General features: G+C 65.5%; 55 protein-coding genes and 1 riboswitch (1 of these 56 running past the window's edge). Of the genes, 31 read left to right on the top strand and 24 right to left on the bottom strand.

Annotated features, from left to right (window positions below; genetic code table 11):
- Positions 1-274 precede the first annotated feature (274 nt).
- Positions 275-1,288, bottom strand: a complete 1,014-nt coding sequence (gene galE, locus V9L17_RS06970) for a UDP-glucose 4-epimerase GalE (protein ID WP_337350917.1) — start codon at positions 1,286-1,288, stop codon at positions 275-277.
- 123 nt (positions 1,289-1,411) lie between these two features.
- Between galE and V9L17_RS06975 the strand changes: the two genes are divergently transcribed.
- Complete coding sequence (locus V9L17_RS06975) at positions 1,412-2,056, top strand: TetR/AcrR family transcriptional regulator (RefSeq protein WP_337345683.1); 645 nt, start codon at positions 1,412-1,414, stop codon at positions 2,054-2,056.
- 68 nt (positions 2,057-2,124) lie between these two features.
- Entirely contained in the window at positions 2,125-2,736 is a 612-nt protein-coding gene (locus V9L17_RS06980; protein WP_337345684.1) for a hypothetical protein, read from the top strand.
- Positions 2,737-2,771: 35 nt separating this feature from the next.
- On the opposite strand, the gene V9L17_RS06985 is transcribed toward V9L17_RS06980, so the two are convergent.
- Positions 2,772-3,623, bottom strand: a complete 852-nt coding sequence (locus V9L17_RS06985) for a hypothetical protein (protein ID WP_337345685.1) — start codon at positions 3,621-3,623, stop codon at positions 2,772-2,774.
- 20 nt (positions 3,624-3,643) lie between these two features.
- Positions 3,644-4,696, bottom strand: a complete 1,053-nt coding sequence (dapD, locus tag V9L17_RS06990; RefSeq protein WP_337350918.1) for a 2,3,4,5-tetrahydropyridine-2,6-dicarboxylate N-succinyltransferase — start codon at positions 4,694-4,696, stop codon at positions 3,644-3,646.
- Between the two features lie 50 nt (positions 4,697-4,746).
- On the opposite strand from dapD, the gene dapE reads away from it, so the two are divergent.
- Positions 4,747-5,883 carry a succinyl-diaminopimelate desuccinylase gene (dapE, locus tag V9L17_RS06995; RefSeq protein WP_337350919.1) on the top strand — a complete coding sequence of 379 codons (1,137 nt, stop codon included), beginning with the start codon at positions 4,747-4,749 and terminating at the stop codon, positions 5,881-5,883.
- Positions 5,884-5,950: 67 nt separating this feature from the next.
- Here the strand turns inward: dapE and V9L17_RS07000 are convergent, their stop codons facing one another.
- The 4 genes from V9L17_RS07000 to V9L17_RS07015 all read right to left on the bottom strand — a co-directional run bounded on the left by V9L17_RS07000 (position 5,951) and on the right by V9L17_RS07015 (position 9,271).
- Positions 5,951-6,808 carry an amino acid ABC transporter permease gene (locus V9L17_RS07000; RefSeq protein WP_337345688.1) on the bottom strand — a complete coding sequence of 286 codons (858 nt, stop codon included), beginning with the start codon at positions 6,806-6,808 and terminating at the stop codon, positions 5,951-5,953.
- Complete coding sequence (locus tag V9L17_RS07005; RefSeq protein WP_337345689.1) at positions 6,805-7,455, bottom strand: amino acid ABC transporter permease; 651 nt, start codon at positions 7,453-7,455, stop codon at positions 6,805-6,807. Before V9L17_RS07005 ends, V9L17_RS07000 begins: the two co-directional genes overlap by 4 nt.
- A gap of 99 nt (positions 7,456-7,554) precedes the next feature.
- Positions 7,555-8,442: a glutamate ABC transporter substrate-binding protein gene (locus V9L17_RS07010; RefSeq protein WP_337345690.1), complete on the bottom strand. Its 888-nt coding sequence runs from the start codon at positions 8,440-8,442 to the stop codon at positions 7,555-7,557.
- A 73-nt stretch (positions 8,443-8,515) separates the two neighbouring features.
- Positions 8,516-9,271 carry an amino acid ABC transporter ATP-binding protein gene (locus V9L17_RS07015; protein WP_337345691.1) on the bottom strand — a complete coding sequence of 252 codons (756 nt, stop codon included), beginning with the start codon at positions 9,269-9,271 and terminating at the stop codon, positions 8,516-8,518.
- A 116-nt stretch (positions 9,272-9,387) separates the two neighbouring features.
- On the opposite strand from V9L17_RS07015, the gene V9L17_RS07020 reads away from it, so the two are divergent.
- The 4 genes from V9L17_RS07020 (at position 9,388) to V9L17_RS07035 (ending at position 12,316) form a co-directional block, all read left to right on the top strand.
- Complete coding sequence (locus V9L17_RS07020; protein WP_337345692.1) at positions 9,388-10,170, top strand: TIGR00730 family Rossman fold protein; 783 nt, start codon at positions 9,388-9,390, stop codon at positions 10,168-10,170.
- A gap of 32 nt (positions 10,171-10,202) precedes the next feature.
- On the top strand, positions 10,203-10,667 hold the full coding sequence (locus V9L17_RS07025) for a DivIVA domain-containing protein (RefSeq protein WP_337350920.1): 465 nt from the start codon (positions 10,203-10,205) through the stop codon (positions 10,665-10,667).
- Positions 10,664-11,914, top strand: a complete 1,251-nt coding sequence (locus tag V9L17_RS07030; RefSeq protein ID WP_443198014.1) for a hypothetical protein — start codon at positions 10,664-10,666, stop codon at positions 11,912-11,914. Before V9L17_RS07025 ends, V9L17_RS07030 begins: the two co-directional genes overlap by 4 nt.
- 234 nt (positions 11,915-12,148) lie before the next feature.
- Complete coding sequence (locus V9L17_RS07035; RefSeq protein WP_009357720.1) at positions 12,149-12,316, top strand: DUF3117 domain-containing protein; 168 nt, start codon at positions 12,149-12,151, stop codon at positions 12,314-12,316.
- Positions 12,317-12,408: 92 nt separating this feature from the next.
- On the opposite strand, the gene V9L17_RS07040 is transcribed toward V9L17_RS07035, so the two are convergent.
- On the bottom strand, positions 12,409-13,041 hold the full coding sequence (locus tag V9L17_RS07040) for an O-methyltransferase (RefSeq protein WP_337350921.1): 633 nt from the start codon (positions 13,039-13,041) through the stop codon (positions 12,409-12,411).
- Between the two features lie 231 nt (positions 13,042-13,272).
- On the opposite strand from V9L17_RS07040, the gene sigE reads away from it, so the two are divergent.
- The 3 genes from sigE to V9L17_RS07055 all read left to right on the top strand — a co-directional run bounded on the left by sigE (position 13,273) and on the right by V9L17_RS07055 (position 15,227).
- Positions 13,273-13,890: an RNA polymerase sigma factor SigE gene (gene sigE / locus V9L17_RS07045; protein ID WP_337350922.1), complete on the top strand. Its 618-nt coding sequence runs from the start codon at positions 13,273-13,275 to the stop codon at positions 13,888-13,890.
- A gap of 8 nt (positions 13,891-13,898) precedes the next feature.
- A complete protein-coding gene (locus V9L17_RS07050; RefSeq protein WP_337350923.1) occupies positions 13,899-14,747 on the top strand; it encodes an anti-sigma factor in 849 nt (282 codons plus the stop codon).
- Between the two features lie 69 nt (positions 14,748-14,816).
- Positions 14,817-15,227, top strand: a complete 411-nt coding sequence (locus V9L17_RS07055) for a Sec-independent protein translocase TatB (protein ID WP_337345697.1) — start codon at positions 14,817-14,819, stop codon at positions 15,225-15,227.
- A gap of 55 nt (positions 15,228-15,282) precedes the next feature.
- On the opposite strand, the gene V9L17_RS07060 is transcribed toward V9L17_RS07055, so the two are convergent.
- Genes V9L17_RS07060 through V9L17_RS07070 form a run of 3 tightly spaced genes read right to left on the bottom strand, consistent with a single transcriptional unit; the run spans position 15,283 to position 18,438 of the window.
- Positions 15,283-16,410 (bottom strand): Mrp/NBP35 family ATP-binding protein, encoded by a 1,128-nt coding sequence (locus tag V9L17_RS07060; RefSeq protein ID WP_337350924.1) that lies wholly within the window; start codon positions 16,408-16,410, stop codon positions 15,283-15,285.
- 8 nt (positions 16,411-16,418) lie between these two features.
- The gene (locus tag V9L17_RS07065; protein ID WP_337350925.1) at positions 16,419-17,171 is read right to left on the bottom strand and encodes a DUF1003 domain-containing protein; all 753 of its coding nucleotides are present in this window, start codon (positions 17,169-17,171) and stop codon (positions 16,419-16,421) included.
- Positions 17,155-18,438 (bottom strand): magnesium transporter MgtE N-terminal domain-containing protein, encoded by a 1,284-nt coding sequence (locus V9L17_RS07070; RefSeq protein WP_131131437.1) that lies wholly within the window; start codon positions 18,436-18,438, stop codon positions 17,155-17,157. The genes V9L17_RS07065 and V9L17_RS07070 overlap by 17 nt, the downstream gene beginning before the upstream one ends.
- 77 nt (positions 18,439-18,515) lie before the next feature.
- Between V9L17_RS07070 and V9L17_RS07075 the strand changes: the two genes are divergently transcribed.
- On the top strand, positions 18,516-19,451 hold the full coding sequence (locus V9L17_RS07075; RefSeq protein WP_337350926.1) for a general stress protein: 936 nt from the start codon (positions 18,516-18,518) through the stop codon (positions 19,449-19,451).
- An 84-nt stretch (positions 19,452-19,535) separates the two neighbouring features.
- On the opposite strand, the gene V9L17_RS07080 is transcribed toward V9L17_RS07075, so the two are convergent.
- Complete coding sequence (locus V9L17_RS07080; RefSeq protein ID WP_337345701.1) at positions 19,536-21,134, bottom strand: aminopeptidase P family protein; 1,599 nt, start codon at positions 21,132-21,134, stop codon at positions 19,536-19,538.
- Positions 21,135-21,192: 58 nt separating this feature from the next.
- Between V9L17_RS07080 and V9L17_RS07085 the strand changes: the two genes are divergently transcribed.
- A complete protein-coding gene (locus V9L17_RS07085) occupies positions 21,193-22,059 on the top strand; it encodes a PHP domain-containing protein (protein WP_337350927.1) in 867 nt (288 codons plus the stop codon).
- 99 nt (positions 22,060-22,158) lie between these two features.
- Positions 22,159-22,518 (top strand): hypothetical protein, encoded by a 360-nt coding sequence (locus V9L17_RS07090; RefSeq protein WP_337345703.1) that lies wholly within the window; start codon positions 22,159-22,161, stop codon positions 22,516-22,518.
- 69 nt (positions 22,519-22,587) lie between these two features.
- Here the strand turns inward: V9L17_RS07090 and V9L17_RS07095 are convergent, their stop codons facing one another.
- The 4 genes from V9L17_RS07095 to thiE all read right to left on the bottom strand — a co-directional run bounded on the left by V9L17_RS07095 (position 22,588) and on the right by thiE (position 27,771).
- Entirely contained in the window at positions 22,588-23,460 is an 873-nt protein-coding gene (locus tag V9L17_RS07095) for a DNA-methyltransferase (protein ID WP_337350928.1), read from the bottom strand.
- Positions 23,461-23,468: 8 nt separating this feature from the next.
- Positions 23,469-25,169 carry a DEAD/DEAH box helicase gene (locus V9L17_RS07100; RefSeq protein ID WP_337345705.1) on the bottom strand — a complete coding sequence of 567 codons (1,701 nt, stop codon included), beginning with the start codon at positions 25,167-25,169 and terminating at the stop codon, positions 23,469-23,471.
- 289 nt (positions 25,170-25,458) lie between these two features.
- Positions 25,459-26,955 carry an RNB domain-containing ribonuclease gene (locus V9L17_RS07105; protein WP_337345706.1) on the bottom strand — a complete coding sequence of 499 codons (1,497 nt, stop codon included), beginning with the start codon at positions 26,953-26,955 and terminating at the stop codon, positions 25,459-25,461.
- Between the two features lie 63 nt (positions 26,956-27,018).
- The gene (thiE, locus tag V9L17_RS07110; protein WP_337350929.1) at positions 27,019-27,771 is read right to left on the bottom strand and encodes a thiamine phosphate synthase; all 753 of its coding nucleotides are present in this window, start codon (positions 27,769-27,771) and stop codon (positions 27,019-27,021) included.
- Positions 27,772-27,798: 27 nt separating this feature from the next.
- Positions 27,799-27,917, top strand: a riboswitch (TPP riboswitch).
- Between thiE and thiO the strand changes: the two genes are divergently transcribed.
- The 4 genes from thiO (at position 27,910) to V9L17_RS07130 (ending at position 31,008) form a co-directional block, all read left to right on the top strand.
- On the top strand, positions 27,910-29,235 hold the full coding sequence (thiO, locus tag V9L17_RS07115) for a glycine oxidase ThiO (protein ID WP_337350930.1): 1,326 nt from the start codon (positions 27,910-27,912) through the stop codon (positions 29,233-29,235). It overlaps the preceding riboswitch by 8 nt.
- Complete coding sequence (gene thiS, locus V9L17_RS07120; protein ID WP_337350931.1) at positions 29,232-29,468, top strand: sulfur carrier protein ThiS; 237 nt, start codon at positions 29,232-29,234, stop codon at positions 29,466-29,468. The genes thiO and thiS overlap by 4 nt, the downstream gene beginning before the upstream one ends.
- A 3-nt stretch (positions 29,469-29,471) precedes the next feature.
- Positions 29,472-30,281, top strand: coding sequence for a thiazole synthase (locus tag V9L17_RS07125; protein ID WP_337345710.1), 810 nt, complete (start codon positions 29,472-29,474; stop codon positions 30,279-30,281).
- A gap of 61 nt (positions 30,282-30,342) precedes the next feature.
- Positions 30,343-31,008, top strand: a complete 666-nt coding sequence (locus V9L17_RS07130; RefSeq protein ID WP_337350932.1) for a 4a-hydroxytetrahydrobiopterin dehydratase — start codon at positions 30,343-30,345, stop codon at positions 31,006-31,008.
- 6 nt (positions 31,009-31,014) lie between these two features.
- On the opposite strand, the gene V9L17_RS07135 is transcribed toward V9L17_RS07130, so the two are convergent.
- Genes V9L17_RS07135 through V9L17_RS07145 form a run of 3 tightly spaced genes read right to left on the bottom strand, consistent with a single transcriptional unit; the run spans position 31,015 to position 32,311 of the window.
- Entirely contained in the window at positions 31,015-31,317 is a 303-nt protein-coding gene (locus V9L17_RS07135; protein ID WP_337350933.1) for a hypothetical protein, read from the bottom strand.
- 53 nt (positions 31,318-31,370) lie between these two features.
- Entirely contained in the window at positions 31,371-31,595 is a 225-nt protein-coding gene (locus V9L17_RS07140; protein WP_056343932.1) for a DUF3107 domain-containing protein, read from the bottom strand.
- A gap of 50 nt (positions 31,596-31,645) precedes the next feature.
- On the bottom strand, positions 31,646-32,311 hold the full coding sequence (locus tag V9L17_RS07145) for a TetR/AcrR family transcriptional regulator (RefSeq protein WP_337345929.1): 666 nt from the start codon (positions 32,309-32,311) through the stop codon (positions 31,646-31,648).
- 84 nt (positions 32,312-32,395) lie between these two features.
- Here V9L17_RS07145 and moeB point away from each other — a divergent pair, with 84 nt between their 5' ends.
- The gene (moeB, locus tag V9L17_RS07150; RefSeq protein WP_337345713.1) at positions 32,396-33,595 is read left to right on the top strand and encodes a molybdopterin-synthase adenylyltransferase MoeB; all 1,200 of its coding nucleotides are present in this window, start codon (positions 32,396-32,398) and stop codon (positions 33,593-33,595) included.
- Between the two features lie 70 nt (positions 33,596-33,665).
- On the opposite strand, the gene V9L17_RS07155 is transcribed toward moeB, so the two are convergent.
- A complete protein-coding gene (locus V9L17_RS07155; protein ID WP_337350934.1) occupies positions 33,666-34,979 on the bottom strand; it encodes a glutamyl-tRNA reductase in 1,314 nt (437 codons plus the stop codon).
- Between the two features lie 159 nt (positions 34,980-35,138).
- Between V9L17_RS07155 and hemE the strand changes: the two genes are divergently transcribed.
- From hemE to hemL, 10 genes are all read left to right on the top strand, one after another.
- Positions 35,139-36,257 carry a uroporphyrinogen decarboxylase gene (hemE, locus tag V9L17_RS07160; RefSeq protein ID WP_337350935.1) on the top strand — a complete coding sequence of 373 codons (1,119 nt, stop codon included), beginning with the start codon at positions 35,139-35,141 and terminating at the stop codon, positions 36,255-36,257.
- Positions 36,258-36,261: 4 nt separating this feature from the next.
- Positions 36,262-37,776 carry a protoporphyrinogen oxidase gene (gene hemG, locus V9L17_RS07165; protein WP_337350936.1) on the top strand — a complete coding sequence of 505 codons (1,515 nt, stop codon included), beginning with the start codon at positions 36,262-36,264 and terminating at the stop codon, positions 37,774-37,776.
- Positions 37,777-37,877: 101 nt separating this feature from the next.
- Positions 37,878-38,651: a hypothetical protein gene (locus tag V9L17_RS07170; protein ID WP_337350937.1), complete on the top strand. Its 774-nt coding sequence runs from the start codon at positions 37,878-37,880 to the stop codon at positions 38,649-38,651.
- 121 nt (positions 38,652-38,772) lie between these two features.
- The gene (gene hemQ / locus V9L17_RS07175; RefSeq protein ID WP_337345718.1) at positions 38,773-39,474 is read left to right on the top strand and encodes a hydrogen peroxide-dependent heme synthase; all 702 of its coding nucleotides are present in this window, start codon (positions 38,773-38,775) and stop codon (positions 39,472-39,474) included.
- Entirely contained in the window at positions 39,471-40,736 is a 1,266-nt protein-coding gene (locus V9L17_RS07180) for a ferrochelatase (protein WP_337350938.1), read from the top strand. Before hemQ ends, V9L17_RS07180 begins: the two co-directional genes overlap by 4 nt.
- Positions 40,733-41,731, top strand: a complete 999-nt coding sequence (hemC, locus tag V9L17_RS07185; RefSeq protein ID WP_337345720.1) for a hydroxymethylbilane synthase — start codon at positions 40,733-40,735, stop codon at positions 41,729-41,731. The genes V9L17_RS07180 and hemC overlap by 4 nt, the downstream gene beginning before the upstream one ends.
- Positions 41,732-41,766: 35 nt before the next feature.
- The gene (locus V9L17_RS07190; protein ID WP_337350939.1) at positions 41,767-42,699 is read left to right on the top strand and encodes a uroporphyrinogen-III synthase; all 933 of its coding nucleotides are present in this window, start codon (positions 41,767-41,769) and stop codon (positions 42,697-42,699) included.
- Complete coding sequence (hemB, locus tag V9L17_RS07195) at positions 42,696-43,679, top strand: porphobilinogen synthase (RefSeq protein WP_337350940.1); 984 nt, start codon at positions 42,696-42,698, stop codon at positions 43,677-43,679. Before V9L17_RS07190 ends, hemB begins: the two co-directional genes overlap by 4 nt.
- Positions 43,676-44,788 (top strand): LLM class flavin-dependent oxidoreductase, encoded by a 1,113-nt coding sequence (locus V9L17_RS07200; RefSeq protein WP_337350941.1) that lies wholly within the window; start codon positions 43,676-43,678, stop codon positions 44,786-44,788. The genes hemB and V9L17_RS07200 overlap by 4 nt, the downstream gene beginning before the upstream one ends.
- Positions 44,789-44,793: 5 nt before the next feature.
- Complete coding sequence (gene hemL, locus V9L17_RS07205; protein ID WP_337350942.1) at positions 44,794-46,125, top strand: glutamate-1-semialdehyde 2,1-aminomutase; 1,332 nt, start codon at positions 44,794-44,796, stop codon at positions 46,123-46,125.
- Positions 46,126-46,229: 104 nt separating this feature from the next.
- Here hemL and V9L17_RS07210 read toward each other — a convergent pair whose 3' ends face one another.
- The 4 genes from V9L17_RS07210 to V9L17_RS07225 form a co-directional block, all read right to left on the bottom strand.
- Positions 46,230-46,967: an amino acid ABC transporter ATP-binding protein gene (locus V9L17_RS07210; RefSeq protein WP_337350943.1), complete on the bottom strand. Its 738-nt coding sequence runs from the start codon at positions 46,965-46,967 to the stop codon at positions 46,230-46,232.
- A complete protein-coding gene (locus V9L17_RS07215; protein ID WP_337350944.1) occupies positions 46,964-47,728 on the bottom strand; it encodes an amino acid ABC transporter permease in 765 nt (254 codons plus the stop codon). Before V9L17_RS07215 ends, V9L17_RS07210 begins: the two co-directional genes overlap by 4 nt.
- Before the next feature lie 17 nt (positions 47,729-47,745).
- Entirely contained in the window at positions 47,746-48,681 is a 936-nt protein-coding gene (locus V9L17_RS07220; RefSeq protein WP_337350945.1) for an ABC transporter substrate-binding protein, read from the bottom strand.
- A 308-nt stretch (positions 48,682-48,989) separates the two neighbouring features.
- On the bottom strand, positions 48,990-49,700 hold the full coding sequence (locus tag V9L17_RS07225; protein ID WP_337350946.1) for a 3'-5' exonuclease: 711 nt from the start codon (positions 49,698-49,700) through the stop codon (positions 48,990-48,992).
- Positions 49,701-49,831: 131 nt separating this feature from the next.
- Between V9L17_RS07225 and V9L17_RS07230 the strand changes: the two genes are divergently transcribed.
- The 3 genes from V9L17_RS07230 to V9L17_RS07240 form a co-directional block, all read left to right on the top strand.
- The gene (locus tag V9L17_RS07230) at positions 49,832-50,248 is read left to right on the top strand and encodes an MGMT family protein (RefSeq protein WP_337350947.1); all 417 of its coding nucleotides are present in this window, start codon (positions 49,832-49,834) and stop codon (positions 50,246-50,248) included.
- Positions 50,249-50,325: 77 nt separating this feature from the next.
- Positions 50,326-53,649, top strand: coding sequence for an ATP-dependent helicase (locus V9L17_RS07235; protein ID WP_337351033.1), 3,324 nt, complete (start codon positions 50,326-50,328; stop codon positions 53,647-53,649).
- Positions 53,646-56,556: the 5' portion of an ATP-dependent helicase gene (locus V9L17_RS07240; protein WP_337350948.1), read on the top strand. The gene runs 599 nt beyond the window's last position; only the first 2,911 of its 3,510 coding nucleotides appear in the window; the start codon lies at positions 53,646-53,648; the stop codon falls past the right edge of the window. The genes V9L17_RS07235 and V9L17_RS07240 overlap by 4 nt, the downstream gene beginning before the upstream one ends.

Consider the following 56,556-nt stretch of genomic DNA (forward strand, 5'->3'; position numbering starts at 1 on the left):
GGTTTACAGGGGCGCGCCGGCGCGCTTTCACCGGGCCCGCGGCCCCCCCGGCCCCCTACCCACACCCGCCGGCGGCCGCCCCCCTCCCCCCGGGGGGCGGCCGCCGTCGTTCATGACCCAAAGGCTACCCTTCTCAGCCTTTCCCGCAGCCAGATTGCGTGGCTTTTGAGCGGCCGGCGAAACGGAAAGCCCGGAATTCCGCTGAACCGAATTTTCGGGTCAGCTAAGAGTCACGCATTTGCGCTGCCCGTGGCCGCTTTTTGTACCTTAGATGCTAGGAGTTGTAACCCTGGGGGTTGTTTTTCTGCCAGCGCCAGTGGTCCTCGCACATCTGGTCGACAGTTTTGGTGGTGGACCAGCTGAGGTCGGCCAGGGCTGAGTGGGGGTCGGCCCAGAACGCTGGGAGGTCGCCGGCCCGGCGGCCGGTGATCTCGTAGGGGATGGGCTGGCCCACGGCTTTTTCGAAGGAGCGCAGGACTTCCAGGACGGAGGAGCCCTTGCCGGAGCCGAGGTTCCAGCGGAACACTCCGGCGCGGTCCGCGACGTGGTTCAGCGCAGCGACGTGGCCTTCGGCGAGGTCGACGACGTGGATGTAGTCCCGCAGGCAGGTTCCGTCGGGAGTGTCGTAGTCGCCGCCGAAGACCATGAGCTTGTCGCGGCGCCCCACGGCTACCTGGGCGATGAACGGAACCAGGTTGTTGGGGATGCCCTGGGGGTCCTCGCCGATGCGGCCGGAGGGGTGTGCGCCGACGGGGTTGAAGTAGCGAAGCAGGGCGATGTGCCAGCGGGGATCGGCGTCGCCGAGGTCAGAGAGGATGTCCTCGATCTGTTCCTTGGTCCGGCCGTAGGGGTTGTTGGCGCCGATTTCCATTTTCTCGACGTAGGGGATGGGGTTGTGTTCGCCGTACACGGTGGCCGAGGAGCTGAAAACGAGCGAGCGGACGTCGTGGCGGTCCATGACCCGGATGAGGTTCAGGGTGCCCACGAGGTTGTTGTAGTAGTACTTGAGGGGTTCGCGGACTGATTCCCCTACCGCTTTCAGGCCGGCGAAGTGGATGACGGCGTCAATCCCGCCCTTGGCGAACACTCCTTCGACGGCTGCCTCGTCCACCAGATCCACGTTATGGAATTCGGCCGTTTTTCCGCTGAGCTCTGCAACCCTGCGCAGGGACTCCTCGCTGGAGTTAGCCAGGTTGTCGATCACCACTACGTCATGGCCGGCTTCCTGCAGGGATAAAACAGTGTGGGAGCCGATGTACCCGGTGCCACCAGTGACCAGAATTTTCATGCCTCAACGCTATCCCACTTCATGCCCCGTGCGCCCGGTCATTCCGGATGCCGGTCATGGACCGGTCCGGAAGTAGCGCAGCGGGATTACGCCTATAAAGCACAACTGTGTTAAAAAAGAGGAGTGCCTAAAATCGTGGACGCCGAAGCCCGGCGTGGGGAAGTTGTCGACGCCGTTTTCCGGATCATTGCCGTAGATGGCCTGGAGCGCGCGTCGCTCCGCGAGGTCGCCGATGAGGCCGGGCTCGCCGTCGGCTCTGTCCGGCACTATTTTGCGAGCAGCGAGGAACTGCTGGGCTACTCGTTTGCCGCCGTCATTGACCGGATCATCTTCCGTGTCTCCCGTGCGCTGGACACGGTGGAACAACACACAGCTGGCACGGTGGAACACCACGAGGCCGTATTAACACTGCTGTGTGAACTGTTGCCGCTGGACGAAGAGCGTGCCGTGGATGCCTGCGTCTGGATGGCTTTCAAGAACGCAGCCCGCATCCGGCCTTTCCTGGCTGCCGAGGCCGACCGGAGCCACCGCGGGGTGGCTGCCGTGGTGGGCCGGCTGGTCACGGACCTCGTGCCGGATGATGGCAACGGGCAGCAGTCACTGGTCATCGAAGCCGAAAGGCTCCTTGCCACCATTGACGGCCTGTGCATGCACGCGCTGCTGCAGCCCGAGTGGATGACCGCACAGATGTGCCGGGACGTCCTGGAGCGCCATATCGCGGGCATGTCCGCTGGTCAGGCCGTTAACGTCAGGCAGCTTCGGGAATAGACTGGGAGCCGGGGGAAGCAGATCCGGAACACAAAGCCGGTACAGCGCACGCCACGGGAGGAATAGGGATGCATCACACAGGCGGTTCCGGCTGGCAGATAACCATGGATACGTCAGGTCCCATGATGATCGCCCTGTACGTGCGAGATGCCGCCGGACTGGACGGGGCCGGCCGTCCCGCCCTGTCCCATGCCGCCCCGAAGATCCGCCATGCGGACCACTCCCATCTCACTGCCGAAGTGGGTGGGCTTAGTGCACTCAAGACGGAGTGGGAAGCCTGGTGGGACCAGTTGCTCAAGTCCTATCCCCAGATGTCGCCGGAGCTGACGCCGCCCACCTTTGAGGCCTTCGGCAACTCCCCGGCGCTGCAGCGTGTCCTGCAGGCGCACTTCGGGGCCGCCCTGACGTGGGCACGGGAGCGCCGCAGCGAATATGCCGAGTTGGAGGCGGAAAGGGTGGCCAGCGGCTCCGACCAGTTGCTCGATGACATGGTCGATGACCGCCTCATGGAAATTGGCAGGGGTTCCCGGGACTTCAACCTGACCATTATTGAACTGCCCCTGAACGAGCAACGGGCGTGGTACCTGGAACCGGACAAGATCATCATGAGCCACGAGCTGATGTCCCAGCCCGAGCTCTTCCGCAGTTACGTCCAGCCAGTCGTGGAAATGCTCGTCTGAGCACGTCCTGCTAAAACCTCGGCCGCCGGAGGAGCTTAGCTGTCGATGGGAGGCGAGACGGTTATCCGTACCTGGCTGTCGGCGGCATCGGAGACCTGCCATCCGTCGTCTCCGCGGCTCCAGCTTCGCCCGGCAACCTCCACATTGATGACTGCAAGGCCCTTGGCGTTGGCAACAGCCCAATGGGCCACCGACCACGCCCGGGCGCCGCTTGCCTCAATGGTCAGCGTTTGCGCCTCCGCCGTGGTGTCCAGGGCGCCATAAGCCTGGGACAACTCGGCGGCCACTCGGGCGGGGTCGCCCGGAGCGTCAGGGGAGCGCAGCGTGCAGTTCACCGCTTCCGGCGACTGGCCCGTCAGTCCGGAGGCGAAGTACCGGCCCATTTCCTCGTGCTGGGCATATGCGTCGGGGTATGCGGAGCGTTGCACCCGTTGGGCGGCGTCGGTGATTTCCAGGGATTCGTAGCCCGGTACCTTGACCAGTGCGTCGTAGAACGCGTTGGCCGCGTAGTAGGGGTCCATGATCTGTGCCTCCGTCCCCCATCCCTGGGACGGTCTCTGCTGGAACAGCCCCCGCGAATCCGGACCGGCCTGGTCACCGTGGCCGATGTTGCGCAGTTTGGATTCCTGCATGGCAGTGGCCAGGGCGATGCTTGCGGCGCGCGGCGGAAGCCCGCGCTGGACCGCGACGGCGGTGATCAGGGACGCGTTGACCGCCTGGTCAGTAGCCAGTTCCGCCGTCTGGGAGCCAACCACGGCTGTGCAGCGCTCTGAGACCAGGGTCTCGGAGCGCTGCAGAAACGAAACAGCCGTGTAAACCCCGCCTCCTACCAGTGCCAGAGTGAGGAGCAGCACCACAGGTCGCCGGAGGCCACGTTTACGTGCCACTGAAGGATGAGGTGCGGGGCTCAGTTGGCGTGCAGGGCGTTGTTGAGTTCCACGGTCTGGCCCTTGCGGGGGAGGACCTCCACAGCGCCTGTGGTGGAGTTGCGCCGGAACAGGAGGTTGGGAACACCGGACAACTCAACGGCCTTGACCACTTTCGTGGTGTCCTCGCCGTCGGCGTCCTTCGGGCCGATCACGCGAACGCGCGTGCCGGCAGTGACATAGAGGCCGGCTTCCACCACAGAGTCATCACCGATGCTGATTCCGACGCCGGAGTTGGCGCCCAGCAGCACGCGCTCGCCAATGGCGATCTTTTCCTTGCCGCCGCCGGACAGGGTGCCCATGATGGACGCGCCGCCTCCGACGTCGCTGCCGTCACCGGCGACTACACCGGCGGAGATCCGGCCTTCCACCATCGAGGTCCCCAGCGTGCCGGCGTTGAAGTTCACAAAGCCCTCGTGCATCACCGTGGTTCCTTCGGCGAGGTGGGCACCGAGGCGGACGCGGTCGGCGTCGGCGATCCTGACTCCGGTGGGTACCACGTAGTCCACCATGCGCGGGAATTTGTCGACGCCGAAAACGGTGACGGCGCCGCGCTTGCGCAGCTTGGCGCGGGTCAGTTCGAAGCCTTCCACGGCGGCGGGGCCGAAATTGGTCCAGACGACGTTGGGGAGTTTGCCGAACACGCCGTCAAGGTTGATGGTGTTGGGCTTCACCAGGCGGTGCGACAGCAGGTGCAGGCGCAGGTACGCGTCAGCTGTGTCTGCCGGTGCCTCATCCAGGTTTATCTGGACGAAAACCACTTTCTGCTCGGTTCCACGGTCGGCGTCGGCCCCGTTCTTCGCGATTTCAGTCAGGGTGGGGTCAGCGTTTTCGACTGCCCGCAGGCTCTCCGCGGCCACGCCAAGGGCGGGGGCCGGGAACCAGACATCCAGGACGGTGGCGTTGGCATTTTCCACGCCGTTTTCGTCACCAGGGGCGGTGGCGATGGTGGCGACTCCGAAGCCATAGGCGGAGCGGGCATCAACAGTTGCGTTCTGGTTTTCGGGCACGGCAGAAGTAGCGGTCTCAGTCATGGGCCCAGTCTATCGAGAGCCGGACCCCGGGTTCGAACTAGACTGGCTTCGTGACTGCCGAAACTGCTCCTGACGCTTCCATCCTGCCGCTCGACGTCCACCAGGACGTTGCCCTCCTCACCGCCGCCATCATGGACATCAACAGTGTCTCCGGCAACGAGACGGAGTTGGCCGACGCCGTTGAGGCCGCCCTGCGAGCCATCCCGGAACTGCACGTGGTGCGCGACGGCGACTCCTTGATTGCACGCACGGAATTGGGTCGGCCGGAACGGGTCATCCTTGCCGGTCACCTGGACACCGTTCCGCTGCCAACCACCGAGGGCGCGCGTGGCACTGTCCCGTCGAGCTGGGAGTCCGGTATTCCGGGCGAAGGGGTCCTCTATGGACGCGGAGCCACGGACATGAAGGGCGGCGTTGCGGTCCAGCTGGCCCTGGCAGCCACCATGTTCGACGGCGGCGCGGTACCCAGTCGCGATGTCACCTTTGTCTTCTACGACCACGAGGAAGTGGAAGCGGTCAAGAGCGGGCTGGGCCGCTTGGTCCGCAATTACGGCGGGCTCCTGGGTGGCGATTTTGCCATCCTCCTGGAGCCAACCCACGGAACGGTGGAGGGCGGGTGCAACGGGACCAGCCGTTTTGAGGCCACCACGGTGGGGGAGGCAGCGCATTCCGCCCGCGCCTGGATGGGCAAGAACGCCATCCACGCCGTGGCCCCGATCCTGGCCAGGCTGGCTGCCTACGAACCGCAGACCGTCAACGTTGATGGACTGGACTACCGGGAGAGCCTCAACGCCGTGAAGATCAACGGCGGCATGGCAGGCAATGTCATTCCGGACCGCTGCGTGGTGGAGATCAACTACCGCTTCGCCCCTGACAAGACGCCTGACCAGGCGGAGGCCCACGTGCGCGAACTGCTCGAAGGCTTCGACGTCGTGCGCACCGATGCTGCCGCGGGCGCGCGTCCCGGCCTGAATCATCCCGCTGCCGCGTCCTTCGTAGCCGCCGTCGGGGCCGAGCCGAAACCCAAATACGGGTGGACCGACGTCGCACGCTTCAGCGAACTCGGCATCCCGGCCGTGAACTTCGGGCCGGGTGACCCGCTGCTGGCGCACAAGGACAACGAACACGTTGACGCGGACGCCATCCGCGAATGCCTGCGCGCACTGCGGAGCTGGCTGGCGGCCTAGTCCGCAATGCAGAAAGGGTCCGCAGCCAGCTGGCTGCGGACCCTTTCTGCACGCTGGAGGAAGCAGCCTACTTGGGTTCGCGTACCTCGGGAAGTTCCGGGGCGACGACGGCGGTTGGCGCCTTGGCCACGCCACCCGCGGCTTTCTTGGAACCACGGCGCTCGATCCAGACCGCGATCCGGGACACGCAGATGTTGATCGCGATGTAGATGGCGGCAGCTACGAAGAAGATCGGGAACAGGAACGCGTTGCCAAGGAAGTCTGCCATGACCTGGACTGCGCGCAGGAGCTCGCCGTAGGCCACAATGTAGCCAAGCGACGTGTCCTTCAGGAGTACTACCAGTTGGGCCACCAGAGATGGCATCATCCGGCGGACAGCCTGTGGCAGTTCGATCAGCATGCGGGACTGGAAGCTGGTGAGCCCGATGGTCAGGCCCGCCTCCCTCTGGCCCTTGGGCAGCGACTGAATACCGGCCCGGATGATTTCACCGAAGATCGCGGCGTTGTACAGGACAAGCCCGGCAATCACGGCAACGAAGGAGCTTGTGCCGAAAACCAGCAGCACGAAGAGCATCATGAGGACAACGGGCATGCCGCGCAGGAACTCAAGGACTATCCGCGTGGGTATCCGGATCCAGTCAACGAGTGAGATCCGGAGCAGGCAAAGCATCAGCCCGAGCGGAAACGCGATCACTGCGGCGATCGCAGCGGCACTGAGCGTGGCCCCGATGCCGCTTGCGAGCAGTGTCCAGACGTCGGCGCGGGTGAAGATCGCCCAGCGCCGTCCTTCAAAGATGCCCTGCTGGGTGAGGGTCATGACAATCCATGCGAGCAGGCCAAGGATGAGGACGGTTCCAATGACGGAACCGATCAGGGAGACCCGGCGTGCCTTGGGGCCGGGAACGTCGTAGAGAACTGATGTCATCGGGCAATCGCCACCTTTCGTTCCACCGTGCTGGCCAGGATGCCCAGCGGAACGGTGAGGAGCAGATAGAAGAACGCCACGCCGAGAAGCACGGCCATGACCTGGTCGCCGTTGGCGTTAGCCATCTGGCGGCCGTAGCCGAAAAGTTCGAGTACAAAGAACGCGCCGGCGACCGAGGAGTTCTTCACGAGGGCAATCAGGATGTTGATCAGCGGCGGGATCACCGTCCGAAGGGCCTGCGGCAGGATGATGAAAGAGAGCACCTGCCCGAACTTCATGCCGATACTGCGCGCGGCCTCTGCCTGGCCGACCGGCACACTGTTGACGCCGGAGCGCACGGCTTCGGCGATGAAAGCCGCAGTGTAGGCGCTGAGGGCGATGATAGCGGCGACTTCGAACTGCTGGAAGGTCACCCCGAGCCGCGGCAGGACTACTGCGGCGAAAAAGAAGGCAATGGTCAGCGGCGTGTTCCGGAGGACCTCCACGTACACGGTGCTGAAGCCGCGCAACGCCGCAACGGGGGAGACCCGGGCGGCAGCCAGGAGGGTTCCGACTATCAGGGCGATGATCCCGGAGACGACAGACAGGAAAAGAGTGCGGAGAAGGCCTTCCCAATACAGGGGGAGGTTTTCAATGATGACTTCCATAGGATCCTTCGGCTCTGGGCGTAGGCGGTCGAAAAAAGAGGTGGCGGCTTCCGGGGGATCAGCTGTGCAATAACATCCCCCGGAAACCGCCGCTGTTACCTAGTAACGGTCGAGGGCGGGAAGTTCAGGAGCGGTCTTGATGACCGAACCCGCGGTTGCTTCCCAGGCCTTCTTGTAGGATCCGTCTTCCTCGAAGGCTTCCAGCTGGTCGTTGATCCAGTTGCGGAACTCGGTGTCATCCTTCTTCAGGCCGATGCCGTAAGGCTCCTTGGTGAAGGTTTCGTCGGAGGCGAGCTTGAAGGCATCCGGCTCCTTGTCCACGAAGCCGGCCAGGATCACGTTGTCCGTGGTGATGGCTTCAACCTGCTTGTTGCGGAGCGGTTCCAGGCAGTCTGAATACTTGCCGGCCGGGGCGAGTATCGCTCCATACTTGTCCACAATGGTGGCGGCAGGGGTGGAGCCGGTCACGGAGCAGACCTTCTTGCCCTTGACGTCTTCCGGCTTCTTGATGGAGTCGTTGTCCTTGTTGACCATCAGTGCCTGGCCGGCCTCATAGTACGGACCCGCGAAGCTGACGACCTCTTTGCGCTTGGCGTTGATGGTGTAGGTGGCGATGACAATGTCCACCCTGCCCTGTTCAATGAAGGGCTCCCGGTTGGCCGACTGTGTCTCGGACCATTCGATCTTGTCTGCGGGAATGCCGAGCTTGGCTGCGATCAGCTTGCCAATCTCGACGTCGAAGCCGACGGGCTTGCCGTCCAGGCCCACCTGGCCGAAGAGCGGCTGGTCGTACTTTGTACCAATTTTGATGGTGCCGGCCGAGGCCAGCTTCTCCATGGTGGTGCCAGCAGCGAATGTGGGCTTCTCGGCAACGGTGGGATCGGCGGTGGTGCCGGGCGTGGTTCCGCCGCAGGCGCTCAGGGACAACGCCAAGGCTGCGGTAGCCGCCACGAAGAACGACTTCCGGCGGGTCATAAATGCCTTCATGACATTCCTTTCATTGGTCGGCCGCGGGTCACGGCCTGGGTGCGAACTGGAGTGTGTGCGTTCGATGGTTGAATCAGTGGGTAAGCAGCTTGGACAGGAAGTCCTTTGCGCGGTCGCTCTGGGGGTTGGTGAAGAACTCTTCCGGCTTGGCGTCCTCCACGATCTGGCCGTCAGCCATAAAGACCACGCGGTCCGCGGCCTTCCGGGCGAAGCCCATCTCGTGGGTCACCACCACCATGGTCATGCCTTCCTTGGCCAGCTGGATCATGACATCCAGGACCTCGTTGATCATCTCGGGGTCAAGCGCCGAGGTGGGCTCGTCGAAGAGCATGACCTTCGGTTTCATGGCCAGGGCGCGGGCGATTGCTACACGCTGCTGCTGGCCGCCGGAAAGCTGCGCCGGCAGCTTGGGAGCCTGGTGTCCCACGCCTACCCGCTCCAGCAATGCCATGGCTTCCTTGTCGGCCTGGGCCTTGGCGACGCCCTTGACCTTGATGGGACCAAGGGTGACGTTCTCAAGGATGGTTTTGTGCGCGAACAGGTTGAAGGACTGGAAGACCATCCCGACGTCGGCGCGGAGCTGGGCGAGTTCCTTCCCCTCCTCCGGCAGCACTTTTCCATCAATGCTGATCGTGCCGCCCTCGATTGTTTCGAGGCGGTTGATGGCACGGCACAGCGTGGACTTGCCGGAGCCGGAGGGCCCAATGACAACAACCACTTCGCCCTTGCGGACATGGAGGTTGATGTCTTTGAGAACGTGCAGCTGACCGTAATGCTTATTCACACCATTCAGGGAGACGAGCGCATCGCCGGGCACATGAGTAGTCATAGGAAGAATCTAGCGAACAAAGACCTCTTATGACGGGAATCACGCCAAGTTCGTGCGGATCGTGATTCAAGAGATACCTGCCGCTGGTGTGCCCGCCGTGGCGCTAGCCTTGTGTGATGAGCATCAACGCAGATCCGGCCAAAACTTCCCAGCCGCGCCGTAAGGGGCCCCTTGAACTCCGCCGCAAACAGGCGGCCGTGGAAATGTCTGATCAGCATTTGCTTGACACCAAGGGTGCCGGGCAGTTCGTCCACACCGATCCGTGGCGTGTGATGAGGATTCAAAGCGAGTTCGTTGAAGGCTTCGGGGCCTTGGCAGACCTGGGCCCGGCGGTCAGCGTTTTCGGTTCCGCCCGGACCAAGCCGGGGAGCCCTTACTACGAGATGGGCGTGGAAGTGGGCCGGAAACTCGCGGAGGCGGGCGTGGCTGTGATTACCGGAGGCGGTCCCGGTTCCATGGAAGCCGCCAACCGGGGGACCGTTGAGGGAAACGGAGTGTCGGTGGGATTGGGTATCGAACTTCCCTTTGAACAGGGCCTCAACCAATGGGTGGACCTCGGCATCAACTTCCGGTACTTCTTTGCGCGCAAGACGATGTTCGTGAAGTATGCCCAGGGCTTCATTGTCCTTCCAGGCGGGCTGGGGACGCTGGACGAATTGTTCGAAGCAATGGTGCTGGTCCAGACGCGGAAGGTCACCTCCTTCCCCATTGTCTTGCTCGGTGTCGACTTCTGGGGTCCGATGATCGAGTGGATCAAGGGCACACTGGTGGCCGAGGGCATGGTTTCCGAGAAGGACCTGGACCTGATCCAGGTTGTTGACGATGCCGCCGACGCCGTGGACCGAGTGCTCCACGGCACTGTCCAGGTACCGTCCAACGGCGAGCAGCGGCCCGAATAGCAGGTTGTCCGCGATCTGGCACGATTGATGCTGTGAGCTTCTTCCTGGTTTTCCTGGCCATCGTGCTGGTTGGCGCCGTCGTGGGGGCCGGTGCCGGCGGCCCTTCCAGCATCTTCCGGCGCGGCCGCCCGGGCGCCGTGCGGGAAAGCGGACTCCTCGACACCGGCTTCGAGCAGCCCGTGGCAAACCTTCCGCCAGTCCTGCTACCCGCCGATGCGGCGCCGGCCGACGTCGACCGCGTCCGCTTTTCCCTGGGCCTGCGCGGTTACCGCATGGACCAGGTGGACCAGGTGCTTGATGAGCTTCGCGACCAGCTCGCCGCCAAGCGCGGGGAAGTGGAGCAACTGACTGCGCGGCTTGTTGAGGCACAGCGTGTGATTCAGAACCCGGCGGACACGGACCTGGAACCGCAACAGGCAGCGGAACCGACACCGCAACAGGGACCGGAACAGGCACCGCCGGGCCCGGGCCGGAGCCCGGCGGAGGACGGGGCTTGAGCACGGACACTGGAAGCAGGCAGGGCTTCGCCTCCTCGATCAGCGCACTGGCGACACGGGCCGGAGGAGCAGTCCGGCACTGGCCGTGGTGGCTTCAGGTTTCAGCCCTCTACGTGGCGGCCAGGCTGGTCAGCGCAGGTATCTTCGTGGCTGCAGCCCGGCACCAGGGAACAAATCCCTGGTTCCCTGCCAAGCCGGACTACTGGAACTTCATCAATATCTGGGACGCGCGGTGGTACGGCGAGGTCATCAGCAACGGCTACCCGGCGGTCCTCCCCGTTGACGCGGCCGGCAATGTCCAGGAAAACGCCTGGGCGTTCTACCCGCTTTTCCCTTTCCTCGGCGGGGCACTTTCAGCGCTGACCGGCATCGCGCCGGAAGCGTCGCTGGCACTCATCGCGATGTTCTCAGGGTTGATGGCAGCCCTGGTCCTCTACAGCCTGTTTCGCCACCGGGTGACGCACGGCACAGCCATTTGGGCAGTGGCGTTCTTCGCGACCTTCCCCGTTTCCGGGATACTCCAGGTGCCCTATGCCGAGCCATTGACCATCCTCCTTCTGGTTGCGGCGCTGCTGCTGCTGGTAAGGCGGCAGTACTACCTCGCGATGCCCGTGGTGCTGCTCATGAGCCTCTCCCGGCCGGTGGGGGTGCCATTTGCCGCCATGGTTGGAGTGCTGTTTATCTGCCGGCTGGTGCAACGAGGCCGTGGTGAACAGGACTCCCAGGTGCACAGCCGGCGGGAGCTGGGCGCCCTGGCTGGCCTGACCGCCGTCAGCGGAGCCGCCGCTCTCATCTGGCCTGCCGCCGCCTGGGCCGCTACCGGTGATATCGAGGCGTACACCAGGACGGAGACGGTCTGGCGGGGTCACGACCTCGTGCCGTTCAAGCCATGGTTCGACACAGGCATCCAGCTCTTTGGGCCAGTACTGGGCGTGGTTGCGCCGTTCGTTTTTGCCGGGCTGTTCACGCTGATGCTCTTCAGCCCTCCGGTACTGAAACTCGGTGTTGAACTCCGTTTGTGGTGCGCCTGCTACATGGGATACCTGTTGCTGTTCCTGCATCCCCAGACCAGCACGTTCAGGATGCTGCTTCCGCTTTTTCCGCTGGCCCTCGCTGCAGCGGTGTTGTCCCGCTCCAAGGCCTACCGCGGCACAGTGATCGTGATGTTTGTTATTTTGCAGATCGTCTGGATTGTCTGGCTGTGGGCCTGGGCCCAACTGCCCGGAGGCGGCGACTATCCGCCGTGATTGCCCGCCCTGCCTCGGCGGCGGAGTGCAGGAAAGCGACGCGGCCGGAAATGTCCATCGATTAGCTACGTGCGGGTAATTACGGGATAATAGTAAGTAAGCAAGGACAAAAGCATTCAGAATATGTTCAGCCATGGCGGTGCCCACGCGTGCCGCCATAGCGGCTTGATTGACCATGCGGACACAGCCCGTCCGGGCTGATATGTCCTGGACTAATTGGAGGGGAAATTCCTCATGGCGGCTATGAAACCACGCACCGGCGACGGCCCTATGGAAGTCACCAAGGAGGGCCGCAGCCTGATTATGCGTGTGCCGCTCGAAGGTGGCGGACGGCTTGTTGTTGAACTCAATGCAGCGGAAGCGGCAAACCTTAAGGAATGCCTCGTAGGCGTTACCGAATAATCTCGCTGGGCCAGGGTCCGCAGCCTTAGGGCGGCGGGCCCTGGCCTTTTTCCTGGCCGGGGCTATTCCCGGGCGTGGCTATTCTTGGCCGCCTATTTCTTGACCGCGACCAAAAGGCCGTCGCCGGTAGGAAGCATGCTGGAGGCGAGCCGCTCGTCGTCGCGGATGGTTTTGCCCACCTGGCGGAGCACAACCGTGGTGGCATCCCTGTTGGCAGGGTTGGCCACCCGATCTTTGTCCAGGGCGTCGTTGATGATCAGCAGCCCCCTGGACTTCAGCAGGCGGACAGCCTGTTCCACGTAACCCGGCAGGCCCGGCTTGTCGGCGTCGATGAAGACGAGGTCGTAGGCGGAGTCGGTGAGCCGCGGCAGGACGTCACCGGCACGTCCGGAGATAGTGCGCGTGCGGTTGGCAGGGCTGCCTGCCTCCGAGAACGCCTCCCGTGCCGCTTTCAGGTGTTCAACGTCCACATCAATGGTGGTCAGCACGGACTGGGGCCCCAGGCCGCGCAGGAGGCAGACACCGGAAACTCCTGCTCCAGTACCGATTTCGACGGCGGTCTGCGCCTTGGAGGACGCTGCCAGGACCGTCAGGACGGCGCCTACGCCGCGTCCGATCGGGGTCACTCCCAGCTCAAAGGAGCGTTCGCGTGCACGAAGCATGACTTCATCCTCTGCGGGCAGATCTTCTGCATAGGACCAGCTCGTGGACTTGTCGGCGCTCATGGGTGATTTCGCTTTCTGGGCGGCAGGGGAGTGTTGAATACAGCCTACTGTGTCTTAAGGCACGGACGCCGGATCCCGGGGGTTGCGCCTTTGGCAGAAGTGGCTTGCCAATCAGGAAATTCCCAGCCAACTTTGAAATGATGGAGATCCGCTCATCCATACGGTGATCGGCGCCGAACCAGAGATGTCAACAGTATCCGGGCGTTAGCTTATCCACGAGGGGAGTGGACGATGTCAGCATCAGTTGTGGCACCTGTCCCTGCATCACAAGATCCTGCGGTCGAATGGGTCAGGCCAACCTGGGAAGAAGTGGTTGCCAACCATTCCGCGAAAGTCTATCGGCTGGCCTACCGCCTGACCGGAAACAAGTTCGACGCCGAAGACCTCACCCAGGAGGTCTTTGTCCGGGTCTTCAGGTCACTGGAAAACTTCAAACCTGGCACGTTGGACGGCTGGCTGCACCGCATCACCACCAACCTCTTCCTGGATCAGGCACGGCGGAAGAGCCGCATCCGTTTTGACGCGCTGGCGGAGGACGCCGAATCCCGGATCCCGGGCCGCGAACCGGGGCCGGAGCAGAGCTTCGAACTGAACAACCTGGACCTCGACGTGCAGGCCGCACTGGAGGAGCTTCCGCCGGACTTCCGCGCGGCAGTTGTGCTGTGCGACCTCGAGGGCCTGTCCTACGACGAAGTTGCAGCGGCGCTTGGCGTCAAGCTGGGGACCGTGCGTTCGCGCATCCACCGCGGCCGGACCATGCTGCGTGAGAAGCTCGCGCACCGGGACCCACGGCCGCAGCACTCGCGCAAGCCGAAGCTTTCGATGCCACGCATCGCCAGCATTCTCTGATCGGCCTCATGACTCCCGACAACCCGCTGTTCCGCAGGCATCCCCGGACCGACAGCCACCTTAAGAGCTGCCCGGAGTGCGCCTCGGCCATGCGTCGCGAACGCCAGTACATCGAAAGACTGCGGGAAGCGTCCATCCCGCCTGCCAGCCAGGATCTCACGGCCCGCCTGCTGCAGCAGACGCATGTCCTTGCCATGGCCTCCTGCGAGCCGTCACGCAGTCCGCACCGCGGAGCGAAGATCCTGGCCTTCGCAGCCGGCGGAACGGCGGCGGCTGCCGGGGTCCTTGCCGCAAGCGCTTTCGCCCTGGCCGGCGACCCGTTGCCGATGGCTGCCAGTTCGGCCGCTGGCAGCTTTGTACAGCAGCCCGCCAAGGTGCCCGCCGACGGCCGGGAGCTGAGCGCCGGACAACTTGCAGGACTGCGCCTGGAAGGCTGGGTGTGTCCTGAGCTGGAGTCTTTGGGCTTTCACGTTCTTTCTGCCAGGGCAACCACCCTGGACGGTCGCCCGGCCGTCGAGATGAAGCTCTCAGATGGCCGGTACTATGCCAAGGTCGTCGAGCAGCATGACGTCCGCACGCCTGCAGGGGACAGTGACGTGTCCATCTTGAGCTCCGTACCCGGGGCGGCGGTCCTCCAGTCCGGAGCAAACACGCTCACGTACGAATCCGACCTGCCGGCGGACCGGGCGGACGACGCCCTCCCTGTCCTTCAGCGGCTCACCGCCCTCGCCGCGACCGGTATCAGCGCGGGCGTTGCGCCAGAGGGGACGGCGTCCGTCAGTCCTCCTGCAGCGGAGCCCCTGAGTGAACGACTGCAGCGTGGCCTGCACAAAATTGTCCGGATTCTGACGCCTTAAAACTGGCTGTTGCCGCCGGTCGTAAGCGGGAATCGTCAGCATGACCCCGGAGAGGGTAATCTTCCTAAAGTGTTTGGAATCAACGGCCCGGAGTTCTTCCTTCTGCTGATCATCGGCATTCTGGTGATCGGTCCCAAGCGGCTGCCCGAATATACCCAGAAACTTGCGAATCTGGTGAAGGAAGTCCGCCGCATGGCCTCCGGCGCCCGCGAGCAGATCAAAGAGGAGGTGGGGATCGACATCGACGAGGTCGACTGGAAGAAATACGATCCCCGCCAGTACGATCCCCGGCGCATCATCAAGGAAGCGCTTCTTGACGACGACTCCAAACCGGTCAGCGCAGGTGCGCCAGCGGTGGCAGCCGTGGCCGGCGCCGCAGCCGTCACTGCCGGCGCGACTACGACGGCCCCGCGCCCTGAACGGGTTATCCAGCAGCTGCCAGCCGGTGAAGCAGCGCCCTTCGACACCGAAGCAACCTAGGAACTGCACGGGGAGGGCGCCGGGAGGGTCCCGCCGATCCGCCAGCCCATGGCAGTCAGCGCGGCTGCAGCCCCAGCTTGATCTCCGTCAGCCCGCGCGGTTTCGCCGACAGCTTGCCGGCAATCTCAACAAGCGCCTTAGCGGCCGGTGTCTCCGGTTGCCCCAGCACGATCGGCGAACCGGCGTCCCCGCCTTCCCGCAGGAGGATGTCCAGCGGAATATGGCCCAGCAACGGTACCTCTGAACCCACTGTTGCCGTGAGCCGCTCGGCGAGGACCTCCCCGCCGCCGCTTCCGAACAAATCCATCCTGCCGCCGTCGGGCATCTCAAGGTAGGACATGTTCTCGATGACTCCAGCCAACGACTGCCCCGTCTGGGTGGCGATGGCGCCTGCCCGCTCGGCGACATCCGCCGCAGCGGCCTGGGGCGTGGTGACCACCAGGATTTCCGCCTTGGGCAGCAGTTGGGCTACAGAGATGGCGATGTCGCCAGTACCTGGGGGGAGGTCAAGGAAGAGTATGTCGAGGTCACCAAAGTAGACATCGGTGAGGAACTGCTCCAAGGCGCGATGCAGCATGGGACCGCGCCAGGCCACAGGCTGGTTCGCCGTGACGAACATCCCGATGGAGATGACCTTTACGCCGTACGCGACCGGTGGCAGGATCATGTCGTCCACCCGCGTCGGGGCCTGCGTGATGCCCATCAGTGCCGGAACCGAGAAGCCGTAGACGTCGGCGTCCACGATCCCTACCCTGAGTCCCTGCGCGGCCAGGGCGCAGGCCAGGTTAACGGTGACGGAAGACTTCCCCACGCCGCCCTTGCCGCTGGCCACGGCGAAGACTTTGGTCAGCGAACCGGGCTGGTTGAAGGGGATGCCGCGCTGGCCGCCGGCGCCGCGCAGCTGTTCCTTCAGGGCGTCGCGCTGGGCCTGGTTCATGACCTTCAGTTCAACCTCGACGGCGGTGACCCCGGGAACCGCGGAAAGCGCCTTGTCGGCGTCGGACGAAATGGTGTCGCGGAGGGGACAACCGGCGATGGTGAGCAGCACGGCAAGCCGAACACGGCCGTCGTCGGAAATCTCCACCGAGTCCACCATGCCTAGCTCCGTGATGGGGCGGCGGAGTTCAGGGTCGATGACGGTGGCCAGGGCAGTATTAACCGCCTGGTGCAGGGATTCAGACATGCAGGCGTTTACTCGGCTTCCGGGGTTGTAAAGGTTTCGGGGGGCGCCGGCTGCGGCGTTACGGCGGGTTGCTGGGCGGCGTGACTGGGCTTGACCCGGGGGATCTGCTGCGTGCGGGGGCTCCGCTGCCGATCCCGTTTCTCCTTCAGCTTCTCCTTGACCTTGTCCCGCGGCGATTCGTGGCTGCCGGCCCCGGAGGGGTCGTGGGTCCGCAGTTCCTCCTGGGCCTCCAGCATGTCCTCCAGCAACGAACGCAGCTCCGCGCGGACGTAGTCGCGCGTGGCCACCTCGCGAAGGGCGATCCGCAGCGAGGCGAGCTCACGGGTCAAGTATTCGGTATCGGACAGGTTGCGTTCAGCGCGCTGGCGGTCCTGCTGCAGCGAGACGCGGTCGCGGTCATCCTGCCGGTTCTGGGCCAGCAGCAGCAAGGGTGCAGCATAGGACGCCTGCAGCGAAAGCATCAGCGTCAGCAAGGTGTAGCCGAGGGCGCGGGAGTCGAATTGCCACTCCAGCGGTGCCCAGGTGTTCCAGACCAGCCAGATGACGACGAAGACTGTCATGTAGACCAGGAACTGGGGCGTACCCATGAACCGGGCAAAACCTTCGGTTGCGTGGCCGAAAGCGTCCGGATCGGGGGAGAACTTGGGCAGGATCCGCTTGCGGCCGCTCAGGGGTGTGTCGAGGCTTCCTTTGTTTGCTGCCTTCCCTGTGCCGCGCTGGCCGGGATTCTTGGGAGCGGTATTGTCAGCCAATGCGGCCACCGAGCCTTCTTATCGGGGCTTCGCCATCATGGGCGCGCCAATCATCCGGTAACAGATGATCCAAAACGTCATCAACAGTCACCGCCCCCACGAGCCGGCCGTCATCATTGACCACGGGCAGGGAGTTCAGGTTGTAGGTAGCGAGCGTCCTGGCGACTTCGCTGATGTGGGCCTGGTCCGACAACGGCTCCAGGTTTTTGTCCACGAGGTTCCCCAAGGGCTCGAAGGGTGGGAATCGCAGGAGCTGCTGGATGTGCACGACGCCCAGGAACCGGCCGGTCGGAGTCTCGAGCGGTGGCCTGGCGATGAAGATGGACGAAGCCAGGGCGGGCGAGAGTTCCTCGCGCCGGACGTGGGCCAGGGCTTCGGCGACGGTCGCCTCCGGGGGAAGGATCACCGGCACAGGCGTCATCAGGCCGCCAGCGGTATCCTCGTCATATTCGAGCAGGCGGCGGACGTCTTCGGCGCCTTCGGGCTCCATCAGCTGCAGCAGTTCTTCGGCCTGGGCGGTGGGCAGTTCGCCGAGGAGGTCGGCGGCGTCGTCGGGGTCCATTTCTTCGAGGACGTCAGCGGCGCGCTGGACATCAAGGGCCGAAAGGATCTCCACCTGGTCATCCTCCGGGAGCTCCTGCAGGACGTCGGCGAGACGTTCGTCCTGGAGTTCACTGGCTACCTCGAAGCGGCGCTTATCGCTCATTTCCTGCAGCGCCTCGGCGAAGTCAGCGGGCTTAAGGTCTTCATGGTTTGCTACGAACTGCGTTGCGGCCTGGGGCTCGGTGCGGGCACCCTGGAGGGCGTCGGCCCAGTCGATGATCATGGTCTCGTTGCGGCGCAGGCGGCTCAGGGGCGAGAGGGAATGGCCGCGGCGGACAAACAGCTTGCTGACGAACCAGTCCCGGGAACGGTGCTGGTCCATGGCGATGTCCTCGATGGTGGCGTCACCGCTGCCATCCCTGAGCGTTACCCGGCGGTCAAACATCTCCGCCACTACCAGTGTCTCGGCGCCGCGCTGCTCAAATCGCCTGAGGTTGACCAGGCCGGTGCAGATGATCTGGGTCTGGTCGATCGAGGTGATGCGCGTCATCGGCACAAAAACGCGTTTCTTACCCGGAACTTCGACGACGATGCCTACCACGTGGGGGGCGCCCCGGCTTCCGCGCGAGAGCACCACAACATCGCGCAACCGGCCCAGACGGTCGCCCAGCGGGTCGAAGACGTCAAGACCCAGAAGGCGCGCAACGAAGACGCGCGAAAGATTTGTGCTCACGTCTACAGGCTACCGAGTCTGCTCTCTTTTAGCTGAATTTACAGGCGGCACACATGCTGATAGGCAAGAATGGAGGTATGTCAAACATTTTTGGTGGTCCGAAGGCCGGCGGGTCCAACGGCGTGGACGAGTCCCGCACCGTCCCCACAGGTGACACCGTGGGTTCCTACAACTCCTACTTGGATGCCCAGAAGGCTGTGGACTATCTCGCTGACCAGCAGTTCCCGGTCCAGATGGTGTCCATCGTGGGCAACGAGCTCAAGATGGTGGAGCGCGTGACGGGACGCCTCAGCTACCCCCGCGTGGCATTGTCAGGGGCGCTGAGCGGCATGTGGTTCGGTCTGTTCGTCGGCGTGATGCTGTCCTTCTTCGCACCGTCCCCGGGCTACTTCTCCATCCTGACGTCCGTGTTGATGGGTGCCGCCTTCTTTATGTTGTTCGGCATTGTCACCTACGCCATGCAGCGGGGAAAGCGTGACTTCACCTCTACCAGCCAAGTGGTGGCCACCACCTATGACGTGGTGGTTTCGCCAGAGGCCGCCCACGAAGCCCGGCGGCTGCTCCAGCAGCTGCCGATGACACGGTCCGACGCCGCTGCCGGGCCGAGGCCATACACGCAGGGCGACTACCACAACCAGCCTTACCAGCAGCCGGGGCAGGCGCCCGGCCAACAGGCCGGCCACCAGCAAGGGCAGGCTCCCGTGAGGCCAGCCAGCTGGAACGATCCGTACGGACAGCAGAGCCCCGGTACGCAGGGCGGCCCCGCTGTGGCCGCACAACCAGGCCAGCCGGCCGAGGGCCAGGCGCAGCCGGCTCCGGCCCCCGTCTCGGCGGTTCGCTATCCTGACCTGCCCGATGGCCGGCCGCAGTACGGCGTGCGTGTCAGCGATAACCCCGCGCCTGCCTCACCCGCCAACAACGCCGGGCCCGGCAGCGACCACCCGGACTCCGGGCAGCCTGCGCAGCAGCCCGACGTGGCACCGGACAGGAACCGGGACGAAGCGGGCTCCTAGCCGTTACGTCCACGGCCTCAAACGCGAGCGGACACCTAAACCCCAGGGGCTTAGGTGTCCGTTCGCGTTTGAGGCCGCAGCGGGCTATGCGGGGGCCTGCTGGCTGCCTTCGCCGTTGGCTTCCCGATAGATACCGGCCATCCAGGACTCGACGTCGTCGGCCTTGCGGGGCAGCGCGGCACTGAGGTTGATGGGGCCATTGGCCGTCATCAGGACGTCGTCTTCGATCCGGACTCCGATGCCGCGGTACTCCTCCGGGATGCCCAGGTCCTCGTTCTTGAAATACAGGCCCGGTTCGATAGTGAAGACCATGCCCTCGGTCAGGATGCCATCCAGGTACAGCTCCCGCCTGGCCTGTGCGCAGTCGTGCACGTCCAGTCCGAGGTGGTGGCTGGTGCCGTGCGGCATCCAGCGGCGGTGCTGCTGCCCCTCGGGACTGACCGCTTCCTCCACGCTGACGGGCAGCAGCCCCCACTCAGCGAGCCGCTCGGCCAGGACCGTCGTGGCGGCGGTGTGGATGTCCCGGAACTTGGCCCCGGGCCGGGCGGCGGCGAACCCGGCGTCGGCGGCGTCGAGGACCGCTTCGTAGACCTTGCGTTGGATCTCGCTGAACATGCCGTTGGCAGGCAGGGTGCGGGTGATGTCGGCGGTGTACAGGGAGTCGGCCTCCACTCCCGCGTCCAGGAGCAGGAGCTCCCCGGCGTTGATGCTGCCGGTGTTGCGCGTCCAGTGCAGCACGGTGGCGTTGTTGCCCGAGGCCGCGATGGTGTCGTAACCGAGTTCGTTGCCGATCTCGCGGGCACGCGCAAAGAACGCGCCTTCCACAACCCGCTCGCCGCGGTCATGGGTCAGGGCACGGGGAAGGGACTTGACCACTTCCACAAAGCCTTCGACCGTGGCCGCGACTGCCGTCTTCATCTGCTCAATCTCCCACTCGTCCTTCAGGAGGCGGAGCTCGGACAGGGCTTCAGACAGCTTCTCATCCAGCGCATCGAGGACCGCGAGGTCCAGGTTGTCCGGGTCCTTGGCCGTGTTGTAGCGGGCCGTGTCCACCAGGGCATCGATGTTCTCGTCCACCTTGCGGACCAGGCGAATGGAGATCCCGCCGATCTCGGGAGCGCCCACATTCTTGGTGATCGCGGTTTCGAGCGCGTCAATGTGAGCGGTGGGAAGTCCCAACCGTGCTTCAAACTCAGCCAGGGTGGGACGGGCGCCGATCCAAAACTCGCCGGATCGCGAGTCGGCGTAGAACTGTTCAGTGTCCCGGCCGGCCAGCGGGCGGAAGTACAGCGTGGCATGGTGGTGCCCGCCGTCGTCGCCCTTTCCTTCTCCGACAGGTTCGAGGATGAGTACGGCGTCCGGCTCGTGGTCCAGGCCCAGGCCGGTGAGGTGGGCGAATGCGGAGTGCGGACGGAAGCGGTAGTCGCAGTCGTTGGAGCGCACCTTCAGCGGGCCGGCGGGAATGACCAGGCGTTCGCCTTTGAACTGGTCAGAGATGGTCCTTCGCCGGGTCGCGGCGTAGCTGGCGACGGTATCGCGCGCCGGCAGTTCCTTAGTGGAAGGCGCCCAATTGCTGGCCATAAAGGCCTTGAAGGCATCGGAACTGGGCCGCTGCGAGCGGTTGTTGACGCGCTCTTCGAGGGGCTGGGAAGCAGAGTTCAGGGTGTTTTCGGCATCGTTCACGGCACCATCGTCTCACCAGCTACGCGGCTGCGCGAACGCGGTCAACTAGGCTGGGCAGGTGAGGATTGACCTGCATGCCCACTCCAATGTTTCCGACGGCACGGAAACACCCGCCGATGTGATGGCCTCGGCCGCCCGCGCAGGGCTGGATGTCGTCGCGCTGACAGACCACGACTCCACGGATGGCTGGGCCGAAGCCTCGGCCGCTGCCGTGCAATTCGGCGTGGCGCTCGTTCCGGGCATGGAGGTCTCCTGCCGGACGGCGGAAGGGATCAGTGTGCACCTCCTGAGCTACCTGCACGATCCTGACCACCCCGGGCTGCTGGAGGAAATCACGAAGGCCAAGGACGCCCGCCTCACCCGCGCCGAGCGCATGGTCACCCTGCTTGCGGAGGACTATCCGCTGACGTGGGACGACGTCATCCATCATGTGGCACCCGGTGCCACGCTGGGGCGCCCGCACATCGCGGATGCGCTCGTGGCCGCCGGTGTCGTGGCGGACCGTTCGGAGGCCTTCACCTCCATCCTGACCTCCCATTCGCGCTACTTCGTCCAGCACTACGCGCCCGACCCCGCAACCGCCGTCGAGCTTGTCCGTGCCGCCGGCGGCGTTCCCGTCTTTGCGCATCCGGTGGCTTCCGCACGTGGACGGATCGTGGGGGAGCGCACGTACCAGGAGATGATCGACGCCGGCCTGGTGGGCCTGGAGATCGACCACAGGGACAATCCCGAGGCCGGCCGTGAGTATCTGAGGGGCCTCGCGGCCAAGCATGGACTCCTGGTTACAGGTTCGTCCGACTACCACGGCACCGGCAAACCCAACCTGCTGGGAGAGAACCTGACGACGCCCCAGGTGCTGGCGCGGATCGAGGAGCTGGCCACTGGGACGGCAGTAGTGCGCGGGAGTTCCGCACATCTTGACTAACGCTCCGGGCTGAGTAGTCTTGCGCTTGCCGGGGTTGGTGTTCATCGCCAAAAGGTCTCGTCGCCATGCAACATTTCGTACGGTAGACGGAGAGAAACCATGTTCAGGAAATCATTCGCCGCGGCTGGCCTGGCCGCACTCTTTATGTTTGTCCCCACGGCAGCCAATGCGCTGGACTGTTCCAACGTCAGCCGGTCGGCCTACACGGGCAGCGACTTCATCTTCATCCCCGGCCCTAATATCAACGTCCATGTGCAGGGCAACTGGGCGTACGTACTGGAGGCGGGTGCTTGGGTGTTCCTGCCGCCGGGAACTGTCCCGGAAGGCGCTGGCAGCAATGGCAACTTCCAGAACGGTGAAGGCTTTGCCCTGTTGGTCAACGCCATTTGCGACTCCAACGGAGCGGTCCTGGACAACCGACAGAGAGATCACGGAATCCAGCTGATGGAAACCTGCTAGCCGAACCAGCGACGAATCTAGGTCGCATTTAATGTCGTATTGGAGGCTCAAAACGACATTAACTGCGACCTAGTTGGGGGGGAACGACGTAAACGTCGCGCGGGAGCCCAGCCGTTTGGCCATGACGTCGATGGCTGGCTGGTTCTGGTCCACGCACACAAACTTCCTGTCCAGCTTGGCGGCCACCGCACCGAGCGTACCGGAACCGGCGAAGAAGTCCAGGCACCAGTCCCCGGGCCGGCTAGACGCGGCAACCACCCGGCGGACAAGGCCCTCAGGCTTCTGCGTGGGGTAGCCGGTTTTTTCCTTGCCGGTGGGCGAGACGATGGTGTGCCACCAGACGTCAGTGGGCAGCTTGCCGAGCTCGCGTTTGGCGGGCGTGACCAACCCCGGCGCCATGTACGGCTCCCGGTCCACCTCGGCGCTGTCGAAATGGTATTTCGCCGGGTTCTTCACATACACCAGGATGTTGTCGTGCTTGGTGGGCCAGCGGAACTTGGCCCTCGCCCCGTAATCGTAGGCCCAGATGATCTCGTTCAGGAAGCATTCCCGGCCGAAGATGGCGTCCAGCATAACCTTGGCATAGTGCACTTCGCGGTAGTCCAGGTGAAGGTACAGCGTGCCGTCGTCTGCCAACAGCCGCCAGGCCTCCACGAGCCGCGGCTCCAAGAAGGACCAATAGTCGCTGAAGGCGTCGTCGTAACGGTGCAGGGCGCCTTTGATGGTGTCGTAGGAACGTCCCTTGAAGCCCACGCGGTCTCCGGAACCTTCGGCGTTGACCACCATCCGCGTTTCCTGGCGCTGCTGGGCCCGGCCGGTGTTGAACGGCGGGTCCACGTAAATGAGTGTGAAGGCGCCGTCCGGCAGCGAGGGGAGGAATTCCGCGTTGTCCGCGTGTACCACCAGGTTGCTGCCGTCCGGCGCCCAGACAGATTCAGTCATTGAGGCTTTTAGGCCTCGGCGCTGCCCGGCTGTGCGCCGTTGTCGCCGCCGGCCACCACTTCGCCGTTGCGGCGGCGGGTGCGTGTCCGGCTGCGGCGGGTGCGCGACTGGTCCCCTTCGGCCGGGGCTGTAGCCGCCGGTTCCGTGGCGGGGCCGGTGCCTGCAGTCGCCGCGTCGGAGGTACGACGGCGGCGCTCACCTGAGCGGGGGGCCGTATCAGTTCCGCTGCGGCGGCTGGATGAGCGTGCGCGGTCGCGGCTGTTGTCGCGTCCGCTGTCCTTCGCCGCGTCACGTGCACCGTCACGTCCGCTGCTGCGGGAGTTCTTCTTGCCGGTCTCGCCCAGGTCCTCCAGGACTTCGGCGTCAACACCGGCAAGGGTTCGCTTGTTGCGGGGCAGCCGGCCCTTGGTTCCCTCTGGAATGTCCAGCTCCTCATAGAGGTGCGGGGAGGAAGAATACGTCTCAACGGGCTCGGGTACGCTGAGGCCGAGTGCCTTGTTGATGAGGCCCCAGCGGGGCATGTCGTCCCAGTCGACAAACGTGACGGCCGTACCCTTATTCCCGGCGCGGCCGGTGCGGCCCACGCGGTGCAGGTAGATCTTTTCGTCTTCAACGCACTGGTAGTTGATGACGTGCGTGACGTCGTCGACGTCGATGCCGCGGGCGGCGACGTCCGTGGCCACCAGGACGTCCACCTTGTTGTTGCGGAAAGCCCGGAGGGCCTGTTCGCGGGCACCCTGGCCGAGGTCGCCGTGGATGGCGGCAGCCGCGAACCCGCGGTCCACCAGCTCCTCTGCCACCTTGGCGGCGGTCCGCTTGGTCTTGGTGAAGATGATGGTGCGGCCACGGCCACGAGCCTGCAGGATGCGCGCCACGACCTCGATCTTGTCCATGCTGTGGGCACGGTAGATGAGCTGGCGGATGTCGCGCTTGGTGAGCCCCTCGTCGTCGGGGTCGGCCGCACGGATGTGGGTGGGCTGGGTCATGTAGCGGCGAGCCATCGCAATGACCGGTCCGGGCATCGTGGCTGAGAACAGGAGCGTCTGGCGGACCGCAGGCGTGCCGGCGATCAGCGTTTCCACATCCGGGAGGAATCCGAGGTCCAGCATTTCGTCGGCTTCGTCGAGGATGACGATCTTGACGTTCTTGAGGCTCAGGTGCTTCTGCTTGTAAAGGTCAATGAGCCGGCCGGGGGTACCGACGACAACTTCGACGCCGTTCTGCAGGGCTTCGACCTGCGGCTCGTAGGCGCGGCCGCCATAAATGGTGGCGATGCGGGCATTGCGCTTGCGGGAGGCGGTCTGGAGATCGTTGGCTACCTGCACGGCGAGCTCGCGGGTGGGAACGATCACCAGCGCCTGCGGGGCGCCCGGGACGGCGAGCTTGTCGAAGCCGGGATCGTCACGGCCCACGACGCGCTGCAGCGCGGGGATGCCGAAGCCGAGGGTCTTGCCGGTTCCGGTTTTGGCCTGTCCGATGATGTCGTGGCCCGAGAGCGCCACCGGCAGTGTCATGGCCTGGATCGGGAACGGGTGGGTGATCCCGGCATCGGCGAGTGACTCCACGATATCGGCGCGGACGTTGAAGTCTGCGAAGGATTTCTCCTCGATCTCATGGGGCTTTTCGTCCGAGATAATGGTTTCTTCCGGCTCGATGACCTCGGTGCCGGAATCGTCAATCAGGAGCTGGTGGGTATGCAATTCACTCACAGGTGAGTTTCCTTATTCATTTGGGCATTGGCGCTGCCTGCTCAACGGGCCGGCCAACGTGGCCGTTCCGGAGCACGCTCGAAGCGCGCAAGCAAATCCAGTGGAAGCCGATCGCGGGCTATCTAATTGCTGGCACTGGTGACCAGCGGGCGTATCTCAAGATCGCGTAGGGGCGGGCTTGTTGAATTCAAAATCAAGGAAATCAACGACCGGGCATCCATATCTACTTCTTCAGTCTACCGGCAAGGAGTCTTAAACCCGGCTTTGACCCTTTCGGCCGCCCCGGCGCCTACCCGACGAGCTCGAAATGCACTTCCCGCGTGGCGATGTCCGAGGAGAGAAGCCGGACACGGACTTTGGTGCCGGATTCGAGGTCGCCGGCACAGCGGGCCGTGACGGCGGGCTCGGCTATCTGGATGATTCCGGAAGGGCCGTTCCCGTTCCTGCCGTTGCCGTTACCGTTGGAGCCATTGCCGTTTTTGCCGTTGTCCTTTTGCGGCTTGGACCCTGAAATGACGATTGCGTCGAATTCCTGGCCCACATGGTTGACCAGCAGGGCGGCCTCCACGGTGTCCAGCGCCAGACGCTCCATCCTGGCAGCCAGCTGATCGGAACCGGCCATGATCACCGGCAGGGAGGGCAGCGCTTCCCGCGCCCAGGCCGGGACCGGGCTGCCGTTGCTGAGTGCCTCACAGATGACCAGGACAAAGCGGTCCACCAGCCGACGGAGCGGAGCGGTGGTGTGGGCGTAGGCGGCTCCGATCGCGGACTGGCGGGCATCATTGGGGATTTCGCCGTCGAACGCCGTGTAGCTGGCACCACGGAAAAGCATTCCCGCCGAATGCATGATGGCCAGTTGCCGCGGATCCGTGGGGTCAAGCGTGCGGAGATACTCCCCGTAGCCCGCTTTCCCGTCCCAGGGCTTGCCCAGAACCTCGGTCTGCAGCCGGAAATGCCCCAGGGACCGTTCGTCAGGGGCGGGCATGGTCCGCAGGATGCCGACTTTGCCCTCAAGCATCAGGGTGGCCGCAGCCATTCCTGTCATGAGCGATATCTGGGCGTTCCAGTCCTCGACCGGGAGCTGGGGAGCAGCAGCGATCCGATAGCCGCCGTCGGGAAGCTGCACGATCTCCTGCTCAGGCATGTTCAGGCTCGCGCCATCGCGTTCCCGCTCCAGCTCAACACGCTTGAGGCCCACTTCCTTGAGGAGCTCCAACACCGGCGAGGCCGTTCCGGCGTCGAGTTCAGCCTGGGCGCCCTTGTAACTGAGCTTGGCCCGGCTGCGGACCCGTGCCCTTTGGACCGAAACAGACGTGACCTGGGCAGCCTGGTCCAGGTGGAAGTCCCAGACAAAGGCAGAGCAGAGCTGGCCTGCCAGGAGGCTGCCGGCCCCCTCGCTGATGACCTCCGGATGAAGCGGGATGCGGCCGTCGGGCGCGTAGAACGTCTGTCCCCGGCGGCGGGTCTCGGCGTCCAGCGGCCCGCCGGGCACCACGAATGCGGGTACATCTGCGATGGCGTAGAGGACCCGATAGCCGCTGCCGGCGCGCTCAATAAACAGGGCCTGGTCTAGATCGGTGGAGGACTCAGGATCAATAGTGAGGAAATCAATGCCTGTCAGGTCGGCATCAGGCAGTTGCCTTGACGAGACAGCGGCTTCCGCATCTCGGACGGCGTCGGCAGGGTAGTCGCCCGGTAGCTCCAGCTCGGTCCGCAGCGCACTCAGTGCCTCCTCGAGGGCATTGGTGTGCTCGTGGACATTTGGGGCCAGCCGATGATGTGACACGAAATTCAGGTTAGCCCGATTTTCGCTGATTATGCACGCCATCCCCTCTTTGGGGCCGGAGGCCTAGGAGCCGGCGGCGTCCAGGGCCCGAAGCAGTGCCGCGGCGGCCTCTGCGGGATCGGCGGCTTCGGTGATGGCCCGGACCACAACGATCCGGCGGGCGCCCGCTTCCACCACCTGCTCTACGTTGCCCAGGTCCACGCCCCCAATGGCGAACCAGGGTACCTCTGCCACGCCGGGCACGGACGCCGCCTGTTTGACTGCGCCCGCGGCGTACCTGAGGAGGTCGAGCCCGACGGCGGCCCGGCCGGGCTTGGTGGGGGTGGCCCACACCGGACCAACACAGAAATAGTCCAGCCCGGTGGGCGCGGCTGTGACGGCGGCCGAGGCCGAGACCGCGCCGTCGATCTGTGAGGTGGTGTGGGTGGACAGACCGATGGCTGCATTGCCGTTCAACAAGGTGCGTGCAGCCTTCAGCGGCAGGTCCTTCTGGCCAATATGGAACACCGGGGCACCTGAGAGCACCGCGACGTCGGCCCGGTCATTGACCGCCCATAGCCGTCCATGGCGCAGGGCGGACTCCTTCAGTACCGCCAGCAGGTCCAGCTCCTCTGCTGCCTCAATCGTCTTGTCGCGGAGCTGGATGATGTCCACGCCCCCGGCGAAGGCCGCATCAACAAACTCGGCGAAGTCACCGCGATCCTTACGGGCATCCGTGCACAGGTACAGCCGGGCACCGCCCAGGGCCTCAGCATGGCTGGTGGAAAGGAAGGTGCTGTTGACGACGGCAGTGCTGTCAGGAAGGGCTGCGTTCATGGAAACCAGAGTAGTTCCTCTAAACTGGGCAGGTACTGCGGGAGCCCGCGGCAGCTGTCATAAAGCGCCGGGCTGAGAGGGCGTCAGAGCCGACCGCTTGACCTGATCCGGCTAGTACCGGCGTAGGGAAGGAACCACATGATCCCGCCAACCGGCAGTCCCTCCGCCGGCGCCCCCAATGACGCTCTCGCCGACCTCTCTGCTGACGTCGCCGTTATCGGCGGGGGTGTGATCGGGCACGGCATAGCCTGGGAAGCCAGGCGCTCGGGCCGTTCTGTGGTGGTCATCGATGATGCCCCCGGTTCCGGCGCCTCCTGGGCTGCGGCAGGCATGCTCGCCCCGGTAAGTGAGTTGCACTACCAGGAGGAAGAACTCCTGGAGCTGATGCTTGAATCGTCCCGGCTGTGGCCGGCCTTCGCGGCGGACCTGGCCCGGGACGTTCCCGGCGATGCAGGGTACCTGCCCACCCCCACGCTGGCCATCGGCGCGGACGCGGCCGACCGCCGTGCGCTGATGGACCTCCGATCAGTCCAGCGGGCCCAAGGGCTGGACGTTGAACCACTGACGGTGCGCGAGGCCCGCAGCCGCGAAGCCCTCCTGAGCCCCGCGATCTCCTGCGCCCTGGACATTCCCGCTGACCACCAGGTGGATCCGCGGAAGCTGGTGGCGTGCCTGCGGGAGGCTTTGGCCAGCCACAGGGAGGATTCAGGATCCGCCGTCGCAGGAGCCGAACACGGATTCGCCGTTGCCGACCGTGCGTCGTCGCTGGCCTGGAAAGACGGCCGGGTCGCCGGTGTCCGGCTGGCCGGTGGGGGCTCGGTGACCGCCAGCGAAACCATCGTGGCCAACGGGCTCGGAGCGGCGTCGTTGGCCGGGCTGCCCGATGGACTCCAGCTGCCGCTGCGCCCCGTGCACGGCGACATTCTCCGGCTGCGCGTCCCGGAGCATCTCCGCCCTCTGGTCACCGCCACTGTCCGCGGACTGGTCCACGGTGTTCCCGTCTACATCGTTCCAAGGCGTGACGGCACTGTGGTCATCGGTGCCACCCAGCGCGAGGACGCGTTGGCAGCATCCAGTCCGGAGCGCCGCCAGGACGGCACAGGAACGTCGGCTGGCGGCGTCTCGGCAGGCGGCGTCTACCAGCTGCTTCGCGATGCCCAGGTCCTGGTGCCGGCGGTCGCCGAGCTGGAACTGCTGGAAAGTACAGCCCGGGCGCGTCCTGCTACGCCGGATAACGCTCCATTGCTGGGCCGCGTCCACCTCCCAGGGAACCCCGGACCGGTGGATGGCCTGATCGTGGCGACGGGTTTTTTCCGCCACGGTGTGCTGTTGACCCCTGCAGCCGCCGCCATCTGCCGGGACCTCATGGATGGACGCACAGACCCGCGCTGGCTCCCGTTCAGTCCGGCCAGATTCTCCACACGCCGTGCCGCCATCCTCCAACCCACCAAGGAAACAGCATGAACATCACCCTCAATGGTTCGCAGCACAGCGTGTCCGACGGCGCGTCAATTACCACTCTGGTCAGCCAGGTCACTGGCCGTCCCCTGGCTGCGAACGGGCAGGCCACCGACGGGCAAAAACTGGGTGTGGCAGTGGCACACAACTCCGAAGTAGTACCCCGCAGCCAGTGGTACGTCACGGCACTCGCCGAAGGTGACGACGTCGAACTGGTCACAGCAGTCCAGGGAGGCTGAACCATGACCGAAACCATCAATACCGTTAACCCGACCGGGCACCCGGACGCGCTCGTGATCGACGGCGTGGAGCTCGGCTCCCGCCTGATCATGGGCACCGGCGGCGCGCCAAGCCTTGATGGGCTGGGCGCGGCCCTGCTGGCCTCCGGGACGGAGCTGACCACCGTGGCCATGCGGCGATACTCGCCAGCCGAAACCGGCTCCCTTTTCCAGCTCCTGCTGGACCATGGCATCCGGGTCCTGCCCAACACTGCCGGCTGCTTCACTGCGCGGGATGCCGTGATGACGGCTGAACTGGCCCGCGAGGCGCTGGAAACAGACTGGGTCAAGCTTGAGGTCATCGCCGACGAACAGACCCTCCTGCCGGACGCCGTTGAGCTCGTGGACGCGACTGAACAGCTCGTCAACCGGGGCTTCAAGGTGTTCGCCTACACCAACGACGACCCCGTCCTGGCCCTGCGGCTCGAAAACCTCGGCGCGACGGCGGTCATGCCACTGGGATCGCCCATCGGCACCGGGCTGGGCATCCTCAACCCGCACAACATCGAACTCATCGTGTCCCGCGCGTCGGTGCCCGTGGTGCTGGACGCCGGCATAGGGACTGCCTCGGACGCTGCCCTTGCCATGGAACTGGGTTGCGACGCCGTCCTGCTGGCTACCGCTGTCACACGCGCCCAGAACCCGGCACTCATGGGGGAGGCCTTCAAACACGCTGTGATCGCCGGTAGGCTGGCGAAAGCGGCCGGGCGGATACCGCGCCGTGAGCACGCCCTGGCATCCTCAGCCATGGAAGGCCGGGCAGAGTTCCTCTGACCCGTTGCCGCCGCGGCCAGCCACCGGGCGTGCCCTCAAGGATCAACCCGAGGAGCCAGCCGTGGCGGGCACTGAAGACACACTCAGCAGGTCAGCCATCGATGAAGCGCTGGCTGGCCTCCCGGACTGGCGGTACCGCCTCGGCGGGTTCGTGACTGTGTTTAAAACGCCGACGGCGGCCGCGGCCTTGCAGCTGATAGCCGACGTCGGACGCCTCGCCGAAGAACAAAACCACCACCCGGACCTCGACTGGCGGTACAACCGTGTGTTCCTGCGGTACACCTCCCATGACGCTGGCGACGTGGTGACTTCCCGGGATGTGAGGGCTGCTGGTGCGGCGAGTGCTGCCGCAGCAGACGCCGGAGCAACAGCGGAACCGGGACTGCACCGGACCGTTGAGGTGGGAATCGACACGACGGACGCCGCTGAAATCTCCGAGGTGTGGCGCGTCGCACTGGGATACAAGAAGGGCCCCGGCACGGACCTGGTGGATCCTCACGGACGCGGCCCGTCAGTGTGGTTCCAGGAGACGCCCACCCCCAACAGCAGCAGGATGCACCTGGACATCCATCGAAGCCGCGCGGAGTCGGGTGCTGTCCTGGAGAAGACTGTGGCTACCGGAGCGTTAATGAACCGTGACCACGCACCCAATTGGGTGGTGGTCACGGATTCACAGGGAAACCGGCTCTGCCTGTGCACGGAGGCAGGACGTCAGCCGGCGGGTTGAGCCTGGCTAGAGCTTGAGCGCCGCCGTCAGCCGCAAAGTGTCGTAGTGCGACCTGGTGCGTCCGAGGTACACCGCAGCACCCACCGCGGCCGCTGACCCCAGCACCATGGGCAGCACCCACGGAATCCAAGTGAGGCCCGGCTGGTAGCCGAAGCCTGCGGCAATGAAGATGATCCAGCTCAGCGCGCCGACCGCCGCGGCAACCCCGGCGGGCAGCCCCATGCCGTACTTGGCGTGCCGTTTGTCATTGGCCCAGACAATAAAGCCTGCGGCCACGGTCACCAGTACAACAATCGTCAGCGAAAGCATCGAATCTCCTCAAAAGCTACGGATATCCGCCGGTTTAGGCGGTGGGTCGGCTGCTAGAACTGCCCGAAGCCGACCTTGCGGGCTTCTTCCGCGCCGATTTCGACGTAGCCCAAGGCGTTTCCGGGAACGATGATAATGCGTCCTTTGTCGTCCTTCAGGCGGAGTTCGGTGCCCTTGGTGATGGCTTCTTCAACGACCGTAGCCACGGCGTCAGCGTCCTGCGCCGATTCCAGCACGATTTCGCGGCCAATGTTCTGAATGCCAATCTTAATTTCCAAAAGGGGGCCTCCCAGCCAATCAAAGTTTCTTGGGTTCTCTTATTTGTAGTCTAGGTCTCTTTGGGGAAGCGAGAGATTCCGCGCCAAGCTAAACGGTAGATGAGGTCGCTGGCCACATCGAGGTCAAGGTTGCCGTCGGTTTCCAGCCAGTACCGGGCGCTGACCTGGGCCATCCCCGCCAGGCCCCGCCCCAGGAGCTGTGCTTCCAGATGGGGCAGCTTGGTGTCCTCGGCAATAACCCGGGCGACGGCGTCGGCGAATGTTTTGTTGAAGGTCTCAAGGCGGGAGCTGACGTCGGGATCGTTGATGAGGTCCGACTCGAAAACCAGGCGGTGGGCCTGGTCGTCGCTGGCAATGAACCGGTAATAGGCGCGCATCACGGCCTGGACGCGTTCTTTATTGTCAACCGTGGAGCTGAGGGCCCCGAGCATCAGGTCCGTGAGCGAGCTGAGATGGCTGTCCAACAGGGCCAGGTACAGCTCGCGTTTGGAGGGAAAGTGCTGGTACAGCACGGGTTTGCTCACATGGGCTGTTTCGGCGATTTCATCCATGGCGGCGCCGTGGTAGCCGTTGGCGACAAAGACTTCCTGGGCCGCTGTGAGGAGCTGTGCCCGGCGTTCATCCCGGGGAAGTCGGGCGGACCGCTGGCCCGCGGTGCGTTGAGGTGCCGGCGGTTCGCCGACGGACGCCCGGTCAGCCCGTGCTTCGTGGACCACAGTTGCCCTACTTTCCATTGCAGTTACCTCCACTTTACTGCGGGGTAATATGACCTCGCGGTATCTCGGGGCATACATTGAAGTATGGCTTCGACATTCACCGCAAATGTTTCCTCTATTTCGCTTGAACCGCTGGTGGAGCCCGCGGGTGATTTGACCCCCGCCGAGGTGGAGCGCTATTCACGGCACCTCATCATTCCCGAGATCGGTGCCCTCGGACAGCGGCGCTTAAAGAACGCGAAAGTGCTTGTCATCGGGGCCGGGGGGCTGGGTTCGCCGGCGCTTCTCTATCTCGCCGCGGCCGGCGTGGGGACCCTGGGGATCATCGACGACGACGACGTTGACCTCAGCAACTTGCAGCGCCAGGTGATCCACGGCGTGGCCGATGTGGGACGGCCCAAGATTGAATCTGCCCGCGATGCGATCGCGGCACTGAACCCGCTGGTGGACGTCCGCCTGCACAACGTCCGGTTGGACTCCTCCAACGCGCTGGAGCTGTTCGCGGAGTATGACCTGATCCTCGACGGGGCGGATAACTTTGCCACCCGCTACCTGGTGAACGACGCCGCGGCCATCCTGGGCAAACCCTACGTGTGGGGATCGATCTTCCGCTTCGACGGCCAGGTGAGCGTGTTCTGGGAAAAGCACGGACCCACCTACCGCGATCTATACCCGGAGGCGCCGCCGGCGGGGTCCGTGCCGTCGTGCGGCGAGGGTGGCGTGTTCGGCATGCTCTGCGCCGCCGTCGGCTCGCTCATGGTCACAGAGGCAGTGAAGCTGATTACCGGCGTCGGGCGTTCACTCCTGGGCCGCGTGGCACTGTTCGATGCGCTGGGCGGAAGCTGGCGCGAGATCCGCGTCTCCAAGGACCCTGCTGCGGAACCCATTACGGAACTGACGGATTATGAGGCCTTCTGCGGCATCACGCCAGCCGCCTCAGCGGACAACGAGCACAGCATTACGGCGACCCAGTTGGCCACCATGCTGGCGTCCCGCAAGGCGGGCCTGAAGGATTTCGACCTGGTGGACGTCCGGGAAACCGGCGAACACGACATCGTCAGCATCGACGGCTCCGTGTTGATCCCGCAAGGCAGGATCCTCGCCGGTGAGGCCTGGGTTGAGCTGCCGCAGGACAAGGAGATCGTATTCCACTGCAAGTCGGGTGCCCGTTCGGCCAATGTCCTGGAAGCGGCCCGGAAGGCCGGTTACCAGCGGGTCAGCCATCTCGACGGCGGAATCCTGGCGTGGGTGCGCGACGTGGAGCCGCAGAAGCCCGTCTACTAGCCCGTTGCGCTATCACTTTTGGTCGCCAAACCGGTGGTTTAAGAGCTAAAAGTGATAGGGCAACGCCGGGTCAGGCGCTTTCCAACCCCTTGTGGTCCACCGGGCATTCGACCTGCGCTGCGGCGGCAGGCTGCTCCACAGTGATGCCGTAGAGGGTTTCGAGCGCAGTCACGTAGTCGTCCTGCTGGCCGTTGGCCGCCAGTTCGCGGGCGCGGACGGTGGGGACGTGCAGCAACTGCTTGACCATCCTGCGCAGCGCGAACTCTACTTCCTCCGCCGCCGCGGTGCAGCCGTGGCGGGCACGGACCTTCTCCATCTCGGCGTCCAGGACGTTCATGGTGTGCCTGCGCAATGCCACGATGGCGCTATCCACCGAGCGGGCCTCCCGTTCCTGCTCGAACGCCTTGGCCGCGCCTGACACAATGCCGCTGGCCTGGGTGAGGGACTCGGCCTGTTCCTGGGGTGCAGCCAGGCGCACGGATTCCAGCGTCAGCAGTTCGACGCCGTCGAGCCCGCCTACTTCCGGGTCAAAATCATGGGTGAGGGCGAGGTCGATGGCGATCAGCGGCTGCGGTGATCCGGCCCGGACCTGGGCCAGTTCGTCTGCCTCGACACGGGTGTCCGAGCCGCTGCAGCCGATCATGACGTCGGCCGCCGCAACGGCTGCGGGCAACGATTCGCTGTCCAGTGCCGTCCCGCCGCGGGTGGCCACAAAGCCTTCGGCCCGGCCGGACGAGGAGAACACCGAGATGTCGGTGCAGCCCCGCTCGCGGAGGAGCGCCATGGTGGCGCCGGCGTAGGCCCCCGTGCCGAACACCACAACCTTCTTGGCTGACCAGTCCGGGTTTTCGGATAAGTCCGTGGCCAGGTCCAGTGCCACCGAGACGATGGACAGGCCCCGGGAGCCGAGGGCGGTCTGCGCCCCGACGTCCTTGGCCGTCTTGGATGCGGCCTGGAACAGCCGGACGAGGCCCGGGCTGGCGGTGCCCTCGTGCTGGGCGGTGATCAGGGCGCGGCGGACCTGCCCTGCGATTTCGCGCTCGCCTACCACGGCTGAGTCCAGCCCGGCGCTGACGGCGAATAGGTGTTGGGTGACTTCGGGGCCGGTCCGGGTGCTGAAGGAGCGGGAAACGAGCTGTTCGTTGAGGCCGCTGAGGCCGCTGATCTGGGACACCAGGGCCGCACGGGCGGCCTCCACGTCATCTGCGTGGGGCGCTTCACCGTAGATTTCGTAGCGGTTGCAGGTGGCAAGCACCACCGCACCCGTCACTGCCGGCGATCCGGAGAGTGCGGATGTGGCGATCCCGGAAGCACCGTTGCTCAACTGAGCAACGGTCTCAAGGTCGATGTCGGCGTGTGTAGCCACCAATGAAAAAAGAACCACAGCAGATCAATCATAGCTTTTTCGTGCCGCGGTAGAACAACCCGGGATGCGGGTGCGGACGGCCCGGGGCTGTGATTCCCGCCACGGAGCCATCCGGGCCGCTGTGGGTGACAGTCTGTCGTTATCTTTTAGGGCCAATTTTGGGGGACAATCGATGGCATGACTTCCAGTTCCGCTGTGTCCAATGCCGTGCCTAGTGCCCTGTCCCACGACAGCGCCCTCGCTGCCGGCCACCCACTCAGGGACGGCCGCACCGCAGATTCCCCACTCATCACGGCTTACCGCGGCGGCAAGCCGTCACGCAGGCCAGTGTGGTTCATGCGGCAGGCGGGCAGGTCACTGCCGGAGTACCTGAAGGTCCGTGAAGGCGTGGCCATGCTTGACTCGTGCCTCCGGCCCGAGCTTGCATCCGAGATCACCCTGCAGCCGGTGCGCCGGCACGACGTCGATGCCGCGATTTTCTTCTCGGACATTGTGATTCCGCTGAAGCTTGCCGGCGTCGGCGTGGACATTGTGCCCGGCGTGGGTCCGGTGCTGGACAAGCCGGTCCGTACTGCTGAAGACGTTGCGGCCCTGCCGCAGCTGACCTGGGAAGCCCTGGAGCCTATCCGTGAAGCGGTCCGCCTGACGGTCGCCGAACTGGGCAAGACCCCCCTGATCGGCTTCGCCGGCGCGCCGTTCACCCTCGCCGCCTACATGGTGGAAGGCAAACCCTCACGAGACCACCTCGGCCCGCGCACCATGATGCACGCCGATCCTGAGACCTGGACCGCGCTGGCCAACTGGGCCGCCGACGCCTCAGGAATGTTCCTGCGCGCCCAGCTTGAGGCCGGCGCCTCCGCGGGACAGCTTTTTGATTCGTGGGCCGGGTCCCTGGGCCTGGCGGACTACACGAAATACGTCGCGCCCGCCTCTGCCCGGGCACTGGACCACGTCCGCCACTTGGGTGCCCCGCTGATCCACTTCGGGACCGGCACCTCGGAACTGTTGGTGGCCATGCGCGATGTCGGCGTGGACGTGGTGGGCGTCGACTACCGCCTTCCGCTCGATGAGGCGAACCGCAGGCTCGGCGGCACGGTACCGCTGCAGGGAAACATCGATCCAGCCCTCCTTTCCGCCCCCTGGGAGGTCCTGGAGGCACACGTGCGCGAAGTCATCCAAGCCGGCTCAGCTGCGCCCGGCCACGTCCTCAACCTTGGCCATGGGGTGCCTCCGGAGACCGATCCCGCCGTCCTGACCCGGGTTGTTGAGCTCATTCATTCCATTTCCCCGGAATAGCCCCATGGGCACGGAACCGGACTCCCGGCAGCAGGCCGACGCGCAGGCCGGGGTGTCCCCGGCGGCCTTGGTGGTGGGCGGAGGGATATCCGGCCTCCTGGCCGCTCGGGAACTCGCCGCGGCGGGCCGTCGGGTCACTGTTCTTGAAGCCACCGACCACTGGGGTGGCTGCGTGGGAAGCCACACAGTTGCGGGCCTGTTGCTCGATAGCGGCGCCGAGTCCTTTGCCACCCGTTCCACCGCCGTTGCCGACCTCGCGACCGAGTTGGGGCTGGCTGGAAGAATCGTCACCCCACAACCTGGTGGCGCGTGGGTGCAGTTGCCCGACGGCCCCCGGGAATTGCCCAAGACGGGTGTCCTGGGCATCCCGGCCAATCCCTGGGACCCCGAGGTCCGGCGCTCCCTGGGCCTGCTGGGTTCCCTGCGGGCCTCGCTGGACAGGATCCTGCCCGCCTCGATCGGGACAACGGCTGAGGTAACGAGCGTCTCCTCGCTCGTGCGTGCCCGCATGGGCCGCCGCGTCCTTGACCGGCTGGTCGCCCCTGTGGTCGGAGGGGTGCATTCCGCCGATCCTGGACTGCTGGACGTTGACATGGTGGCGCCAGGACTGCGCGCAGGGCTCCGCCGGCACGGTTCACTCGCAGCCGCGGTCTCGGCGCAGCGGCGCGGCCCCACGCCGTCTGGACCGGGGACGGGGCCAACAACAGCGCAAACCACCGCGCCGGCCACCGTGCCAACCCAAGCCGCCAAGGCCGGATCCGCCGTCGCAGGCTTGGAAGGCGGCATGCACACGCTGGTTGCCGCCCTCGTGTCGGACCTGCGGGCCCGCGGCGTGGCGCTGGTGAATGGTGCCCGCGCGGAACGGGCCATCCGGACGTCGGACGGCTGGCGCATCACCGCGGATGAGACCGCTTACGACGCCGGCCTCCTCGTCGTGGCGCTCGACGGCCCGGCCGCGGTCGGGCTGCTGCAGGCTGCGGTCCCGGACCTGGCGGGGAAACAGCCTGCCGGCGGTCCCGACGTCAGGCTTGCCACGCTTGTGGTGGACGTCCCCGAACTGGACCGCCGGCCCCGGGGGACAGGCATCCTCGTGGCACCGCAGACCGCCGGAATTGAAGCCAAAGCACTGACGCATGCAACGGCGAAATGGGACTGGTTGGCCGCCGCTGCCGGCCCCGGAACGCATGTTCTCCGGCTCTCCTATGGCCGGATTGACGGCTCGGCCTCCGGCACGGGCGGTCCGGCAACCGACAATGACCTTCTTGCCTCGTCCCTACGTGATGCGTCGGCCCTGCTCGGTGTCCCGATCCGGCAGGAAGACCTTATTGGCTGGGACGTTGTGCGGTGGCAGGGGGCGCTGCCGTTCGCTGCCGTCGGCCACAAGGCACGCGTGGCGGCCATCAGGACCATCTGTGCCCGCCAGGAGGGACTTGGCATCGTAGGAGGCTGGGTGGCAGGCAACGGGCTGGCCGCTGTGGTGGCAGACACCAAGGAGCAGATCCGCAGCCTGCTGAGCTGAGGATCGTCCCAGTTCAGCCGGATATCAGCTGCTTAACCAGGCCCGCCACAGGCTATGTCCGACTTTCACATCCCCCGCCAGCGTGGCTAGGGTTGAGCACTATGGTGAATTACAGGTCCGAAATTTCACGTTCCCGGACCGGTATCCATGGGGGAGTCCGACGTGGCAGCGCCGCTGCCGCGATCGGTGCGGTACTGGTTCTCTCAGCGGGCGTTCCCGCGTCGCAGGCGGACGGAGGTTCCGGCTCCGGCGAACCCGACGTGCAGATCACGGGGAGCACACAGCTACCCGCGATCGGCGGGCTGCTGCAGGGCCTGCTCGGTGATGCGGCTCCTACCGCCCCGCAGCCCACGCCGGTCCCCGAGGCAACCACGGTCACCCCGTCGACAACTCCTGTTCCGACATCGACAGTCCCGAACTCCCCGGCTCCGGCCCCCGCCACGGGCGCGGCGGCTGCCGGGTCCGCGACACCGGCGACCGCCACTCCACCCCTGCCCGCCGGCACGGCCACGCCGCTCCAGCAGCCTGGGGCCGGGCAGGCGGCGGCAGGGGCCGCGCCGTCCGGGGACGCCGCTGCAGACGCGGGCGGAGCCGAAGGGGCGGAGGCACCAGCCAGCCAGCCGGCCGTTGGGCCCGATGGAACACCGTCTGGAACACCGTCTGGGACACCGTCGCCGTCTGTCCGCATACCGGGAGGAGCTGCCGCATCCCGCATCGGGGTTCCCCAAGCTCTCGGCGGAGCCGCCCGGAGCCGGCAGGAGATGACGGTCCCCGCGGAACCGGCGGCCGAGGGTGCCAAGGTATGGCTCGGCGTCGGCCTCGTTGCGACGGCCGGAGCAGCCGGACTCATCTTCACCCGCATCCGGCGGCTTTGAAGGTGCGGCACTGTGGTTTGACCCCGGGGCCTTTGTCCAAAAATGTGATTATGAACACTTCTACGGCTTGTAGAACTCTCCGGTTTCGACTTGGCGAAGAGGAAGGGGCAAACTGGTAACCATGAGCCACACTTCTGCCGAATCTGTCACTAAAACCGAAGAATCAGCCGAGCAGTTTTTTACCCTCTGGACTGTCTTCAAGCGGTCAGCGGACGTCCTGCGCAGCGCCGATGCTGCCGATGATTTCGATGCCCTGCTGTCCCGCCTGGCCGAGGCCGGGGTGACCCACCGCGGAAGCTACGACGTCTCCGCCATGCGCGCCGATGCCGACGTGATGGTCTGGCTCCACGGCCCCAAGCCCGAAGCCCTGCAGCAGGCGATGCGCGATGTCCGCCGCAGCAAACTCTTCGCCGGAACGGAAATCGTCTGGTCCGCCATGGGCGTGCACCGCGAGGCGGAATTCGCCAAGAACCACACCCCCGCCTACTCGCGCGGCGTGGAACCGGCAGAGTGGCTCTGCGTCTACCCGTTTGTGCGCTCTTACGAGTGGTACATCCTGCCCGAGGCCGAGCGCGGCAAGATGCTGCGCGACCACGGCATGCTGGGCCGCGATTTCCCCCAGGTCATCTCCAACACCGTTTCGTCGTTCGCCCTGGGCGACTGGGAATGGATCCTGGGCCTGGAAGCACCGGAACTCGTGGATCTCGTGGACCTGATGCGGCACCTGCGCGCCACGGAGGCACGGAACCACGTCCGGGAGGAGATCCCGTTCTACACAGGCCGCCGCATCTCTGCAGCGGAGATCGCCGAGGTCCTCGCATGACCCCGTCACATCGCCAGGAAGGCTCAACCCTGACGGCGGTCAACCCCGTCACCGAAGCCGGCCGGATGGCTCCGAAGGACTACGACGCCGTCCTGCTCGCCTCCTTCGGCGGTCCCGAGGGCCAGGACGACGTCATTCCATTCCTCCGCAACGTCACCCGCGGCCGTGGCATCCCTGACGAGCGGCTCGAAGAAGTCTCCACGCACTACCGGGCCAACGGCGGCATCAGCCCCATCAACCAGCAGAACCGCGAACTCAAGGCAGCCCTGGAAGCCGAACTGGCAGCCCGCGGAATCGGCCTGCCAGTGCTGTGGGGCAACCGTAACTGGGACCCCTACATCCCCCAGACGCTGCAGCAGGCGTACGACGCCGGCCACCGCAAACTGCTGATGATCACCACGAGTGCCTACTCCTGTTACTCCAGCTGCCGCCAGTACCGCGAAGACATCGGCATGGCACTGACCGAAACAGGCCTGGACGGCCGGCTTGAGGTGGATAAGGTGCGCCAGTACTTTGACCACCCGGGCTTTGTGGAGCCCTTTGTTGAAGGCACCGCCGCCGGCTTGGCCGACGTCCGCGCACAGCTGGCCGCCGCGGGCACGCCCGATGCCCCCGTACACATCCTGTTCGCCACGCACTCCATTCCCACGCGGGACGCCGAGGCGGCAGGACGGTCCGACGCCGAGCCACGCGAGTTCGAAGAAGGTTCGGCGTACGTGGCACAGCACCTCGCCACCGGCGCCGCCGTCATCAGCCGGGTTGAGGCCGAGTCAGGCCTCACCGCGCCTTGGTCACTCGTCTACCAGTCGCGGTCCGGCGCCCCGCACGTGCCGTGGCTGGAGCCCGACATCAACGACGCCATCGAGGAACTGGCCGGCCAGGGAATCAAGGGAATCGTTATTGTTCCGCTGGGCTTTGTCAGCGACCACATGGAGGTTGTCTGGGACCTTGACACCGAAGCCCTGGAAACCTGCCGTAACCTGGGCCTGGCCGCTACGAGGGTGCCCACCCCCGGCACCCACCGCAAGTTCGTTGACGGGCTGGTGGACCTGATCTCGGAGCGGACACAGCCCCACAACATCGCCGACCGCCCGGCAGTGACCGGCCTCGGCCCATGGTACGACGTCTGCCGGCCCGGCTGCTGCGCCAACTTCCGTGGCGAGAAGCCCACCATCGCTGGCGCTGACACCACTGTTGGCACCGGACACGATCCGTACCCGGACGCCTCTGGCGTACCGGCCGGGGGAGCAGGCACCCAGTGACCGTCCGGATCGGGACCAGAGCCAGCAAGCTCGCCCTGACGCAAACACAGCAGACCGCGGACCAGTTGGCCGCCGTCGGCGGATTCCCTGTGGAACTGGTGCACGTCAGGACCGACGGCGATGTCCTCACGGGTTCGTTGTCGCAAATGGGCGGCACGGGCGTTTTTGTTGTTGCCCTCCGCGAAGCCCTCCTGCGTAACGAGTGCGACGTCGCCGTGCATTCGCTCAAGGATTTGCCTACCGGCGCGGCCGTGGGCCTGACGCTGGCGGCGACGCCCCGCCGCGTTGATGTCCGCGATGTGCTCTGCGCCCGCGACGGACTGAAGCTTGCCGACCTGCCGCAGGGCGCCACCGTTGGCACCGGCTCACCGCGACGCGCTGCCCAGCTCCGTGCTGCGCGGCCGGACCTGCAGATCCTGGACATCCGCGGCAACGTGGATACCCGCCTTGGCCGTGTGCCCGGTCTTCCCGGCAACGTAACGGACCAGGTTGTGCCAGGCAAGTCCTGCGACCTCGACGCCGTGGTCCTGGCTGCGGCAGGACTGGAACGCATCAGCAGGCTCGACGCCGTCACCGAATTCCTCGAAACCGACGTTATGCTGCCGGCCGCCGGACAGGGGTCGCTGGCGATTGAATGCCGCACGGCCGATGCTCCCCGTAAGGCGGGATCAACGGAAGGCTCCCAAGGTGTCCTCGCCCAGGCCCTCGCGGCACTTGATGATCCCGACACGAGGCTTGCCGTCACCGCCGAGCGGGCGCTGCTGGCCAGGCTTGAGGCCGGCTGCGCTGCCCCAGTGGGCGCCTACGCTTACCGCAAGGGAAGCATGCTTCACCTCGAAGCCGTGGTGTGCGCCGTGGACGGCACAGCGTCCGTCCGCGACAAACGGGCTACTGACGGGCTGACCGAAGTAGGGGCCACGCTTCTTGGCATCGAACTGGCCGAGGTCCTCCTTGCCGGCGGCGCCGCCGACATCGCAGACCTTCACGCCTCCTGACCTGCCCGTGGATACACTACCCGGGACGGCCTGACATGGCGGGCCAGGACAAAAGTTCCCAGCAGGACCTACAGCCGCTCGCGCACGCCCGGGTCCTGATCACCCGCAGCCCGGAACGGTCGCCGACGCTGGTCGCGGCACTTGAGAACGCGGGTGCCGAGGCGCTGCTGCTGCCGCTGATTGATTTTGAGCGAGCCGCGGACCAGCACTCCCTGGACGTCGCCTGTGATGCGCTGGCTGCCGGGGCCTTCGACTGGCTGGTGGTCAGCAGCGCCACCACGGTCCACGTCCTGCGCGATAAAGCCGCCGAGCGTGGCCTGACGCTCAGCGATTGGTTGCCAGCCACGACCAAGGTGGCTGCCATTGGCCAGGCCTCGAAAGGGATGCTCGAATCCGCAAGCGTTCCCGTGGCACTCACTCCGGCGGCTGCCCAGTCAGCAGCCGGACTGCTTGACGTGTGGCCCGCCGGGGCCGGACGGGTGCTGCTGCCACAGGCCGATATCGCGGCCCCGCGCCTCGCTGACGGGCTGAGGGCCTCAGGAGCGTCCGTGACTGTCGTCATTGCCTACCAGACCGTCGATTTCCCGGCGGATGCAGAACGGAGGCTGGCCGTCGATCCGTTGGCTGCCGACCCCGGGAAAAACAGCACCGCTGCACGCGTGGCCGTGCCGCCGTCGTACTCGATGCTGACTACGGAAGCCGCCCGGGCCCAGATTGCGGCGGGCCGGCTCCACGCCGTTGTGGCGGCCTCGCCCAGCGCCGTACGTCGCATTAGTGCCGCACTTTCCCCGCTCAGGGACTGCCGGCTGGTCGCGATCGGACGTTCGACGGCGGACGAAGCCTCAGCCCTCGGACTCGATGTTGCGGCCGTCGCGGCTGAGCCCACCCCCGCCGGACTCGTTGCCGCGGTTTGCGAAGCCCTGGATTCCCCGACCCAACCCGGACCACCTGTGGAGGACACACGATGAGCTTTCCCAATCAACGGCCCCGACGCCTCCGCACTACACCGGCGATGCGCCGGCTCACCGCGGAAACGCGGCTGGCCGCGGCCGAGCTCATCCTGCCGGCCTTCATCCGGGAAGGGCTCACCGAACCCAACCCCATCACGTCCATGCCGGGCGTGGTCCAGCACACCACGGACACCCTCAAGCGCGCTGCCGCCGAAGCCGTTGAACTGGGACTCGGAGGCATCATGCTCTTTGGCATTCCGGCGGTCCGGGACGCCGAGGGCACCGCCTCACTGGAACCGGACGGGGTGCTGAACAAGGCCATCCGGGACGTCCGCGCCGAAGTGGGTGACGGCCTGGTCATCATGAGTGACGTCTGCCTGGACGAGTTCACCGACGATGGGCACTGCGGCGTGCTCGATGCCGACGGATACGTAGACAACGACCGCACCGTGGAGATCTACGCTCGGATGGCGGTGGCACAGGCCGATGCCGGCGCCCATATGCTGGGCCCGTCCGGAATGATGGACGGCCAGATCGCTGCCATCCGCCAGGCTCTGGACGAAGCCGGACACAGCACCACCGCGGTGATTGCCTACGCAGCCAAGTACGCCTCCGCCTTCTACGGTCCCTTCCGCGAAGCCGTTGACTCCCAGCTGAAAGGCGACCGGCGGACGTACCAGATGGACGCCGGAAACCGGCGGGAGGCCATCCGGGAAGTGGAACTGGACCTCGCCGAGGGGGCTGACATCGTGATGGTGAAACCGGCCATGAGTTACCTGGACATCGTGGCCGACGTCGCCGCCATGAGCCCGGTTCCCGTGGCCGCCTACCAGATCTCCGGGGAGTACGCGATGATCGAAGCCGCCGCGGCCAACGGCTGGATCGACCGCCGTGCCGCCATCACCGAGTCCGTGCTGGGCATCCGGCGGGCCGGTGCGAACATGGTGCTGACCTATTGGGCTGCCGAGCTCGCCGGCTGGCTGAAGGAAACCCGGTGACTTCGCAGCCGGATTCTTCCCCGACCGCGGGTCCCACCGCGCCGGTAGCCGCTGACCGGATCCTGCTGGGACTGAACACCTTTGGCGACGTCGGCGAGAATCCGGACGGCAGCCCGCAGCCGCACGCCCAAGTGCTGCGCCAGCTGCTCGATCAGGCGGAACTGGCTGACGCCGTCGGACTCCACGCATTTGGCGTGGGGGAGCACCACCGCAAGGACTTCGCCGTCTCGGCCCCGGAGGTTTTCCTCGCAGCCGCAGCGGCCCGGACCCACCAAATCCGGCTCGGATCTGCCGTCACGGTCCTGAGCTCGGATGACCCCATCAGGGTATTCCAACGGTTCTCGACCGTTGACGCCCTCTCCAACGGCCGGGCTGAGGTGATGCTGGGGCGCGGGTCCTTTGTCGAATCATTCCCGCTGTTCGGCCTGGACCTGGCGGACTACGAGGTCCTGTTCGAGGAGAAGCTTGAGCTGTTCGACAAGGTGCGGTCCCAGCAGCCCGTCCACTGGGAGGGCCGGACCCGCCCGGCGCTGCATGGCCTGAGCGTCTACCCGCCGCTGGAACACCACCTGCTGCCCACGTGGATAGGCGTCGGGGGGACCACCGAATCAGTCCTTCGCTGCGCGCAGTACGGGTACCCCATCATCTTTGCCATCATCGGAGGGCAGCCGCGCGCCTTCCGCCCGCTGGCGGACCTTTATCGGGAGGCGATGTCCCAATACGGACACCCCCTTCAGCAGGTGGCAACCCACTCGCCCGGCCACGTGGGGGAGACTGACGAACAGGCCCGGGAGGAGTTCTTCCCCCACTGGCTCAAACTGCGGAACAGAATCGGCGCCGAGCGCGGCTGGGGACCCGCCGGGAAGCCGGAGTTCGACGCCCTCTGCGCGCCGGAGGGTGCCCTGTACGTGGGGTCGCCGGATACCGTGGCGCGCAAGATCGTGCGGCTGAAGGCGGACCTGGGGGTGGACCGATTTGACCTCAAGTACAGCAGCGGCCCGTTGCCGCACTCGGCCATGATGCGTTCCATCGAGCTTATGGGCACGGCGGTGGCGCCCCGCGTGTCGGAACTGCTCGGTAACTCACGTGCCGGCGAACTGAAAGAATAGGAACCATGACTTCCAGCAATCCTCGCAACGAGGAACTCTTCGACCGCGCCCGGCGGCTGATGCCCGGCGGCGTGAACTCTCCTGTCCGGGCCTTCGGCTCCGTCGGCGGAACCCCGCGGTTCATGGTATCCGCCAGCGGCCCGTACCTCACGGATGCCGACGGTAAAGAATACGTTGACCTGGTCTGCTCCTGGGGCCCAGCGCTCCTCGGCCATGCGCACCCCGCCGTGTTGGAGGCCGTCCATGCCGCAGTGGACCGCGGCCTGTCCTTCGGCGCCTCCACGCCGGATGAGGCCAACCTTGCAGCCATCGTGCAGGAACGCGTCCCGGCCGCGGAACGCGTCCGGATTGTGTCCACCGGCACCGAGGCCACTATGACGGCCGTCCGCCTGGCGCGTGGATTCACGGGTCGCAACCTGATCATCAAGTTCGCAGGCTGCTACCACGGCCACCTCGACGGGCTCCTCGCCGCGGCCGGTTCAGGCGTCGCCACCCTGGCGCTGCCCGGTTCGGCCGGCGTCACCGAAGCCACCGCTGCTGAAACCCTCGTCCTGCCGTATAACGATCTCGCCGCCGTCGAGGCCGCCTTTGCCAGCCACGGCGCCAACATTGCCGCGGTCATCACCGAAGCCGCCCCTGCCAACATGGGTGTGGTGACACCCGCCGAAGGGTTCAACCTGGGCCTGTCCCGCATCACCCGCGAACACGGCGCGCTGCTGATCGTCGACGAGGTGCTGACCGGATTCCGGACGGGCTACTCCGGCTACTGGGGCCTCACCGGCGGCGCCTCCGATGCTGCCGAGCCGTGGACCCCTGACCTGCTCACCTTTGGAAAGGTGATCGGCGGCGGGATGCCGACGGCGGCACTGGGCGGGCGTGCCGACGTCATGGATTACCTCGCTCCCGTCGGCCCGGTCTACCAGGCCGGAACGCTGTCCGGGAATCCGGTAGCCATGGCCGCCGGCGTCGCCACGCTGACCCACGCCACCCAGGAGGTCTACTCGTTTATCGATGCGAGGTCGCTGGAACTTTCCTCGGCGCTGTCCGAGGCCCTGGACTCCGCCGGAGTGGACCACTCGATCCAGTTCGCCGGAAACCTGTTCTCGGTCGCGTTCGGAACGTCGGCCACCGGCGTCCACAACTACGCCGATGCCCAAGGCCAGGAAACCTTCCGCTATGCGCCGTTCTTCCACTCCATGCTGGAATCCGGGGTCTACCTGCCGCCCTCCGTGTTTGAGGCCTGGTTCCTCTCGGCCGCCCACGACGACGCCGCCATGAACCGGATTTTCGACGCCCTCCCTGCCGCCGCAAAGGCAGCCGCCGCCGCGCAAGCCTAGCTCCGGCGTCGTTCTTTAAAACCAAAAATCCCCGCCTCCCGGACAAATCCCCGCTGCAAGCAAGGGGGATAAGTCCGGAAGGCGGGGATTTTCTGTGGGTGCCGCTAGAGGACGTCCGAGAGGAAGCCTTTGAGCCGGTCCGTGCCGGGGGAGCTGAAGATCTGTTCGGGCGGACCCGACTCGACCACCACGCCGGCATCCATAAACGTCACGGTGTCTGAGACGTTGCGGGAGAAGCCCATCTCATGGGTTACTACCACCATGGTCATGCCACCCTTGGCGAGATCCGCCATCAATGCCAGGACTCCCTTGACGAGTTCGGGATCCAATGCGGACGTGGCTTCGTCGAAGAACATCACCTCGGGCTTCATGGCGAGGGCACGGGCGATCGCCACGCGCTGCTGCTGGCCGCCCGAAAGGTTGGCCGGACGCGCGTCAGCCTTATGCTTTAGCCCCACGAGGTCCAGTTGCTCCAGGGCCTCGGCATGCGCCTGGTCCTTGGGCAGCTTCCGGAGTTTGCGCAGAGCCAGCGACACATTTTCCACAACGGTCTTGTGCGGGAACAGGTTGAACTGCTGGAACACCATGCCGATCCGCTGGCGCAACTCGTCCGGGTTGTCCTTCAAGACAGAGCGGCCGTCCAGGAGGATATCGCCCTGGTCCGGCTCGATCAGTCGGTTCATGACACGCAGCAGCGTGGACTTGCCGGAGCCGGACGGACCGATCACCGAAGCCGTGGTGCCCTTCTCCACATGGAGATCGATGCCGCGGAGCACGTGGTTGTGGCCGAACGAGAGGTGCAGGTTCTTGCCGGTCAGGGTGCCGGAGGTAAATTCCGTCATGCCTGTGCCCCCTTGCCGATAGGTGCTGCCAACTCGTCCGGTTCCTTCTTCTCCGGCCTGCCCGTACGGAGCCGGTTATCGATGAAGTTCACGAAGTGGGTCAGCGGAACAGTAAGGATCAGGTACAAGAGGCCAGCGGCCACCAGCGGGGAGAGGTTCCCCGAGTTGGCCATGGCGTCGTTTCCGATCCGGAAGATCTCGCGCTCGGAGGCGGCCAGGCCCAGCATGAACACCAGCGAAGAGTCCTTGAGCAGGGAGATGAACTGGTTCACCAAAGCAGGCAGCACCCGACGGATGCCCTGCGGTACCACCACCAGACGCATCGAACTGCCGTAGCTGAACCCCAGAGCCCGGGATGCCTCCAGTTGCCCCTTCTCCACGCTCTGGATGCCCGAACGGAAGATCTCACCGATATAAGCGGCCGCGATGAGCGTCAGCGCCAGTACTCCCAAGGGGTACGGGTTCCTCGAGCCCGTCAGCTCCCGGGCGAGCGGGCTGAGGCCTATCCCGATCACCAGGATCACCAGGATGGCCGGAAGGCCACGGAAGATGTCCGTGTAGATGCGCGCCACCCAGCGTGCCCCGGCGTTGCGGGAAATGCCCATCAGGGCAAGCGCCAGGCCCAGCAGGGAGCCCAGGACAGCAGAGGTCACTGCCAGGATGATCGTGTTGGGCAGGCCAACCATGATCAGGGACGGCAGGACCTCCGCCATGGCACCCCAGTTGAAGAAGGTGTCGGCAAGTTGTTCCAGTGTGTCCATAGGGGCAGCGGCCCGGATCAGCTCTGGGGAACCGTGGCAGCCTTGCTGCCCGGCTTCCAGTCGCTCGGCATTTCGCGGTCCGGGTACCATTCCTTGGTCAGCTTGGACCAGGTTCCGTCTGCGATGACTGCATCAAGGCCCGAGTTCAGGGCATCGATCAGCGGCTTGTTGTCCTTGTTCACGGCGTACGCAGTGAAGTTCTGGGTGTTGACAACCGATTCGGCGATGACGGTGCCGTCGCCTTCCTTGACCTGGCCGGTGGCCTGCTGCGACGGAGCAACCCAGGCGTCGACCTGGCCGTTGCGGACGTTGGCGTACACGGTGTTGTAGTCCGGGAAGCGGATGGGTTCAAGCTTCAGCGTGTTGGTGACATAGTCATCCTGCACGGTGCCCTGGACCACTCCGATGCGGAGGCTGTCGTCGAGGTCTGCGAAGCCCTTGACGTCGCCGTCGGTCTTGGCCACCACGGCCATGAAGCCGAAGTCGTAACCGTTGGTGAAGCCGACGTTTTCACGGCGCTTGTCCGTGGTGGAGATGGAGGAGGATCCGACGTCGAACTGCTTGTTCTGGACCTGGGAGAGCAGGGCGGAGAAATCGGTGGCAACGAACTCCACCTCAAGGCCAAGCTTCCCGGCTATTGCGCGCAGCAGCTCGTTGTCGTAGCCCGTGAACTTGCCGGAGGGGTCAAGGAAGATGTTTGGCGGGGCATCGGAGAGCGTGCCCACTTCAAGTTTGCCTTCGGTGTTCAGCCCAAGTTTGGCCTTGTCGATCTGGTCGATCGGGGTGACATCAGCGGTGGTGTACTTGTCCAGCGTCTGCTGATCGCTGCCGGCCAGGGCGTCCGTAGGGGTGCCGGCAGGCTGTGAGGAAGCCCCGCCGCAAGCCGCGAGGGAGGCGGCCAGGGCGATAGCCACAGGAACGCTGGTCAGCCATTTCATGGCTTTCGATTTCATCAGGTAGTCACTTTCATCTGAGTCATAAGTTCATCCCGGCCGCACAGCTGCACACGTCTCGCCGGGGGTCTGCCGCGCCAAGGGGACTGACGCTCAGGGCAGGGGACCGCAAAACTTAATCATCTCACTAAGGACTAAATCGGCGGATAGGTGAAGATGGGACGGTCAGGCGTACGTCTAGTCGAATATTGATCGGCCAGGCCGAGCGGGGGCCCTTGGCTGGGCTCGTCGCCGCCGCCATCGCCGAATCACCGGCTGGTCACCGCCTTCCATGCCGTAGGCGGCAATAAGTGTGAGTTAGCTCGCAGCTAGAAGTCGCCGCGACTGGCATCTTCCGGCGGCAGCACCGGCCAGTCGCCTTCGATGACGGCTGCAGGCTTGGTCTTCCGCAGGTATCCCTGGAAATCAGCTGCCTGGCTAACGGCCCAGTCCACCTGGAGCTGATGAAGCTGGCTGGCCGGCATCCGCAGCTTGGGGAACTTGCCCGCCATCGCATCCAGCACCCTGAGCGTGGCCAGGGCATCCGCTGTGGAGGTGTGGGCGTTGTCCAGGTTGACCCCATACTCCTCGCACAGGGCGGTCAGCGTTCGTTTGCCCTTCCGGTACCGGTCCACCTGCTTGTTCATGATGTAGGGATCCAGGACCGGGAACCGGCTCAGCTGCTTCACGCCATACCTCGCCGATTCGGCCGCCAGCACGGTGAAGTCGTAACTGGCGTTGAATGCAATCACAGGAACGCCGGCATCAAAAAGCTCCTGCAGGACGGTGGCGAGCTCCCTGGTCACCTCATGCGCTGGCCTGCCTTCACGCCTTGCCTGCTCGGTGGTGACGCCGTGGACGTCGCTTGCTTCGGTGGGGATCTCGACCCCTGGGTCTGCCAGCCATTCGTGTTCCTTGATGACATCCCCCTGGTGGTCAACGACGGTCACCGACGCCGTGACGATGCGTGCAGCGCGGGAGTTCCGGCCTGTGGTCTCGAGGTCGAAGGCTGCGCGGGGGAGGGTGTTCCAAGTGCTCATGCTCCCACGCTAGCGGCCGGCACTGACAGTCTCCGGCAGCGCCCTCGGCGGGTCCGGGATTTCGTATCGTGCGGGGCTAGGGTGGGCACGGCATCGGCTAAGCGGACCCCTGGCACCGGTACGCTGGATCCATGCGGACGGAGTATGTTGAGGCGGTGCTGGCCGTGGTGGAGCTGGTGCCCCGGGGCGCCGTCGTTGCCTATGGCGACATCGCCGAACTGCTGGGAGCAGGCGGACCGCGGCAGGTGGGTGCTGTCATGAGCCACTACGGCAGCGGCGTGCCGTGGTGGCGGATCCTCAAAGCCAGCGGGCAGGCTCCCGAAGGCCACGAAGCCGCAGCTCTTCGCCACTACCTGGACGAAGGAACGCCCCTGCTGGGCAGCCACGACGAATTCCTTCGCACGGGTGAAGGCCGCTGGCGCGTCAACCTTGCCGCGGCCCGCTGGACTCCCACAGACGCCGAATTCGACCAGCTGGACGCCATTGCGGACCGGCTCGAGCGTGGGCTTCATAAATTGTCCGTGGCTGATGATGAAATGTCCGTGTGACGCTAACAAGCCTGCAGACGGACCTCCTGCCCGACTCCCCTGTCGACTACGTCGATGCCGCATATCCTGCAGCGGACCTGGCCGCACCGGGCCAGCGTGAGAACGGGACCGGCCTCCGGCTGCTTCCGCCCCGCCGGCTGCAGGGCTCCATCCCTCTGCTTACAGCCGACCAGCAGGCCGCCGTGGAGGTCCCGCACGGCTCCGGGCCGGTCCTGGTTCCAGGAGCGCCAGGGACCGGCAAGTCCACTGTCCTGATCGAGGCGGCCGTCCGCCGGGCCCTCCACGAAGGCGTGGACCCTGAACGGATCCTGATCCTAGCGCCGGGCCGGCTGGCGGCAGACTCACTTCGTGACCGCTTCACCGCCAGGCTGGATCGGAGCCTGAGCACAACGCCGGCCAGGACCTGGGCCTCCTATGCCTTCGATCTGATCCGCCGGGCCAAAGCGGAGGGCATCCTGCCGCTCCCGCGGCCGCCGCGCCTCCTGTCCGGACCGGAGCAGGACCTCATCATCAAGGAGCTTCTGGAAGGGCACGCCCTTCCAGGGCTGCAACTGCCGTGGCCTGCGGACCTGGGCGCTGCGCTGGAGACCAGGGGATTCCGTCACGAAGTCCGCCAGCTCTTTGACCGGATCATCGAATCGGGCAGGACAGCCGAAGATCTCGAAGACCTTGGCCGCCGCTGCGGCAGGGAGGACTGGATCGCTGCCGCGGCGCTTTATGCCGAATACCGGGACGTCCTGGACCTCCGTATGCCTGAGGCCTTCGACCCCGCTGGAATCATCACCGCTGCCCGGCAAATCTTCCAGGATGCGCCTGACTTCCTCGCCGCTGAACGCGAACGGCTGCAGTTGCTGCTGGTGGACGATATCCAGGAAGCTAACCCGGCTGTTTTTGAGCTGCTCGCGGACATCGCGGCGGGCAAAGACTGCTTTGTGACCTCTTCCCCGGACACCGTTGTGCAGGGTTTCCGTGGAGCCAGGCCCGATCTTGTGGCCGAGCTTCCCCGGCTGCTCTCCGGCGGCAAAAACGCCTTGGAACGGCCGCTGTGGTACACGCACCGGCACGCGCCCGCCGTCGCGGAGGCATGGCTCGGGGTTGCCGGCCGGATCTCACAGCGCGCAGGCGGCCGGCTGGCCCGTCGGCTGGAGCAGCAGGATCCCGGCAGCCGACCCCCCAGGCAGGGTGCCGTCGAAGCCCACCTCGTGCCCTCACCGGTCCATGAACTGCGCTATGTCGCCCAGCGGATCCTGGACCAGCACATTAGCCACGGCCGTGCCCTCGCCGAAATCGCTGTCATTGTCCGGAACGGAGGCCAGCTCAGCGAGCTTCAGCGCTACCTTTCAGGGCAGGGGATCCCCGTCCGGGTTCCCGTAGCGGAGTCTGCCGTGCGTGACGAAGTTGCCGTACGCCCGCTTCTGGACGCCTATGCGATCGCCCTGGATCCTGACCTGCTGACCCCTGAATCGGCTGTTTCACTGCTCACCTCGCGGATCGGCGGAGCAACATCGATTGAATTGCGCAGGTTGAGGCAGTCGTTGCGGCGTGAAGAACTCGAAGGCGGCGGCGGCCGCACCAGCGACGCCCTGCTGGTCGAAGCGCTGCTGGAACCCGGCGCCCTGGCCACGTTGGGGATGGAAGGCAGGGCGGCGCGCCGAACGGCGCGAATGATCCAGGCCGGACGTACTGCCATCACCCAACCGGGAGCCAATGCGGAGTCCGTGCTCTGGGCTCTGTGGCACTCCACCGGGCTGGCGAACGCGTGGACAGAAACTGCGCTCACCGGCGGTCCCCACGGCGCCCGCGCCGATCGGGACCTTGACGCCATGATGGCGCTCTTCCATACTGCGGAGCGCTACGTGGACCAGATGCCCGGTGCGGGTCCGGAACAGTTCCTGGAGTACCTCCTGAACCAGGAGCTTCCCATGGACACCCTGGCAGCAAGGGCCCAGGTGGATGACGCCGTCGAACTGATGACCCCCGCCAGCGCCGCAGGCAGGGAATGGCCCGTGGTAATCATTGCAGGGCTCCAGGAAGGCGTGTGGCCCAATACCAGGCTCCGTGGAGAGCTCCTGGGCAGCACCCTTTATGCCGACGCCGTGGAGCATGGCGTGGAATACGCGCTGCAACTTGACCCGCTGAGCCGGCTGCGGGACATCCGGTATGACGAACTCAGAAGCTTCTCAACGGCCATCTCCAGGGCGCAGGACCTCCTGATCTGCACGGCCGTCTCGTCCGAGGACGACCAGCCCTCCTCGTTCCTCGACTACGTTGCGCCGCTGAGCCCCGGCCAGGAGGGCCGCGGCTTCACCCCGGTGGAACGGCCCATGACGCTCCGAGCCCTCGTCGCGGAGCTCCGGCAGTACGCCCAGCTCGACGGCGCGTACGCTCCGGAAGCCGCGGAGGCGGTCAGGGTCCTTGCCCGCCTGGCGGCGGCCAACCCAGCCGTTCCCGGCGCCCATCCGGACACCTGGTGGGGCCTGGCTCCCCTGACCACGACGGAATCAGTCGTGCCGCCCGGTGGAACGGTCTATGTTTCGCCGTCGAAGGTGGAAGCTGTCCAGAAGTCCCCACTGGATTGGTTTGTGCAGGCGGCCGGTGGCGAGGCCGCGACTGATTTTGCCCGAAGCCTGGGCACCCTGGTCCATGCCATTGCGCAAGACCTGCCGGACGCCTCCAGCAGCGAATACGTCACCGAGCTTGTCCGGCGATGGCCCGCGCTTGGTATGAAGGACAACTGGGAAGGCCGGCTCGATTTCCAGCGTGCCGAGGCCATGGTCCGCAAACTCGCCCAGTACGTGCTGGTGATGCGAAGCGAAGGGCGCAGCCTGTTGGGAGTGGAACAGGACTTTGCGGTTCAGCTCCCGGATGTGATCCCGGCAGGGAGCATGGCCAGCGACTATCCCCTGGAACCGGGGCCAGCGGGCGACGACGGCCAAGCCGCGTCGTCGGAGGACCAAGCCCGGTCAGCGGTCCTTCGCGGCCAGGTTGACCGGCTCGAGATCGACTCCGAAGGAAGACTCGTGGTCGTGGACCTGAAGACCGGAAAAAGGCAGCCCGGCAAGACCGAACTTTCCCGGCATCCCCAGCTCGGGGCCTACCAGGCCGCCGTCCTTGCGGGCGGATTCGACGATGCTTCCGGGGTACCCGGACAAGCCATGCCCGGCGGTGCCGTGCTGGCCCAGCTGGGGACGGGAACCAAGGGTCCCGGCGTCCAGCAGCAGGAATCGCTCGACCCCCGGGACAACTGGGCCCTTGACATGGTGAACGGCGCGGCGGCAGTGATGGCGGGCAGCGTCTTCGAAGCCCGGCACGACCCCGCAAAGGGCGGGCACGGCGGTCACGGCTGCAGGCTTCCCGAAGTCTGCCCCCTCTGCGTCCGCGGAAAGCAGGTAACAGAATGACCCAGGCAACTGGCCTTCCCGAACCCCGGTTCAGTCCGGAACAGCTGTCCCGCCTCATGGGTGAAAAAAACTCACCTACAGCTGAACAAGCCGCGATCATTTCCTCGCCCCTGACGCCGCGATTGGTTATTGCCGGCGCAGGATCGGGCAAAACAGCCACCATGGCTGACCGCGTGGTCTGGCTGGTAGCCAATGGATGGGTCAGGCCCGAGGAAGTCCTCGGGGTCACGTTCACCCGGAAGGCTGCCGGTGAACTCGCCACCCGGATCAGGGCCAAGCTGGCGGTTTTGCAGCGCATCGCTGCAGAGGACACGGGAAACGCACTGTTCCCCGAAGGCCTGCTCAGCAGCGACGCACTTGAGCCAAAAGTATCCACGTATCACTCCTTTGCCAGCGGCATCGTGTCCGACTACGGGCTCAGGCTGGGAGTGGAACGCGACGTCGTGCTGCTGGGTGGCGCCCAGGCCTGGCAGCTCGCCAGCGAGGTGGTCGAAGCCTTCGATGGCGAGTACCGACACTTCAGCGCGGCAAAATCCACGTTGGTGAAGGCGGTCATCCAGCTTGCCGGCGAATGCGCGGAACACCTCCAGGAACCCGCGGATGTCGAGGCTTGGCTGATGGCACGGCTCGCAGAGTTCGAGAGCCTCCCGTACGTCGCTGACGGAAAAAAGAACCCGACACAGGCTGCAACGGACCTGGCCGCCATGCTGAGGACCAGGGCCAGCGTTGCGGACATGGTGGGCCGTTATTCAGCGGCCAAGCGTGCCCGCGGTGCCCTCGATTTCGGTGACTTGGTAGCCCTCGCTGCACGCGTGGCCCAGGAGGTCCCACTGGCTGCCGAGATGGAGCGCCAGCGCTACAAGGTAGTGCTCCTGGATGAATTCCAGGACACCTCGTACGCGCAGCTGGTCCTCTTCTCGCGGCTCTTCGGCGGCGGGCACGCCGTCACGGCCGTGGGGGACCCCAACCAGTCCATCTACGGTTTTCGAGGCGCCTCCGCAGGGCAGTTATTCCACTTCGTCCGGGAATTCCCCGTCCGCCTGCCCGGCCCGCAACAAGACGAAAACTTCAAACCAGCCCCTACTTCCTTCCTGACCACGGCCTGGCGCAACGGCCGGTCCATCCTCAAGGCAGCCAACGTGATGTCGGAGTCCTTGGGCAGGGCGGCCGCGCACAGGGAACCGGCCGGCACCCCAGGGCCCCGCGCCCACGGGGTACCCACCACGAACGTCCCGCCGCTCCAGCCGAGCCCGTACGCCATGGACGGACGCGTGGTGCTTGGACGGTTCGGGACCGACGTCGAGGAAGCCTCAGCCCTTGCCGAAGACGTACTGAAGTACCGGCTCACGGACTTTGAACTCAAGCCTGATGGCACCCCCGTGCCTCCTGCGCTCGCAGTGCTGTGCCGTCGCCGCGCCCAGATGGAAACCATCAGCCGGCAGTTGGAGGCCCGCGGAATCCCCTATGAGATCGTTGGACTGGGCGGCTTGCTGGACACCCCGGAAATTGTGGACCTCGTCTCAACCCTGAGGGTGCTGGCCGATCCAGGACGATCCGATTCCCTGATGCGGCTCCTCGCCGGCGCCCGGTGGCGGATCGGCCCCGCAGACCTGATGGCATTCCGCGACTGGTCGAGCCAGCTGGCACGCAGGCGCGGGCAGCCCGCCGCAGCGCGTGAAGCGGAAGCTGGAACCGCGGACGCCGGAACAGCGGACGACGACGGGCCGGTGGTGGAGAGCGATCTGACGGATGGTTCCAGCCTCGTAGAGGCCCTGGACTGGCTTCCGCGCGACGGCTGGACATCCTCACACGGAAGATCCCTGAGCGCGGAAGCGAGGGAGAGGCTCGGCCGGCTGTCGGTGGAATTGAGGCAACTGCGCGGTTACCTTGGCGATGATTTGACCACCCTTCTTGGAGAAGTGGAACGGGCCATGCTGCTGGACATTGAGGTGGCCGCGCGCCCGGGTATCACCATCCATCAGGCCCGTCGCAACCTTGACGCCTTCCAGGACGCTGCGGCCGGGTTCCTGAGAACGTCGCAGCGGGTGGACATTCTGGCTTTCCTGGCATGGCTGGAGGCTGCCGCCGCCGAGGAGAACGGACTTGACGCGCCAGCCGCGGACGTCAACCGCGAAGCCGTGCAGCTCCTGACGGTCCACGCGTCCAAGGGGCTGGAATGGGACGTGGTTTTTGTGCCCGGCCTCAACGCTGGCGCCTTCCCCAGCAGCCGCGATTCGCGGTGGAGCAGCGGGGCCGCGGCCCTGCCCTGGCCATTGCGGGGTGATCGTGCGGATCTGCCCCAGTGGGACCTCGACCAGCCTGACCAGAAGGGATGGCTGGACGCGGAGAAGGAATTCAAGTCCGCCGTACAGGCCCACGGCGAGTCGGAGGAACGGCGCCTTGCCTACGTGGCGTATACACGAGCCAAGCATGTCCTGTGGGTGTCCAGTGCCGCCTGGGTTGGTTCGCGGGCGGGCCGGTCCGAGATGTCCCCGTTCCTGGCTGAACTTGAGCCGCTGGCAGTTCGGTCCGGGGCGGGCAGAGATACGGGCGCTGCGGCGGTCCACCCTGCCTCGGTGGACGAGGCCTCCCTTCCCGAGAAGAGTCCGCTGACACTGGAAACAGAGATGGCGCAGTGGCCCTACGACCCACTGGAAGGGCCAGTGGACCCCAGGACGGGACAACGCCTTCGCCTCGTTCCCGGCCGGCGTGCATCGATGGAACTGGCCGCCTCGCGGTTGCTCGCCGCCCTGGACGGCCCAACCACGGACACGGGCCCAGCCACGGACAGGGGTCCAGCCCGGGACGGCCGCGGGCTGCGCGTCCCCGCCTCAGGGTGGGATGCTGAAGCATCGCTGCTCCTGGAACGGCGCTCCAGCCGGGCACGCGGGCAGGATGTGCACCTGC

The organism is Pseudarthrobacter sp. CCNWLW207, from assembly GCF_037203945.1.
GTDB lineage: Bacteria > Actinomycetota > Actinomycetes > Actinomycetales > Micrococcaceae > Arthrobacter.

Bases quoted from the DNA above. Each gene is read 5' to 3' on its own strand.
- galE (WP_337350917.1), bottom strand. From the start codon at position 1,288: ATGAAAATTCTGGTCACTGGTGGCACCGGGTACATCGGCTCCCACACT.
- V9L17_RS06980 (WP_337345684.1), top strand. From the start codon at position 2,125: ATGCATCACACAGGCGGTTCCGGCTGGCAGATAACCATGGATACGTCA.
- dapD (WP_337350918.1), bottom strand. From the start codon at position 4,696: ATGACTGAGACCGCTACTTCTGCCGTGCCCGAAAACCAGAACGCAACT.
- V9L17_RS07000 (WP_337345688.1), bottom strand. From the start codon at position 6,808: ATGACATCAGTTCTCTACGACGTTCCCGGCCCCAAGGCACGCCGGGTC.
- V9L17_RS07005 (WP_337345689.1), bottom strand. From the start codon at position 7,455: ATGGAAGTCATCATTGAAAACCTCCCCCTGTATTGGGAAGGCCTTCTC.
- V9L17_RS07010 (WP_337345690.1), bottom strand. From the start codon at position 8,442: ATGAAGGCATTTATGACCCGCCGGAAGTCGTTCTTCGTGGCGGCTACC.
- V9L17_RS07015 (WP_337345691.1), bottom strand. From the start codon at position 9,271: ATGACTACTCATGTGCCCGGCGATGCGCTCGTCTCCCTGAATGGTGTG.
- V9L17_RS07020 (WP_337345692.1), top strand. From the start codon at position 9,388: ATGAGCATCAACGCAGATCCGGCCAAAACTTCCCAGCCGCGCCGTAAG.
- V9L17_RS07035 (WP_009357720.1), top strand. From the start codon at position 12,149: ATGGCGGCTATGAAACCACGCACCGGCGACGGCCCTATGGAAGTCACC.
- V9L17_RS07040 (WP_337350921.1), bottom strand. From the start codon at position 13,041: ATGAGCGCCGACAAGTCCACGAGCTGGTCCTATGCAGAAGATCTGCCC.
- sigE (WP_337350922.1), top strand. From the start codon at position 13,273: ATGTCAGCATCAGTTGTGGCACCTGTCCCTGCATCACAAGATCCTGCG.
- V9L17_RS07050 (WP_337350923.1), top strand. From the start codon at position 13,899: ATGACTCCCGACAACCCGCTGTTCCGCAGGCATCCCCGGACCGACAGC.
- V9L17_RS07060 (WP_337350924.1), bottom strand. From the start codon at position 16,410: ATGTCTGAATCCCTGCACCAGGCGGTTAATACTGCCCTGGCCACCGTC.
- V9L17_RS07075 (WP_337350926.1), top strand. From the start codon at position 18,516: ATGTCAAACATTTTTGGTGGTCCGAAGGCCGGCGGGTCCAACGGCGTG.
- V9L17_RS07090 (WP_337345703.1), top strand. From the start codon at position 22,159: ATGTTCAGGAAATCATTCGCCGCGGCTGGCCTGGCCGCACTCTTTATG.
- V9L17_RS07095 (WP_337350928.1), bottom strand. From the start codon at position 23,460: ATGACTGAATCTGTCTGGGCGCCGGACGGCAGCAACCTGGTGGTACAC.
- thiE (WP_337350929.1), bottom strand. From the start codon at position 27,771: ATGAACGCAGCCCTTCCTGACAGCACTGCCGTCGTCAACAGCACCTTC.
- thiO (WP_337350930.1), top strand. From the start codon at position 27,910: ATGATCCCGCCAACCGGCAGTCCCTCCGCCGGCGCCCCCAATGACGCT.
- thiS (WP_337350931.1), top strand. From the start codon at position 29,232: ATGAACATCACCCTCAATGGTTCGCAGCACAGCGTGTCCGACGGCGCG.
- V9L17_RS07125 (WP_337345710.1), top strand. From the start codon at position 29,472: ATGACCGAAACCATCAATACCGTTAACCCGACCGGGCACCCGGACGCG.
- V9L17_RS07135 (WP_337350933.1), bottom strand. From the start codon at position 31,317: ATGCTTTCGCTGACGATTGTTGTACTGGTGACCGTGGCCGCAGGCTTT.
- moeB (WP_337345713.1), top strand. From the start codon at position 32,396: ATGGCTTCGACATTCACCGCAAATGTTTCCTCTATTTCGCTTGAACCG.
- hemE (WP_337350935.1), top strand. From the start codon at position 35,139: ATGACTTCCAGTTCCGCTGTGTCCAATGCCGTGCCTAGTGCCCTGTCC.
- hemG (WP_337350936.1), top strand. From the start codon at position 36,262: ATGGGCACGGAACCGGACTCCCGGCAGCAGGCCGACGCGCAGGCCGGG.
- V9L17_RS07170 (WP_337350937.1), top strand. From the start codon at position 37,878: ATGGTGAATTACAGGTCCGAAATTTCACGTTCCCGGACCGGTATCCAT.
- hemQ (WP_337345718.1), top strand. From the start codon at position 38,773: ATGAGCCACACTTCTGCCGAATCTGTCACTAAAACCGAAGAATCAGCC.
- V9L17_RS07180 (WP_337350938.1), top strand. From the start codon at position 39,471: ATGACCCCGTCACATCGCCAGGAAGGCTCAACCCTGACGGCGGTCAAC.
- V9L17_RS07190 (WP_337350939.1), top strand. From the start codon at position 41,767: ATGGCGGGCCAGGACAAAAGTTCCCAGCAGGACCTACAGCCGCTCGCG.
- hemB (WP_337350940.1), top strand. From the start codon at position 42,696: ATGAGCTTTCCCAATCAACGGCCCCGACGCCTCCGCACTACACCGGCG.
- hemL (WP_337350942.1), top strand. From the start codon at position 44,794: ATGACTTCCAGCAATCCTCGCAACGAGGAACTCTTCGACCGCGCCCGG.
- V9L17_RS07210 (WP_337350943.1), bottom strand. From the start codon at position 46,967: ATGACGGAATTTACCTCCGGCACCCTGACCGGCAAGAACCTGCACCTC.
- V9L17_RS07215 (WP_337350944.1), bottom strand. From the start codon at position 47,728: ATGGACACACTGGAACAACTTGCCGACACCTTCTTCAACTGGGGTGCC.
- V9L17_RS07220 (WP_337350945.1), bottom strand. From the start codon at position 48,681: ATGAAATCGAAAGCCATGAAATGGCTGACCAGCGTTCCTGTGGCTATC.
- V9L17_RS07225 (WP_337350946.1), bottom strand. From the start codon at position 49,700: ATGAGCACTTGGAACACCCTCCCCCGCGCAGCCTTCGACCTCGAGACC.
- V9L17_RS07230 (WP_337350947.1), top strand. From the start codon at position 49,832: ATGCGGACGGAGTATGTTGAGGCGGTGCTGGCCGTGGTGGAGCTGGTG.